The sequence below is a fragment of the Streptomyces sp. NPDC005722 genome (assembly GCF_040630935.1).
Lineage (GTDB): Bacteria > Actinomycetota > Actinomycetes > Streptomycetales > Streptomycetaceae > Actinacidiphila.
This window is the reverse complement of the sequence record NZ_JBEXYN010000008.1, coordinates 1-55,999: the sequence shown is the minus strand read 5'-3', so window position 1 is coordinate 55,999 and position 55,999 is coordinate 1. Positions and strand designations below refer to the sequence as shown.

At 73.8% G+C, this 55,999-nt stretch carries 52 protein-coding genes and 3 tRNA genes (1 of these 55 cut by a window edge); 28 read left to right on the top strand and 27 right to left on the bottom strand.

The annotated features are described in order from the left end of the window. On the bottom strand, window positions 1-186 hold the 5' portion of the coding sequence (locus tag ABZ479_RS12485) for an MFS transporter (RefSeq protein WP_500461688.1). The gene continues 1,293 nt to the left of window position 1, outside the view; 186 of the gene's 1,479 nt are visible here — the first part of the coding sequence; it begins with the start codon at window positions 184-186; its stop codon lies off the left edge, out of view. A 155-nt stretch (window positions 187-341) separates the two neighbouring features. On the opposite strand from ABZ479_RS12485, the gene ABZ479_RS12480 reads away from it, so the two are divergent. Continuing rightward, the gene (locus tag ABZ479_RS12480) at window positions 342-1,208 is read left to right on the top strand and encodes a helix-turn-helix transcriptional regulator (protein ID WP_500461561.1); all 867 of its coding nucleotides are present in this window, start codon (window positions 342-344) and stop codon (window positions 1,206-1,208) included. Here the strand turns inward: ABZ479_RS12480 and ybiA are convergent. Beyond that, a complete protein-coding gene (ybiA, locus tag ABZ479_RS12475; RefSeq protein ID WP_500461560.1) occupies window positions 1,189-1,776 on the bottom strand; it encodes a riboflavin biosynthesis intermediates N-glycosidase in 588 nt (195 codons plus the stop codon). The two genes, ABZ479_RS12480 and ybiA, sit on opposite strands and share 20 nt — an antisense overlap. A 195-nt stretch (window positions 1,777-1,971) precedes the next feature. Here ybiA and ABZ479_RS12470 point away from each other — a divergent pair, with 195 nt between their 5' ends. After that, window positions 1,972-2,952, top strand: coding sequence for a helix-turn-helix domain-containing protein (locus tag ABZ479_RS12470; protein WP_500461559.1), 981 nt, complete (start codon window positions 1,972-1,974; stop codon window positions 2,950-2,952). Between the two features lie 34 nt (window positions 2,953-2,986). On the opposite strand, the gene ABZ479_RS12465 is transcribed toward ABZ479_RS12470, so the two are convergent. Further along, entirely contained in the window at window positions 2,987-3,457 is a 471-nt protein-coding gene (locus tag ABZ479_RS12465; RefSeq protein ID WP_500461558.1) for a MarR family winged helix-turn-helix transcriptional regulator, read from the bottom strand. Beyond that, a complete protein-coding gene (locus ABZ479_RS12460) occupies window positions 3,454-4,866 on the bottom strand; it encodes an MFS transporter (RefSeq protein ID WP_500461557.1) in 1,413 nt (470 codons plus the stop codon). The genes ABZ479_RS12465 and ABZ479_RS12460 overlap by 4 nt, the downstream gene beginning before the upstream one ends. Before the next feature lie 97 nt (window positions 4,867-4,963). Here ABZ479_RS12460 and dusB point away from each other — a divergent pair, with 97 nt between their 5' ends. Next, on the top strand, window positions 4,964-6,112 hold the full coding sequence (dusB, locus tag ABZ479_RS12455; protein WP_500461556.1) for a tRNA dihydrouridine synthase DusB: 1,149 nt from the start codon (window positions 4,964-4,966) through the stop codon (window positions 6,110-6,112). A gap of 429 nt (window positions 6,113-6,541) precedes the next feature. Next, a complete protein-coding gene (gene ppdK / locus ABZ479_RS12450) occupies window positions 6,542-9,238 on the top strand; it encodes a pyruvate, phosphate dikinase (RefSeq protein WP_499599342.1) in 2,697 nt (898 codons plus the stop codon). A gap of 84 nt (window positions 9,239-9,322) precedes the next feature. Here the strand turns inward: ppdK and ABZ479_RS12445 are convergent, their stop codons facing one another. From ABZ479_RS12445 to ABZ479_RS12400, 10 genes are all read right to left on the bottom strand, one after another. Next, window positions 9,323-10,480, bottom strand: a complete 1,158-nt coding sequence (locus ABZ479_RS12445) for an alkaline phosphatase PhoX (RefSeq protein WP_500461555.1) — start codon at window positions 10,478-10,480, stop codon at window positions 9,323-9,325. 165 nt (window positions 10,481-10,645) lie between these two features. Further along, the gene (locus ABZ479_RS12440) at window positions 10,646-11,572 is read right to left on the bottom strand and encodes an oxidoreductase (protein ID WP_500461554.1); all 927 of its coding nucleotides are present in this window, start codon (window positions 11,570-11,572) and stop codon (window positions 10,646-10,648) included. Window positions 11,573-11,632: 60 nt separating this feature from the next. Further along, window positions 11,633-11,830, bottom strand: a complete 198-nt coding sequence (locus tag ABZ479_RS12435; RefSeq protein ID WP_500461553.1) for an antitoxin — start codon at window positions 11,828-11,830, stop codon at window positions 11,633-11,635. 318 nt (window positions 11,831-12,148) lie between these two features. Beyond that, entirely contained in the window at window positions 12,149-12,796 is a 648-nt protein-coding gene (locus ABZ479_RS12430; RefSeq protein WP_500461552.1) for a PhzF family phenazine biosynthesis protein, read from the bottom strand. A gap of 28 nt (window positions 12,797-12,824) precedes the next feature. After that, window positions 12,825-13,157, bottom strand: a complete 333-nt coding sequence (nirD, locus tag ABZ479_RS12425; protein ID WP_499598811.1) for a nitrite reductase small subunit NirD — start codon at window positions 13,155-13,157, stop codon at window positions 12,825-12,827. Further along, a complete protein-coding gene (gene nirB / locus ABZ479_RS12420) occupies window positions 13,154-15,739 on the bottom strand; it encodes a nitrite reductase large subunit NirB (RefSeq protein WP_500461551.1) in 2,586 nt (861 codons plus the stop codon). Before nirB ends, nirD begins: the two co-directional genes overlap by 4 nt. Before the next feature lies 1 nt (window position 15,740). Continuing rightward, window positions 15,741-16,985 (bottom strand): NAD(P)/FAD-dependent oxidoreductase, encoded by a 1,245-nt coding sequence (locus ABZ479_RS12415; RefSeq protein WP_500461550.1) that lies wholly within the window; start codon window positions 16,983-16,985, stop codon window positions 15,741-15,743. 278 nt (window positions 16,986-17,263) lie between these two features. Beyond that, window positions 17,264-17,473 carry a type II toxin-antitoxin system VapB family antitoxin gene (locus ABZ479_RS12410; protein WP_500461687.1) on the bottom strand — a complete coding sequence of 70 codons (210 nt, stop codon included), beginning with the start codon at window positions 17,471-17,473 and terminating at the stop codon, window positions 17,264-17,266. 60 nt (window positions 17,474-17,533) lie between these two features. Continuing rightward, window positions 17,534-19,657 carry a molybdopterin oxidoreductase family protein gene (locus ABZ479_RS12405; protein ID WP_500461549.1) on the bottom strand — a complete coding sequence of 708 codons (2,124 nt, stop codon included), beginning with the start codon at window positions 19,655-19,657 and terminating at the stop codon, window positions 17,534-17,536. Between the two features lie 1,049 nt (window positions 19,658-20,706). Beyond that, window positions 20,707-21,372: a SanA/YdcF family protein gene (locus ABZ479_RS12400; RefSeq protein ID WP_500461686.1), complete on the bottom strand. Its 666-nt coding sequence runs from the start codon at window positions 21,370-21,372 to the stop codon at window positions 20,707-20,709. 104 nt (window positions 21,373-21,476) lie between these two features. Between ABZ479_RS12400 and ABZ479_RS12395 the strand changes: the two genes are divergently transcribed. The 7 genes from ABZ479_RS12395 (at window position 21,477) to ABZ479_RS12365 (ending at window position 29,548) form a co-directional block, all read left to right on the top strand. Then, window positions 21,477-21,899, top strand: coding sequence for a gamma-glutamylcyclotransferase family protein (locus tag ABZ479_RS12395; protein ID WP_500461548.1), 423 nt, complete (start codon window positions 21,477-21,479; stop codon window positions 21,897-21,899). Window positions 21,900-22,008: 109 nt separating this feature from the next. Next, window positions 22,009-22,899, top strand: coding sequence for a sirohydrochlorin chelatase (locus ABZ479_RS12390; RefSeq protein WP_500461547.1), 891 nt, complete (start codon window positions 22,009-22,011; stop codon window positions 22,897-22,899). 36 nt (window positions 22,900-22,935) lie between these two features. Continuing rightward, window positions 22,936-24,243 (top strand): deoxyguanosinetriphosphate triphosphohydrolase, encoded by a 1,308-nt coding sequence (locus ABZ479_RS12385; protein ID WP_500461546.1) that lies wholly within the window; start codon window positions 22,936-22,938, stop codon window positions 24,241-24,243. A gap of 171 nt (window positions 24,244-24,414) precedes the next feature. After that, a complete protein-coding gene (locus tag ABZ479_RS12380; RefSeq protein ID WP_500461545.1) occupies window positions 24,415-25,677 on the top strand; it encodes an NAD(P)/FAD-dependent oxidoreductase in 1,263 nt (420 codons plus the stop codon). 30 nt (window positions 25,678-25,707) lie between these two features. Further along, on the top strand, window positions 25,708-26,157 hold the full coding sequence (locus ABZ479_RS12375; protein ID WP_500461544.1) for a GNAT family N-acetyltransferase: 450 nt from the start codon (window positions 25,708-25,710) through the stop codon (window positions 26,155-26,157). A gap of 31 nt (window positions 26,158-26,188) precedes the next feature. Continuing rightward, on the top strand, window positions 26,189-28,105 hold the full coding sequence (dnaG, locus tag ABZ479_RS12370; RefSeq protein ID WP_500461543.1) for a DNA primase: 1,917 nt from the start codon (window positions 26,189-26,191) through the stop codon (window positions 28,103-28,105). A gap of 132 nt (window positions 28,106-28,237) precedes the next feature. Further along, a complete protein-coding gene (locus ABZ479_RS12365) occupies window positions 28,238-29,548 on the top strand; it encodes an RNA polymerase sigma factor (protein ID WP_500461542.1) in 1,311 nt (436 codons plus the stop codon). Window positions 29,549-29,608: 60 nt separating this feature from the next. Here the strand turns inward: ABZ479_RS12365 and ABZ479_RS12360 are convergent, their stop codons facing one another. The 4 genes from ABZ479_RS12360 to ABZ479_RS12345 form a co-directional block, all read right to left on the bottom strand. Next, a complete protein-coding gene (locus ABZ479_RS12360; protein ID WP_499598788.1) occupies window positions 29,609-31,564 on the bottom strand; it encodes an ABC transporter ATP-binding protein in 1,956 nt (651 codons plus the stop codon). Beyond that, window positions 31,561-33,309, bottom strand: coding sequence for an ABC transporter ATP-binding protein (locus ABZ479_RS12355; protein WP_500461541.1), 1,749 nt, complete (start codon window positions 33,307-33,309; stop codon window positions 31,561-31,563). Before ABZ479_RS12355 ends, ABZ479_RS12360 begins: the two co-directional genes overlap by 4 nt. A gap of 69 nt (window positions 33,310-33,378) precedes the next feature. Then, a complete protein-coding gene (locus ABZ479_RS12350; protein WP_500461540.1) occupies window positions 33,379-34,833 on the bottom strand; it encodes an FGGY family carbohydrate kinase in 1,455 nt (484 codons plus the stop codon). Between the two features lie 87 nt (window positions 34,834-34,920). After that, on the bottom strand, window positions 34,921-35,220 hold the full coding sequence (locus ABZ479_RS12345; protein ID WP_500461539.1) for a YtxH domain-containing protein: 300 nt from the start codon (window positions 35,218-35,220) through the stop codon (window positions 34,921-34,923). A gap of 177 nt (window positions 35,221-35,397) precedes the next feature. On the opposite strand from ABZ479_RS12345, the gene ABZ479_RS12340 reads away from it, so the two are divergent. From ABZ479_RS12340 to ABZ479_RS12330, 3 genes are all read left to right on the top strand, one after another. Next, a tRNA-Asn gene (locus tag ABZ479_RS12340) sits at window positions 35,398-35,470 on the top strand. Between the two features lie 14 nt (window positions 35,471-35,484). Next, window positions 35,485-35,557: transfer RNA gene (locus ABZ479_RS12335), tRNA-Asn, on the top strand. Between the two features lie 168 nt (window positions 35,558-35,725). Continuing rightward, window positions 35,726-35,802, top strand: a tRNA-Ile gene (locus ABZ479_RS12330). A 170-nt stretch (window positions 35,803-35,972) separates the two neighbouring features. On the opposite strand, the gene ABZ479_RS12325 is transcribed toward ABZ479_RS12330, so the two are convergent. Continuing rightward, window positions 35,973-36,152: a hypothetical protein gene (locus ABZ479_RS12325; protein ID WP_500461538.1), complete on the bottom strand. Its 180-nt coding sequence runs from the start codon at window positions 36,150-36,152 to the stop codon at window positions 35,973-35,975. Further along, window positions 36,149-36,355 (bottom strand): hypothetical protein, encoded by a 207-nt coding sequence (locus ABZ479_RS12320; RefSeq protein WP_499598781.1) that lies wholly within the window; start codon window positions 36,353-36,355, stop codon window positions 36,149-36,151. Before ABZ479_RS12320 ends, ABZ479_RS12325 begins: the two co-directional genes overlap by 4 nt. A 152-nt stretch (window positions 36,356-36,507) precedes the next feature. Here ABZ479_RS12320 and ABZ479_RS12315 point away from each other — a divergent pair, with 152 nt between their 5' ends. Continuing rightward, complete coding sequence (locus ABZ479_RS12315; protein WP_500461537.1) at window positions 36,508-36,744, top strand: GntR family transcriptional regulator; 237 nt, start codon at window positions 36,508-36,510, stop codon at window positions 36,742-36,744. Window positions 36,745-36,852: 108 nt separating this feature from the next. Here ABZ479_RS12315 and ABZ479_RS12310 read toward each other — a convergent pair whose 3' ends face one another. Then, the gene (locus ABZ479_RS12310) at window positions 36,853-38,106 is read right to left on the bottom strand and encodes a glycoside hydrolase family 88 protein (protein ID WP_500461536.1); all 1,254 of its coding nucleotides are present in this window, start codon (window positions 38,104-38,106) and stop codon (window positions 36,853-36,855) included. Between the two features lie 232 nt (window positions 38,107-38,338). Here ABZ479_RS12310 and ABZ479_RS12305 point away from each other — a divergent pair, with 232 nt between their 5' ends. The 3 genes from ABZ479_RS12305 to ABZ479_RS12295 all read left to right on the top strand — a co-directional run bounded on the left by ABZ479_RS12305 (window position 38,339) and on the right by ABZ479_RS12295 (window position 41,203). Beyond that, window positions 38,339-39,652: an alginate lyase family protein gene (locus ABZ479_RS12305; RefSeq protein ID WP_500461535.1), complete on the top strand. Its 1,314-nt coding sequence runs from the start codon at window positions 38,339-38,341 to the stop codon at window positions 39,650-39,652. A gap of 234 nt (window positions 39,653-39,886) precedes the next feature. After that, window positions 39,887-40,267, top strand: coding sequence for a hypothetical protein (locus tag ABZ479_RS12300; RefSeq protein ID WP_500461534.1), 381 nt, complete (start codon window positions 39,887-39,889; stop codon window positions 40,265-40,267). Between the two features lie 21 nt (window positions 40,268-40,288). Further along, window positions 40,289-41,203: an NmrA family NAD(P)-binding protein gene (locus tag ABZ479_RS12295; RefSeq protein WP_500461533.1), complete on the top strand. Its 915-nt coding sequence runs from the start codon at window positions 40,289-40,291 to the stop codon at window positions 41,201-41,203. Window positions 41,204-41,215: 12 nt separating this feature from the next. Here ABZ479_RS12295 and ABZ479_RS12290 read toward each other — a convergent pair whose 3' ends face one another. Then, on the bottom strand, window positions 41,216-41,845 hold the full coding sequence (locus ABZ479_RS12290; protein WP_500461532.1) for a hypothetical protein: 630 nt from the start codon (window positions 41,843-41,845) through the stop codon (window positions 41,216-41,218). Next, entirely contained in the window at window positions 41,842-43,554 is a 1,713-nt protein-coding gene (locus tag ABZ479_RS12285) for a PHP domain-containing protein (RefSeq protein WP_500461531.1), read from the bottom strand. Before ABZ479_RS12285 ends, ABZ479_RS12290 begins: the two co-directional genes overlap by 4 nt. 389 nt (window positions 43,555-43,943) lie before the next feature. On the opposite strand from ABZ479_RS12285, the gene ABZ479_RS12280 reads away from it, so the two are divergent. After that, on the top strand, window positions 43,944-44,237 hold the full coding sequence (locus tag ABZ479_RS12280) for a hypothetical protein (RefSeq protein ID WP_500461530.1): 294 nt from the start codon (window positions 43,944-43,946) through the stop codon (window positions 44,235-44,237). A 63-nt stretch (window positions 44,238-44,300) separates the two neighbouring features. Beyond that, window positions 44,301-45,578: a cytochrome P450 family protein gene (locus ABZ479_RS12275; protein ID WP_500461529.1), complete on the top strand. Its 1,278-nt coding sequence runs from the start codon at window positions 44,301-44,303 to the stop codon at window positions 45,576-45,578. A 20-nt stretch (window positions 45,579-45,598) separates the two neighbouring features. Here the strand turns inward: ABZ479_RS12275 and ABZ479_RS12270 are convergent, their stop codons facing one another. After that, a complete protein-coding gene (locus ABZ479_RS12270) occupies window positions 45,599-46,258 on the bottom strand; it encodes a YoaK family protein (protein ID WP_500461528.1) in 660 nt (219 codons plus the stop codon). A gap of 124 nt (window positions 46,259-46,382) precedes the next feature. Here ABZ479_RS12270 and ABZ479_RS12265 point away from each other — a divergent pair, with 124 nt between their 5' ends. From ABZ479_RS12265 to ABZ479_RS12235, 7 genes are all read left to right on the top strand, one after another. Continuing rightward, window positions 46,383-47,384 (top strand): Dyp-type peroxidase, encoded by a 1,002-nt coding sequence (locus tag ABZ479_RS12265; RefSeq protein ID WP_500461527.1) that lies wholly within the window; start codon window positions 46,383-46,385, stop codon window positions 47,382-47,384. Then, on the top strand, window positions 47,381-48,181 hold the full coding sequence (locus ABZ479_RS12260) for a family 1 encapsulin nanocompartment shell protein (RefSeq protein ID WP_500461526.1): 801 nt from the start codon (window positions 47,381-47,383) through the stop codon (window positions 48,179-48,181). Before ABZ479_RS12265 ends, ABZ479_RS12260 begins: the two co-directional genes overlap by 4 nt. A 29-nt stretch (window positions 48,182-48,210) precedes the next feature. Next, the gene (locus ABZ479_RS12255; RefSeq protein ID WP_500461525.1) at window positions 48,211-48,411 is read left to right on the top strand and encodes a hypothetical protein; all 201 of its coding nucleotides are present in this window, start codon (window positions 48,211-48,213) and stop codon (window positions 48,409-48,411) included. A gap of 345 nt (window positions 48,412-48,756) precedes the next feature. Further along, window positions 48,757-49,662 (top strand): cupin domain-containing protein, encoded by a 906-nt coding sequence (locus ABZ479_RS12250; RefSeq protein WP_500461524.1) that lies wholly within the window; start codon window positions 48,757-48,759, stop codon window positions 49,660-49,662. Further along, entirely contained in the window at window positions 49,659-50,957 is a 1,299-nt protein-coding gene (locus tag ABZ479_RS12245; RefSeq protein ID WP_500461523.1) for a beta-ketoacyl-[acyl-carrier-protein] synthase family protein, read from the top strand. The genes ABZ479_RS12250 and ABZ479_RS12245 overlap by 4 nt, the downstream gene beginning before the upstream one ends. Next, window positions 50,954-52,210, top strand: a complete 1,257-nt coding sequence (locus tag ABZ479_RS12240; RefSeq protein ID WP_500461522.1) for a beta-ketoacyl synthase N-terminal-like domain-containing protein — start codon at window positions 50,954-50,956, stop codon at window positions 52,208-52,210. Before ABZ479_RS12245 ends, ABZ479_RS12240 begins: the two co-directional genes overlap by 4 nt. Window positions 52,211-52,343: 133 nt before the next feature. Then, window positions 52,344-52,628 carry a hypothetical protein gene (locus ABZ479_RS12235; RefSeq protein WP_500461521.1) on the top strand — a complete coding sequence of 95 codons (285 nt, stop codon included), beginning with the start codon at window positions 52,344-52,346 and terminating at the stop codon, window positions 52,626-52,628. 155 nt (window positions 52,629-52,783) lie between these two features. Here ABZ479_RS12235 and ABZ479_RS12230 read toward each other — a convergent pair whose 3' ends face one another. Then, window positions 52,784-53,077, bottom strand: a complete 294-nt coding sequence (locus ABZ479_RS12230; protein ID WP_499598756.1) for a hypothetical protein — start codon at window positions 53,075-53,077, stop codon at window positions 52,784-52,786. 61 nt (window positions 53,078-53,138) lie between these two features. Beyond that, on the bottom strand, window positions 53,139-53,414 hold the full coding sequence (locus ABZ479_RS12225) for a chaplin (protein WP_499598755.1): 276 nt from the start codon (window positions 53,412-53,414) through the stop codon (window positions 53,139-53,141). Between the two features lie 173 nt (window positions 53,415-53,587). Here ABZ479_RS12225 and ABZ479_RS12220 point away from each other — a divergent pair, with 173 nt between their 5' ends. Continuing rightward, window positions 53,588-55,192 carry a S8 family peptidase gene (locus ABZ479_RS12220; RefSeq protein WP_500461520.1) on the top strand — a complete coding sequence of 535 codons (1,605 nt, stop codon included), beginning with the start codon at window positions 53,588-53,590 and terminating at the stop codon, window positions 55,190-55,192. Window positions 55,193-55,253: 61 nt separating this feature from the next. Here the strand turns inward: ABZ479_RS12220 and ABZ479_RS12215 are convergent, their stop codons facing one another. After that, window positions 55,254-55,595: a chaplin gene (locus ABZ479_RS12215; protein ID WP_500461519.1), complete on the bottom strand. Its 342-nt coding sequence runs from the start codon at window positions 55,593-55,595 to the stop codon at window positions 55,254-55,256. Between the last annotated feature and the right edge of the window lie 404 nt (window positions 55,596-55,999).

Here is a 55,999-nt window from a genome sequence, read left to right as displayed (position 1 = left end):
GGGCAGCGCGACGTTGACGATGAAGAAGTCGATGAGCGGGAGCGCCGCACCCAGCAGCACGGTGAACAGGCCCAGCGGGCCGAGTGCCGGTGCGGCGTGGCCGGGCGGCGCCTCGGCGGCCGGTGGCGTGGTTCTCGCGGCCGGCGCCGGGCCGGTGGCGCCGACCCGGATGACCCGGGGCCGCACCTGGGCGCGGGAACCGAGGCCGGCGGAGAGGGGGGCTTCGTTGTGATCGGTCACGTATGCCACGATGACCTTGTTCCCAGGGGGGTACCAGAGACCGTTTATCCGGGTATCGCGACCACCTGGAAATGGCCTGGGGAGTCAGGCACCCTGGAGGTATGACGTCTCCCAGCGCCGCCGCGCGGAGCGAGCTCGCTTCCTTCCTCCGCAGCCGCCGTGAACGGATCTCCCCGGAGCAGGTCGGCCTCCCGCCCGGCCGCCGACGGCGCACCCCCGGGCTGCGCCGTGAGGAGGTGGCGCAGCTGGCCGCGGTCGGGGTCACCTGGTACACGTGGCTCGAACAGGCCCGCGAGATCCAGATCTCCGCGCAGGTCGCCGACTCCATCGCCCGGGCCCTGATGCTGGACCCGAACGAGCGCACCCACCTCTTCCTGCTCGCCGGGGTCCCGGACCCCAATCCGCGTGCCCAGTGCCCGGGGATGTCGGACCAGATCCGGGAGATGCTGGCGAAGCTGGAGCCGCTGCCGGCCGCGGTCCTCAACAGCCGCACCGACGTCATCGCCCACAACCGCACCTACGGTCGGCTCGTCGACGACCTCGACCGGCTCCCCTTCGAGGACCGCAACATCATGTGGCTGGCCTTCACCGACCCCGCCTGGCGCGAGGGCCTGCCCGACTGGCACGAGACCAGCCGGCAGCTGGTCGCCAAGTACCGTGCGGCGATGGCCGAGCACCTCGCGGAGCCCGCGTGGAAGTCCCTGGTCAAGCGGCTGGAGCAGGCCTCCCCTGAGTTCTGCGAGCTGTGGGAGCGGCACGAGGTGCAGGAACCGGAGAACCGCACCAAGCGCTTCCTCAACCCCCGGGTCGGCCTGCTGACCTTCCACTTCACGCACCTGTGGCTCGGCCCCGGCCAGGGCCCGCGGCTGGTCACCTACTCCCCGGCGGACGCCGCGACCCGCGAACGTCTGGACAGGCTCTACGAGATGGCCGTGTCCGCGCCGAGCGCTATGCCGATGCCGGTGTGAGCAGCCGCTGCCGTGCCTCCATGAGGGCGAAGCCCAGCAGGTTCAGGCCGCGCCACCGCGCGGGGTCGCCTGCGCCGTCCTCGTCGGCCGCCAGGCCGATGCCCCATATGCGGTCCACCGGGCTGGCCTCGACCAGCACGCGCGAGCCGGTGCCCAGCAGGTAGTCGCGCAGCGCCGGGTCCTGGCCGAACTTGGCGAGGTTGCCCTCGACGACCAGTTCCTCGCGGTGCCGTTCCCAGGTCGCGTCGTCGAAGCCACGCACCTGGCGTCCGAGCTTCTTCGCGGCGTGCGGGTGCGGGGCGGCGAGGATGCGGGCGAGGGTCTGCTCGTCCCCGAAGAGGCGGGCCTTGCCGGCCATCATCCAGTGCTCCGCCGTGGCGTAGCCGACACCGTCGACGGTGAACTCCGAGGGCCACCACTGGCTCAGGCAGCCCGCTCCCACGCCGCCGTCGCGCTGCGGCCGGTGGCCCCAGAAGAACAGGTACCTGGCCCGGACGCCGCGCGCGGTCAGCTCCGCCAGCGCCGCGCGGGAACGGGCGTCTCGGGGCTCGGTGATCTGCGTCGTCATGTGTGTGACGCTACCGCCGGGCACCGACAACGGCCCCCGGTTTTCCCCGCCCACCCCCGCCCACCCCCGCCCACCCCCCGGCGTCGCCACCGCGGATGCCGGATGCCGGATGCCGGACGCCGGACGCCGGCGCCGCAGTACCGTGGAGGCCTGCCCCGCAACGCAGGCTCCGCGACCGGTTCAGGGGAGGCCCGCATGGCAGATCGACTCGACGTGGCGGCGCTGGCCCCCGGCGACCGGGCGGACGCGATCCGTGCGTTCTCGTGGTCCGTCAACGGACGCATAGGGGTGGACCTTCCGGCGGACCCGGATCGCCTGCGGGCCGATGTCACCACCAACGCGGTGGGGCCGGTGAAGGTCTCCGAGATCCGCTGGAACGTGGCCGGCCTCCGCCGTGCCGCCGCCCCGGTGGACGAGGACCTGGTGCCGCACGTGCTCGTGCACCTCCAGACGGCGGGGGTCTCCCGCTTCCTGCAGGGGGGCAGGCAGGAGGTGGTGCGGGCGGGGGAGTTCGTGGTGCTGGAGAACGCGAAGCCCTACGAGGTCCTCTTCGACGGCGCGATGCACTCGGTCCTCGTACGCGTCCCCACGGACGTCCTGGGGCTGCGGCCGTCCCTGCTCGAACAGGTCACCGCCGTGCGACTCGGTGCGGAACGCCCGGTCGTGGCTGCCGCGGCGGCGTTCTTCACCCGGCTGGCCCGTGACCGGGCCGCTGCCGGCGAGGCCGAGACCGCCCTGTTCGCGGAGCCCTGCGTCGGCCTGGTCAGGGGCGTGGTTGGCATCCTCATGGGCCGTGACGACCTGACCGGGGCACCGGTGAACAGCACGCTCCTCCGGCAGGTCCAGGAGTACGTCCGCCTCCACCTGGCGGAACCCGATCTGACGGCCGCACGCATCGCCGCCGAGCACCACGTCTCCGTACGGCAGCTCTACCTGACCCTGTCCCGGGCGGGCATCTCCCTCGGCGAGTGGATGCGCACACAGCGCCTCGAGGAGTGCGGGAGGGAACTGGCGTCGCCGGCGCATCAGTTCATGACGATCGAGGCGATCGCCCACCGGTGGGGGTTCGCCAGCGCGCCCCACTTCAGCCGCGTGTTCAAGACGGCGTACGGCGTGAGCCCGAGCGAGTGGCGGTCGCGGCACGCGCCGGGGAGCGCGGACCCCCACCGGCGGTAGTGCCGCGCCGCGGGGCCGCCCACGGCCCCGGGCCTCAGCCCTGCGCGGGCCCCAGCAGCTTGGTCACCACCCGGTCCAGTGCCGCGAGTTCCTCCGGGTCCAGTTCCACCAGGCCGGGCGGGGGAGTGCCCAGGATGCGGTCGGCCTCCCCCGCGGCCGCGGCGCCCGCCGGGGTGACGCTGAGGAGCTTGCGGCGCCGGTCCCGAGGGTGCGGCGTGCGTTCCACCAGACCCCGCCGGGCGAGGTCGTCGACGACGAGCGTGACGTAGGGGCGGTCGGTCATGAGGTCGGCGGCGAGGTCCCCGGGGGTTACGGGGGCCGCCGCGATCCGGCGCAGCGCCTTGACCCGGAAGAAGCTCATCCCGAGGGCGTCGGCGACCTCGCGGCGGCGCTCGTTGCGTTCCAGGACGAGGGTGCGCAGGCCCCGCCACACCCGGGTGGCCGTGGCCTCGTCCGGTCGGGCACCGTCCGGCCGGGCACCGTCCACCGGGCGGGACCCGGTCACCGGGCAGCCACCGGCTCGCGGGCGGCGTCCGCGCTGAGCCGCTCGGCGGCGCGCTCGGCGGTGCCCGCGGCCCAGCGGCCCGAGGTCAGCCAGCCGAGCGCCAGGATCGCCACACCGCAGCCGGTGATGATCCACCAGGCCGTGAGGTCGAGCCCGGCGGCGAGCGCGGCGCCCATGACCGCCACGCCCAGGGACTGGCCGACCTGCCGGCTCGTCGAGGCGACCGCGGCCGCGACGCCCGCCTGGGTGCGCGGCATGCCGGAGACGGCGGTGTTGGTGATGGGCGCGTTGACGAAGCCGAAGCCGATGCCGAACAGGACGTACGCCGTGAACAGCTTCGCGTCCGAGGCGGTCGCGTCCAGCGCGGCGAACATCACGCCGCTCGCCGTGGTGGCCACGCCCGCCAGCAGCAGCGGCAGCCGCGGGCCGCGACTGCCGACGATGCGCCCGGACAGCGGGGCGCAGACCAGGGCCATGGCCGCCATCGGCAGCAGGTGCAGACCGGCGTCCAGGGCGGACAGCCCGCGCACGTCCTGGAGGTACAGGGTGTTGAGGAACAGGAAGCCGGCGAGGGCGGCGAAGGCGCTGACCGCTATCACCGTCGCCCCGCTGAAGGGGGCGCTGCGGAAGAAGCGCGGGTCGATCAGCGGTTCCCTGCGCCGTCGCTCGTAGAGGACCAGGCCCATCGCGGAGCACAGGGCGAGCACGAGGCAGCCGACGATGACCGGGGAGCCCCAGCCCGCCGCGGGCGCCTCGATGATGGCGTACGTCAGCGAGCCGAGCAGCGCGACGACCAGCAACTGGCCGACCGGGTCGATGCGGCGCGGCCGGGGCGCCCGGGACTCGGGCACGTACAGCGCGGTCAGCACCAGGGCCAGCACGCCGATGGGCAGGTTGATCCAGAACACCGAGCGCCAGCCGACCGTCTCCACGAGCGCGCCGCCGATGATCGGCCCGGCGGCCATGCTGATGCCGACGACGCCGCCCCACGCCCCGATCGCCCGCGCGCGTTCGCGCGGGTCCGTGAAGACGTTGGTGATGATCGACATGGCGACGGGGTTGAGCATCGAACCGCCGACCGCCTGCAGCATGCGGAAGACCACCAGCCACTCCAGGCTGGGGGCGATGCTGCACAGCGCGGAGGCCACGGTGAAGATCACCAGGCCGGTGCGGAAGATCCGGCGCCGGCCGATCCGGTCGGCGGTGGAGCCGGAGAGCATGAGCAGCGAGGCCAGCACGAGCGTGTAGGCGTCGATGGTCCACTGCAGTCCGGAGATGGACGTGTGGAGGTCCCGCCGCATGGCGGGCAGTGCGACATTGAGGATGGTGTTGTCGAGGCTGACGATCAGCAGGCTCATGCAGCAGATCGCCAGCACCAGCAGACGTCGGCCCCGGCTCAGCTCGGGCATCGGCTGTTCGGTCTCCCTTGATCCGGATTGGTTGTACGTGTGTAACCATTTCACGCTACACCCAGTGTCCCCCCGGCGATACGCGAGAATGGTCCGCATGACTGCTGACGCCACCGCTCCCGCACTCCGCATCGGCCCGCACACCGTGTGGCCGCCGGTGGTGCTGGCGCCGATGGCCGGGATCACCAACGCGCCGTTCCGCACGCTGTGCCGCGGGTTCTCCGGCGGCAAGGGGCTCTTCGTCTCGGAGATGATCACGACCCGGGCCCTCGTCGAGCGCAACGACAAGACCATGCAGCTGATCCACTTCGACGACGGCGAGAAGCCGCGCTCGATCCAGTTGTACGGGGTCGACCCGGTCACCGTCGGCAAGGCGGTCCGGATGATCGTCGACGAGGACCTCGCCGACCACATCGACCTCAACTTCGGCTGCCCGGTCCCCAAGGTGACCCGCAAGGGCGGCGGCTCGGCCCTGCCCTACAAGCGCAACCTGCTCCGCTCGATCCTGCGCGAGGCGGTCGGCAACGCGGGCGACCTGCCGGTCACGATCAAGATGCGCAAGGGCATCGACGACGACCACACCACCTACCTGGACGCCGGCCGGATCGCCGTCGAGGAGGGCGTGACCGCCGTCGCGCTGCACGGCAGGACCGCCGCCCAGCACTACGGCGGCACGGCCGACTGGGAGGCGATCGCCCGCCTCAAGGAGCACGTCCCGGAGATCCCGGTGCTGGGCAACGGGGACGTCTGGAGCGCCGCGGACGCGGTCCGGATGATGCGGGAGACCGGCTGCGACGGCGTCGTCGTCGGCCGCGGCTGCCTCGGCCGTCCCTGGCTCTTCGGCGACCTCGTGGCCGCCTTCGAGGGCGGCGGCGCCCCGGCCGCCCCGACGCTGCGCGAGGTCGCCGGCGTCATGCGGCGCCACGCCGGGCTGCTGGGGGAGTGGCTGGGCGACGAGGAGCGCGGCGTCATCGACTTCCGCAAGCACGTCGCCTGGTACACCAAGGGCTTCTCGGTCGGCTCGGAGATGCGCCGCAAGCTGGCGATGACCTCCTCCCTCGCCGAGCTCGACGCCCACCTCGCCGACCTCGACCTGGACCAGGAATGGCCGGATGGCGCCGAGGGGCCGCGCGGCCGGACGGCGGGGAGCAAGCGCGTGGTGCTCCCGGACGGCTGGCTGGCGGACCCGTACGACTGCTCGGTGGTCGTCGGTGCCGACGCCGAGCTGGACACTTCGGGCGGCTGAGGACGTTCCGCCGGTCCGGGCCGGGGTCCGGGCCGGGTCCGGACCGTGGGACGCAGGGCGTACGGGGCGAGTGATTCTCGCCACGTCTGATAGGGGTGTCGCTCAGATGAGCGGGTGGAGTGTCACCACACCTCTCCAATGACTGGCACTGGGTGCCATCGTTGTCGTGGACACATGGTCAAGCCATCCCTCACGTGGAGTGACCGGTTCCGAGTGTGCCGATCACGTGGCGAGAGCATGTGTTCGACGGTTGAACGCACCCCCCGGTCACCCGGAGGGGCGCCATGACTTTCGATCTCTCGGCGGATGGGTGGTTACGACCGTGTGACCTGGTGATTGACGTACTGCAGCGCCTTCGAGATGGGTACGCTCCCCGCCGTCAGGGCATCCCGGCCGCGAGGAGCGAGTCCCGTGTCGGAAGAACAAGTAATCCAGAAGTTCGTCTACGACTTCACTGAGGGCAACAAGGACCTCAAGGACCTGCTCGGCGGCAAGGGCGCGAACCTCGCCGAGATGACCAACCTCGGTCTGCCCGTCCCCCCGGGCTTCACCATCACCACCGAGGCGTGCAAGGTCTACCTGGAGTCGGGCGCAGAACCCGCGGCGCTGCGCGACGAGGTGAGTGCGCACCTCGACGCGCTGGAGCAGCGGATGGGCAAGAGGCTCGGGCAGGCGGACGACCCGCTGCTGGTCTCCGTCCGCTCCGGGGCGAAGTTCAGCATGCCGGGCATGATGGACACGGTCCTCAACATCGGCCTCTCCGACGCCTCCGTCGTGGGCCTGGCCGCGCAGGCCGGCAACGAGCGCTTCGCCTGGGACTCCTACCGGCGCCTCATCCAGATGTTCGGCAAGACCGTGCTGGGCGTCGACGGCGAGCTCTTCGAGGACGCCCTGGAGGACGCCAAACGCGCCAAGGGCACCCACGACGACCTCGACCTGGACGCCGCCGACCTGCGGGCCCTGGTCGACCAGTTCAAGGCCGTCGTCGCCAAGGAGACCGGGCGGGACTTCCCGCAGGACCCGCGCGAGCAGATGGACCTGGCCGTCCGCGCCGTCTTCGACTCGTGGAACGGCGAGCGCGCCAAGCTCTACCGCCGCCAGGAGCGCATCCCCGGCGACCTCGGCACGGCCGTCAACGTCTGCTCCATGGTCTTCGGCAACCTCGGCTCCGACTCCGGCACCGGCGTCGCCTTCACCCGCGACCCCGCCACCGGCCACCAGGGCGTGTACGGCGACTACCTGTGCAACGCGCAGGGCGAGGACGTCGTGGCGGGCATCCGCAACACCGTGCCGCTCGCCGAACTGGAGCAGCTGGACAAGACGTCCTACGACCGGCTGATGCAGATCATGGAGACCCTCGAGACGCACTACAAGGACCTGTGCGACATCGAGTTCACCATCGAGCGCGGCAAGCTGTGGATGCTGCAGACCCGCGTCGGCAAGCGCACCGCGGCCGCGGCCTTCCGCATCGCCACCCAGCTGGTCGACCAGGGCCTGATCGACGAGGCCGAGGCGCTGCAGCGGGTCAACGGCGCGCAGCTGGCGCAGCTGATGTTCCCGCGCTTCGACGAGAAGGCCAAGGCCGAGCGGATCGGCTGGGGCATCGCCGCCTCTCCGGGCGCCGCGGTCGGCAAGGCCGTCTTCGACTCGTACACCGCCGTGAAGTGGTCGCGCTCCGGCGAGCAGGTCATCCTCATCCGCCGCGAGACCAACCCCGACGACCTCAACGGCATGATCGCCGCCGAGGGCATCCTCACCTCCCGGGGCGGCAAGACCTCGCACGCCGCCGTCGTCGCCCGCGGCATGGGCAAGACCTGCGTGTGCGGCGCGGAGGAGCTCGAGGTCGACACCAAGCGCCGCCGGATGACGGCGCCGGGCGGGGTCGTCATCGAGGAGGGGGACGTCATCTCCATCGACGGCTCCTCGGGCAAGGTCTACCTCGGCAAGGTGCCGGTCGTGCCGTCCCCGGTCGTGGAGTACTTCGAGGGCCGCATGCACGCCGGCGCCGACGACGCCGACGAGCTGGTGCGGGCCGTGCACCGGATCATGGCGTACGCGGACCGGGTCCGCCGGCTGCGGGTGCGCGCCAACGCCGACAACGCCGAGGACGCCTCGCGCGCCCGGCGCTTCGGCGCCCAGGGCATCGGTCTGTGCCGCACCGAGCACATGTTCCTCGGCGAGCGCCGCGAGCTGGTGGAGCGGCTGATCCTCGCCGACACCGAATCCGAGCGCGACAAGGCGCTCTCCGCGCTGCTGCCGCTGCAGAGGTCCGACTTCGTCGAGCTGTTCGAGGCGATGGACGGGCTGCCGGTCACCGTGCGCCTGCTGGACCCGCCGCTGCACGAGTTCCTGCCCGACATCACCGAACTGTCGGTGCGCGTGGCCCTCGCCGAGGCGCGCAAGGACGCCAACGAGAACGACCTGCGGCTGCTGCAGGCCGTCCACAAGCTCCACGAGCAGAACCCGATGCTGGGTCTGCGCGGCGTGCGCCTCGGGCTGGTCGTCCCCGGGCTGTTCGCCATGCAGGTGCGGGCCATCGCCGAGGCCGCCGCCGAACGCAGGAACGCCAAGGGCGACCCGCGGGCCGAGATCATGATCCCGCTGGTGGGCACCGTCCAGGAGCTGGAGATCGTCCGCGAGGAGGCCGGGACCGTCATCGCCGAGGTCGAGGCCGCCACGGGCACCGAACTCGGCCTCACCCTGGGCACGATGATCGAGCTGCCCCGCGCCGCCCTGACCGCCGCCCAGATCGCCGAGGCCGCCGAGTTCTTCTCCTTCGGCACCAACGACCTGACGCAGACGGTCTGGGGCTTCAGCCGCGACGACGTCGAGGCGAGCTTCTTCACCGCCTACCTGGAGAAGGGCATCTTCGGCGTCTCCCCGTTCGAGACCATCGACAAGGACGGCGTCGGCTCCCTCGTACGCTCCGCCGCCGAGGCCGGCCGCGCCACCCGGCCCGGCCTCAAGCTCGGCGTGTGCGGCGAGCACGGCGGCGACCCCGAGTCCGTCCACTTCTTCCACGAGGTGGGCCTGGACTACGTCTCCTGCTCCCCGTTCCGCATCCCCGTCGCCCGCCTGGAGGCGGGCCGGGCCGCGGCGCAGGGCAGGCGCGGCGACAGCCGGTAACCCCGGCCCGGAAGACCATCTCCCACCCTCACCGGGGGCGGCACCTTTGTGCGAAGGTGCCGCCCCCGCTTCCGTTCCGACCGGTCACGACCGGAACGGGCCGCGGACCTCGTAGGTGATGCCGCCGGACGAACTGCCGCTCGTGCCGCGCTGGGAGGAGAAGTACAGCCGGGTGCCGTCTGGGGAGAAGGCGGGGCCGGTGACCTCGGAGGCGGACTGGCCGCTGACCCGCAGGAACGGCGAGACGACGTCGGCCGGGGTGATCAGGCAGATCTCCATGGAGCCGCCGTCCTCGGCGACGTAGAGGTCGCCGGAGGAGCTGCCGGTGATGTTGTCCACGCCGGTCAGCGGGGCGGTGCCGGAGACCAGGGAGTCGTCGTACGCCAGCGCGTAGGTGCCGGCGGCCAGGTCGAGCCGCCAGACGCGGTTGTCGCCCTTGGTGGTGAACCAGACGGCGTCGTCGGCGTAGTGGCAGCCCTCGCCGCCGTTGAAGCGCTTCGCGCCGGAGACCTGGCTGCGGGTGGCGGTCGGGGAGCCGTCGGGGTCGGGCACGTTCGCCCAGCCGAAGGAGCCCGAGGCGGCGCTGCCGGCCACCAGCACCTGCAGGGTCCCGGCCGACAGGTCGCCCCAGGTGGCCGGGACGAAGCGGTAGAAGCAGCCGTTGGTCTCGTCCTCGGTCAGGTACACCACCCTGCGCACGGGGTCGGCGGCGGCCGCCTCGTGCTTGAACCGGCCCATGGCGTCGCGGCGGACGGCCGCCTGCACGCCGCGGGGGTCGGTCTCGTAGACGTAACCGAGGCTGACCTCCTCGCAGGACAGCCAGCTGTTCCACGGCGTGCGGCCGCCGGCGCAGTTCTGCCGGGTGCCGGACAGGACGCGGTAGGCGCCCGTGACGTTGCCGGAGGAGTTGAAACGGACCGCGCTCGCACCGCCGTTCGGGTTGACCTCCGAGTTGGACACGTAGATCCAGCCGGTGCCGTCGGCGAAGCACGCGCCGCCGTCGGGCGCGCTGTGCCAGGTGTACGAGGTGCCCGCCACGGTCTGGCCGGAGCGGGCGACGACACGACTGGTGAAACCGGCGGGCAGGGCGATGCCGTTGGCGTCGGGCGCCTGCAGCGCGCCGTAGGGGCCGGTGCCGGGCTGGGCGGGCGCGGCGTAGACGGCGCCGCGCATGAGGGTGCCGCCGAAGGCGGCCGCCGAGCTGCCGACCACCGCTCCGCGCAGGAAGGTTCGACGTTCCACGATCACTCCAGGGACGACGGGTGGCCCGCCCGGACCCATCGCCGCGGGCGGGTCGCGCACCGGAAGGCTAGGGTGCGCCCCCTGACGGCGGTGCCAACGCAGCGTGAACCCTCCGCCACGGTCTGTCGGATTCACCGTCCTGGCAGAGGCACGCGGACGCCCGGCTCACTCCGCCGCGGGCAGCCCGTAGCGGACACCGGTGAGCTGTTCGGAGGCCGCCCACAGCAGCTCGCCGGCCCGGTCGTCGCGGGTCCGCGGGGCGCGCCAGGACGGGGCGGGGGAGCCGCGCCATCCCTGGAAGCGGGGGCCGGTGAAGGAGTCGGGGCGTACGCCGGGGGCCGTGGCGGCGTACAGCAGCGGGAGCGCGCCGGCGGCGGCGGACTGGGCGACGACCCGGTTCCCGAGTTCCACCACGCGCTCGACGGTCCGGCGGTTCTCCATGCGGGCGGCGCGGGTCTGCAACGCCGTGCGCGCGTAACCCGGGTGCGCCGCCGCGGCGACGGTGCCCGCGCCGGCGGCGGCCAGCCGCCGGGACAACTCGTGGACGAAGAGCAGGTTGGCGCTCTTGGAACGGGCGTACGCGATCCAACGGCGGTAGCGGCGCTCGCTGTTGAGGTCGCCGGGGTCGATGGTGGCGACCACGTGGACGACGCTGGAGACGGCGACGACCCGGGCGCCCGGGGCGGCCAGCAGGCGCGGCAGCAGCAGCCCGGTGAGGGCGAAGTGGCCGAGGTGGTTCACGCCCATCTGGGTCTCGAAGCCGTCGGCGGTGGTGCCGTACGGCAGGGCCATCACACCGGCGTTGTTGACCAGCAGGTCGAGGCCGACGCCGTCGTACCCGGCGGCGAAGGCGCGCACCGAGGACAGGTCCCCCAGGTCGAGGTGGCGGTACCCGGCGCGGGCGCCCCGCACCTCCGCCTTCAGCCGTTCGACGACCTCCTTGCCGCGCCTCTCGCTGCGGCAGGCGAGCAGCACCCGCGCTCCCCTGCGGGCGAGTTCGCGGGCGGTGCAGTAGCCGATGCCGCTGTTCGCGCCGGTGACGACGGCCGTGCGGCCGCTCTGGTCCGGGATGTCGTTCGCGGTCCACACCATGCGCGCCAGCGTAGGGCCGCCGCGCCGCCCTTCACACGGGTGCGCGACGGCCCTTCGGCGTCAGGAGTGCGGGGGACGGTCCTCGCCGGTGCTGCCCGAGCCGAACTCGTCGCCCAGCTTGTCCTGAGCGGTGTCGACCTGGCGCTGGTACTTCCCGCCGGTCTTGTCGTCCAGCATGTCGCCGCCCTTGTCGATGCCCTTCTGGGCCTGGCTCTCGTGGCCCCTCAGCTTGGCCTTGATCTTGTCGAACATGGACATCGCTGTCCTCCTCGCCGTCAGTGGCACTGCTTTCAGCATCACCGCCCCGACGAAGATCCGCATCCGGAACCCGCGGGGTCGGAAATCCGCAGGTCAGAGGGCCCGTGCCCACCGCGACCGCGGTCGCCGGCTCGTATGGCGGCCGCCCGCCGGACGGTGTACGCGCATCCCGGGGCACCCCGCGCGGCGGCGTTCCCCTGGCACCCGCCTCGCGGCCGCCACGGGTCCGTGACGTGACCCGGCAACGACCTGTTCGGCGATCGGGATGGAGCAGGGCGCGCGAGGTGCGGCCGCGGGCGAGGGCGGCCGGCCGGCGGGTCAGGGGGCCGGGACGACCCGGCCGCCGATGTCGACGGTGCCGTCGGGGTGGGGGCGGGTCAGGATCTGGGAGGCGACGCCCTGGCGGACGTCCAGCGGGCGTCCCAGTTCGGCGGTGAGCACCAGCGCGGCGGCCCCCGTCGCCTCGTCCTCGACGATCCCGTCGCCGCGTCGCGGGAAGCCCCGTGCGCGGACCCGCCCGGCGGCCTCGTCCGCCCAGGCCCACGCGTAGAGCCAGCCCTCGCCCGGCGGCGGCGCGGGCAGCGCGTCCACCTCCGCGGGCGAGTCGAACCGCTGGGTGCGGCGCCCGGCCGCCCACTCCGCGCGGCCGCGCACCCAGGTGAAGTCCCCGTCCGCCCAGGCCCTCACCTCGCCGGCCGGCGGCCGGAGCACCTCCGCCCCGAGCAACCACGCCGTGCCCACCGTCGGATGACCCGCGAAGGGCAGCCGCCCGCTCGGCGTCCAGATGTCGACGACGCCGCGTGCGGCGTCGTCGACGAAGACGGTCTCGCTGTGACCGAGCTCCGCGGCCAGCCGCTGCCGCGCCTGCGCCCCGGGCACGGACGCGCCGTCCCGCACCACTGCGAGCAGGTTCCCGCCCCGTCCGTCGGGACCCGTGAACACCCGCAGCACCTCGATGTCGGCCATGGGCCGATTCAAGCAGGTGCCGCGCCCCTCACCGCATCCGCACGGGGAAGGCCGGGACCGAGACCGCCTCGTCGTCGAGGCAGCGGCCGCTCTCGAGGTCGAAGCGCTGCTTGAGCAGCGGCGAGGCGACGAAGGCCCGGCCCTCGGCGGTCGAGCCGAGCAGGCCGCGGGACAGGACGTAGGCGCCGGTGAAGGGGTCGCGGTTGTCGATGGCGTACGCCCGCCCGTGCCGGTCGGTGAAGAGGGCCGCCTGCCGGCCGTCGGGGAGGAGCGCGGCGACGCCGCGGCCGGGGGTGAGGGCGTCGTGCCCGCAGACGGCGAACCAGTCGGCGGTGCCGGGCAGGAGGACTTCGACGTTCATGCGGTGGTGGTCCCTTCGAGGGTGCGGACGGGGAGCACGGGGCCGGCCAGCAGGCCGAGGTCGGGCCTGACCTGGTCCCGCTCGGGGACGAAGCGGACGGAGGGGTCGGGCACGCCGGGCGCGTTGACGAAGGAGACGAAGCGCCGCAGCCGCTCCGGGTCGTCCAGCGTCTGCGCCCACTCGTCGCGGTAGTTGGCGACGTGGTCGGCCATCTGGCGTTCCAGCTCCGCGCAGATGCCGAGCGAGTCGTGGACGACGACGTCCCGTACGTGGCCGAGCCCGCCATCGATCCGCTCCAGCCAGGCGGAGGTGCGCTCCAGGCGGTCGGCGGTGCGGATGTAGAACATCAGGAAGCGGTCGACCAGCCGGACGAGTCCGGCGTCGTCCAGGTCCTGGGCGAGCAGGTCCGCGTGGCGCGGGGTGGCACCGCCGTTGCCGCCGACGTAGAGGTTCCAGCCGCCCACCGTGGCGATGACGCCGAAGTCCTTGCTCCGCGCCTCCGCGCACTCGCGCTGGCAGCCGGAGACGGCCGACTTGAGCTTGTGCGGGGAGCGCAGGCCCCGGTAGCGCAGCTCCAGGTCGATGGCCATGCGGACGCTGTCCTGCACGCCGTAGCGGCACCAGGTCTGCCCGACGCAGGACTTCACGGTGCGCAGCGCCTTGCCGTAGGCGTGCCCGGACTCGAAGCCGGCGTCCACCAGCCGGGTCCAGATCGCCGGGAGCTGGTCGACCCGGGCGCCGAACAGGTCGATCCGCTGCCCCCCGGTGATCTTGGTGTAGAGGCCGAAGTCGCGGGCCACCTCGCCGATCACGATCAGCTTCTGCGGGGTGATCTCGCCGCCCGGGATGCGCGGCACGATCGAGTACGAGCCGTTGCGCTGCAGGTTGGCCAGGAAGTGGTCGTTGGTGTCCTGCAGCGCGGCCTGCTCGCCGTCCAGGACGTAGCCGGAGGCGCCGATCGTCGGGGCGAGCGAGGCGATGATCGAGCCGACGGCCGGCTTGCAGACCTCGCAGCCCTCGCCGCCGCGGGCGCCCTCGCGGCCGTGCCGGTCGAGCAGCTCGCGGAAACCGGTGATCCGCAGCGCCCGCACGATCTCGTAGAGCTCCTGGCGGGTGTGGGCGAAGCAGCCGCACAGCCCCTTGTCGACCTCGACGCCCGAGGCCTCCAGTTCGGCCGTGACCAGCTGGCCCAGCACCTTCACGCAACTGCCGCAGCCGGTCCCGGCCCTGGTGCACTTCTTCACCTCGGGGACGGTGGCGCAGCCGTGCTCGGTGACCGCGCCGCGGATCGTGCCCTTGGTGACGTTGTGGCAGGAGCAGATGACCGCCCCGTCGGGCAGTGCGGACGGGCCCAGCGCCACGGGGGCGCCCGCGCCCGCCGGGAGCACCAGTTGCTCGGCGGGTACCGGGGGCACCGAGCCGGTGAGCGGGCGCAGCATGCCGTACTGCTCGGCGTCGCCGACCAGGATGCCGCCCAGCAGCACACCGTCCGGCGAGACGACCAGCTTCTTGTAGACCCCGGAGCGGGAGTCGGAGTAGACCACGTCGAGGCAGCCCGCGGTCGCGCCGTGCGCGTCGCCGAAGGAGGCCACGTCCACGCCGAGCAGCTTCAGCTTGGTGGAGGTGTCGGCGCCGGTGAAGGAGCCCTCCTCGCCGGCGACGGCCTTCGCCGCGGTCTCCGCCATGTCGTAGCCCGGCGCGACCAGGCCGTACACCCGGCCGTCCGAGGCGAGGGCGCACTCGCCGATCGCGTAGACGTGCGGGTCCTCGGTGCGGCAGGTCGCGTCGACGACGATGCCGCCGCGCTCGCCGACCGGCAGCCCGCACTCCCGGGCGAGCTGGTCGCGCGGCCGTACGCCGGCCGAGAAGACCACCAGGTCGGCGTCGAGCGACGAGCCGTCCGACAGCGCCATGCCCCGGACCGAGCCGTCGCCCGCCGTGAGGATCTCCTGCGTGCCCACCCCCGTGTGGACGGTCACGCCCATGTCCTCGACGGTGCGCCGCAGCGCCTCGCCGCCGCCCTCGTCGACCTGCACCGGCATCAGCCGGGGCGCGAACTCCACGACGTGCGTGTCCAGTCCGAGGCCCTTGAGGGCGCCCGCCGCCTCCAGCCCGAGGAGCCCGCCGCCGACCACCGCGCCGGTGCGGGAGGTCATCGCGTACTCCTCGATGGCCAGCAGGTCCTCGATGGTGCGGTAGACGAAGCAGCCGCCCGCGTCCTTGCCGGGGACCGGCGGCACGAAGGGGTAGGAGCCGGTGGCGAGCACCAGGGTGTCGTAGCCGACGGTGCGGCCGGAGCGGGAGGTGACGGTCCGGGCCTCCCGGTCGACGGCCACCGCCGGGTCGCCCAGGTGCAGTTCGATGCCGTGCTCCGCCATGAAGCCGGCCTCCACCAGGGAGAGCGCCTCCGGGCCGGTGCCGGCGAAGTACGAGCTGAGGTGGACGCGGTCGTACGCCGGGCGGGGCTCCTCGCAGAGCACCACCACCCGGGCGCGGGAGGTCAGGCCCCGGTCGGCCAGCGCCTCCAGGAACCGCTGTCCGACCATCCCGTGGCCGACGAGCACAATGGTGGGCGTGGTCATGTCAGGACCCTCCGTTGTCGGTGAGCAGGTGGAGCGGGGGAGCGGGCAGTGCCTCGTCGCCCTCCCAGGTGCGGGCGAGGGCGCCCACGGTGCTGAGGTCGCCGAGGAGGATGCCGCCGACGAGGCGGTCACCGCGCAGGACGACCTTCCGGTACGCGCCGCGCGTGGCGTCGGCGAGCCGGAGCACGTCGTCGCCCGGTGCGGGGGTGGTCTCGCCGAAGGAGGCGATGTCCAGGGCCGCCGGGCCGTTGAGGGTGAGCCGGGTCAGCGAACGGGTGCCGCCGTACCGGGGTGCGGGGCCGGCCGTCAGGACGTCCGCCAGCGCGTCCGCCTGCTCGGTTGCCGGGCCCGCGAGGCCGTAGACGACGCCGTCGTGCTGGGCGCAGTCGCCGACGGCGTGCACCGACGGGTCCGAGGTGCGCAGCGCGTCGTCCACCACCACCCCCTGGGCGACCGCCAGCCCCGCCGCCCGGGCCAGCCCGACCCGCGGCCGGACGCCGCAGGCCAGTACGACCAGGTCGGTGCCGAGGCGGTAGCCGTCGGCGAGTTCGACCGCGGTGACGACGCCGGGCGCCGCCCGCCGCGAAGGCTGCGCGCCGCCGTCCGCGTCACGGGTCAGCAGACCGCGCACCCGGCACTGGGTGTGCACCTCGACGCCCAGCCCCTCCAAATGCACGCGCAGCAACTCCGAGGCGGCGCGGTCGAGATGGCGTTCCATCAGGTGCTCGCCCTGGGTGGCGACCACCACCTGCGCCCCGCGCGCCGCCAGCGCCCGCGCCGCCGACACCCCGAGCAGCCCGCCGCCGACGACCACCGCCCGCACCCCGGGGTGAGCCGCAGCGGACAGCGCCAGGCAGTCGTCCATCGTCCGGAAGGCGTGCACCCCCTCCGGGAAGGAGCCGCCGTCCTGCGCGAACAGCCCGCGCAGCGGCGGCAGTACGGGGTTGGAGCCGGTCGCCAGCACCAGCCGGTCGTACCGGAGCACCCCGCCGTCGTCGCAGACCACGGCCCGCTCGGCACGGTCGATCCGCACCACCCGGACCCCCCGGCGCTGCACCGCGCCGGGCACCCCGGGCAGCGCGACCGCCTCCGGCGCGTACCGGCCCGCCAGCACCTCCGCGAGCAGCACCCGGTTGTACGGGGCGTGCCGCTCCTCGCCGACCACCGTCACGTCCGCGCCGGAGGGCGCCAGACGCTGCGCGAGGCGCGCCCCCGCCATTCCGCCGCCGACCACCACCATCCTCATGGCACGAGCCTGCGGTGCCGCTGTTACCCGGCCGCATCCCCGTCGTTTCCCCCGGGGAACGGTGCCCTCAGCGCTGGCCCGGACCTGCTGTGAGCCCGAAGCGGCATCCGACTACGATCCCGGGCCGGACCTCGGGGATCACCGAGCGCCGGGCACCAGGCGACGGTCCGGCGCAGTACGACGAGGAACGGCTCGTCGTCCGATCGGCACGCACACCGATGTGTGGGCCACGGCTCGGGGGCCCGCTGCCGCAACAGGCGCCACACCGCCGAGGCGGCTCATCGGCCGCCGCGCTCCTGCTCGGCCAAGTGGCCGAAGTCCAGGACGTCCTCGGCATGCTCCTGGAGCCACGCGAGCCCGCGGGCACGGTCGTCGGCGCTCGTCCCGGCCGCCATCGACAGGGCCAGGTTGATCGTCTCGCGCTTCGTCCCGGTGCCGAGCTGCCGCTGGGCGAGGGCGAGCAGCGCGTCGTCCAGATCGATGACCATGCGTGTCACGGCGGCCTCCCGGTGGATGTCAGCCAGGATGCCGGTATCCCAACAGGGCTTTCAGAGACCGGTGGTCCGCGGCTCCGCCCGCTCGACACGGACCGCGCACACCTTGAACTCGGGCATCCGGGACGTCGGGTCGAGCGCCGGATTGGTGAGGGTGTTCGCGCGGCCCTCGCCCGCCCAGTGGAAGGGCATGAAGACCGTGTCCGGACGGATCGCGCCGTCCACCCGGGCCGGCGCCACCGCGCGGCCCCGGCGGGAGGTGACGGCGACCGGGTCGCCCTCGGCGACGCCGATGCGCTCCGCCAGGCGGGGGTGGAGCTGCACGAAGGGACCGGGCGCGGCGGCGTTCAGCTCCGCCACCCGCCGCGTCTGGGCGCCCGACTGGTACTGCGCCAGCACCCGGCCGGTCGTCAGGTACAGCGGGAACTCCCCGTCCGGCTCCTCGGCCGCCGGCCGGTGCAGCACCGGCACGAACCGGGCCCGGCCGTCCGGCGTCGCGAACCGGTCGAGGAACAGCCGGGGCGTGCCCGGGTGCGCGGCGGACTCCCCGGCCGGGACGTCCGGGCACGGCCAGAACACCCCGTCCTCCGCCTCGATCCGGCGGTAGGTGATCCCCGAGTAGTCCGCGGGCCCGCCCGCCGACGCGCGGCGCAGCTCGTCGAAGACCTCCTCCGGGTCGGCCGGGAAGCCCTTATCCGTACCCAGTCGCGCGGCCAGCGCGTTCAGCACGTCCAGGTCGCTGCGCACGCCCTCCGGCGGGTCCACGGCCCTGCGCCGCAGCAGCACCCTGCCCTCCAGGTTGGTCGTGGTGCCCGTCTCCTCGGCCCACTGCGTCACGGGCAGCACCACGTCGGCCATCGCCGCCGTCTCCGAGAGCACCACGTCGCACACGGCGAGGAAGTCCAGCGCCGCGACGCGCTCCGTGACGTGCGCCGCCCGCGGCGCGGAGACCACCGGGTTGGAGCCCATGAGCAGCAGGCCCTTCACGTCCCGGCCCAGCGCGTCCAGCAACTCGTACGCGCTGCGCCCCGGCCCCGGCAGGTCGTCCGGGTCGACCCCCCACACCCCGGCCACGTGGGCGCGGGCCGCCGGGTCGTCGAGCCTGCGGTAGCCCGGCAGCTGGTCGGCCTTCTGGCCGTGCTCCCGGCCGCCCTGGCCGTTGCCCTGCCCCGTGAGGCAGCCGTACCCGGACAGCGGGCGCCCCGCGCGGCCCGTCGCCAGGCACAGGTTGATCCACGCGCTCACCGTGTCCGTGCCCTTCGACTGCTGCTCAGGGCCGCGCGCGGTGAGCACCATGGCGTCCGGCACGCCGCAGAACATCTCCACCGCCTCGCGCAGTCGCGGCACCGGCACCCCCGTGATCCGCTCGACCAGCTCGGGCCAGAGCGTCATCGCCGCGGCGCGCGCCTCCGGCCAGCCGGTCGTCCGCTCCGCGACGAAGTCCTCGTCCACGCGGCCCTGCGCGACGACCAGGTGCAGCAGGCCCAGCGCGAGGGCGAGGTCGGTGCCCGGACGCGGCTGCAGGTGCAGGTCGGCGTGCTCGGCGGTGCGCGTACGCCGCGGGTCCACGACGATCAGCCGGCCGCCGTTCTCCCTCAGCTCCGTGAAGTACCGCAGCGCCGGCGGCATCGTCTCGGCGAGGTTCGAGCCGACCAGGATCACGCAGCCGGTCCGCGGGACGTCCGCCAGCGGGAACGGCAGGCCCCGGTCCAGCCCGAAGGCCCTGGAGTGGGCGGCCGCGGCGGAGGACATGCAGAAGCGGCCGTTGTAGTCGATCTGGGACGTCCGCAGCACGACGCGGGCGAACTTGCCCAGGGCGTACGCCTTCTCGTTCGTCAGCCCCCCGCCGCCGAACACACCGACGGCGTCGGGGCCGTGGGCGGCCCGCACCCGGCGCAGGCCTTCCGCGACCCGGTCCAGGGCGTCCTCCCACGAGGCGGGCTCCAACCGCCCGGAGGCGGGGTCCCTGACCAGGGGGCCGGTCAGCCGGACCGACGGGGCCAGCACGGCGGGCGCGGTGCGGCCCTTTCCGCACAGGGCGCCCCTGTTCACGGGGAAGTCCCGCTCCACGACGTCCGGGACGCCCCCGCCCCCGGCGGCGGGGCGGAGGCCCATTCCGCACTGCAGGGCGCAGTAGGGGCAGTGGGTGTCGACGGTTCCGCCGGGGCTCACGCTCATGGCGTCCACGATGCGGCGCCGGTGTTTCGCGTCGCGCCCGTGGGGGTTACGGGGGCCGCACGGGGGGCTCCCCGCGGGGCTGCACCGGTTGTGAGGGTGCGGCGCCGTCGTTGTGTGCGGGTGCGTTGCGCCTGCGGCGGGCGTCCGCCCGCCCTCCCTCCCGATTGCCCGGCGCGATTGGTGCGGGCTTGCGCAAGTTCGTCTGGGGTCGGCGCCGCGCCGGCGCACGTCCTCAACGCTCGCGGTTTACCCCCACATCATTTGGCACCGCACTTAACCGCTCGTCGTTTCCGGGCGCACCCCGACACACCCCCTCCCGTCGTATGAGCGCACAACGGCCGGCTGGGGGTCAGAAGGCAATCCGGGGCGCCCCGAACCGCTCACTGACCCCTACGGCCCCACGGGTCCAGCCCCGCATCATTCGGCACCGGGTCCGCCGCTCGCCCCCCCGGCCTTCGACTGGGTGAGCACCCCGCTACACGCCCTCTTGCCGTGTGGCGCAGAACGGCCGGTGGGGGGTAGTGGAGGCGGTCCGGAGCGCTGCCCGTGTCTGCCATCGAGCCCCGTCCCACCCTGGGCGGCACCCTCCTCGTGCGGGCACGACGGTCGGTGAGGGGTGCATTAGGCAGGTGCGGTGCCCCCGGGCTGCCTTATGGCCACCCACCGGCCGTTGGTCGCCACGGATACGGAGGGGGTGGGGTCGTAGGGGTGGGCGTTCTGGACGCTGACGTGTATTTGATGTGCGGCACAGACGGCACCGACGAGTGGTTGCCCGCCATGCACATAAATATGCGGTACAGAATGCCCACCCCGGAGGCCCCGCCCCCGACCCACCCAACGCACGCGCGCAGGCCCGCACCAACCATGCCGGGCAATCGGGCGGGAGGGCGGGCGGACGCCCGCCGCAGGCGCAACGGACCCGCACACAACCACCGGGCAGCACAGCGCAGCGCAACCGCAACGGACCCGCACACAACCACCGGGCAGCACGGCGCAGCCGCCCCCACAGCGGCGCCGCACACAACCACCGGCCGCAACCACACCCCCGGTCACCCCAGGGCGCGCTGGACGCCCCCCTCACGGGGCCCGAGGAAGCGCGGGTCCGGGGTGAACGCCGCGTCGAAGGCGGCCTTCACCGCTCCCGCGACCTCACGGGTGCCCCCGTAGTACCAGGTCGCGTCGTGCCGCTCGTCGACCCCGATCCCGTACGCCTCGATCCCGGCGGCCCCGCACAACGCCAGCGCCCGCCGTATGTGGAAGCCCTGGCTGACCAGCAGCGCCCGGTCGACGCCGAAGACGCGCCGGGCCCGGGTGCAGGAGTCCCACGTGTCGAAGCCGGCGTAGTCGAGCACGACCTTGTCGCGGGGCACCCCGTGCGCCGCCAGGTAGTCCCGCATCGCGGTGGGCTCGTCGTAGTCGGTGCGGCTGTTGTCGCCCGTGACGAGGACCGCCCGCACCTTGCCCGCCGTCCACAGTTCGGCGGCCGCGTCGAGGCGGTGCGCCAGGTACGGGGAGGGCTCCCCGTTCCACAGGCCCGCGCCGAAGACGACGGCGACGGGCTCCGCGGGGGCGTCCGCCACCGTACGGACCCGGTCGCCCGCCGTGACCTGGAGCCACGTCGCGGGCAGCAGCGCGAGCACGCCCAGGGCCACGGCGGCCCACAGCAGGCGCCGCCGCCCCCGCCGGGACCGGGGCGGACGCGTGAGCCGCCGCAGCCGCGACAGGACGGCCCTCGCACGCGCCCCGGGGGCCTTCCGGTTTCCACTTGCCTCCACGTCCGAGTCGACGTCCCGCACCTCCCTGCGGTTCCATGATGATGATGCGCGACGACCATTCCCGCCTCCCGTTCTTCGTGTACGGGACCCTGCGGCCCGGCGAGATCAACCACTCCTGGCTGCTGCGCGGCCGGACGACGTCCGAGACGCCCGCGGTGCTGCACGGCGCGCTGCTCTTCGACGGCCCGGGCTACCCGTACGCCGTGGCCGACGAGCGCGGGCGTGTGCACGGCGACGTGGTCCATCCGGCCGAGGACCTGTACCAGGAGGTGCTCGCGGACCTCGACCGCCTGGAGGAGTACAGCCCGGGCGCGTCCGGGAACCTGTACGAGCGCGTCGTGCGCGACGTGCGCACCTACTCCGGGCAGACGCTGCCCGCCTGGGTGTACCTGGCGGCCCCGGACCACGAGCGGGAGCTGCGCGAGAAGGGCCGCCCCATCGACGGGGGCGACTGGAAGCGCCGCTGACCGGCGCCCGCCCGCCCCTCACAGCGGGGCGCGCGGGCTGTGATGCGGCGGAAACCGGTCGTCACGCCGGTGCAACGGCCCGGCAACGCCGCCCGGCGACACTCGGTCCATGACGGCCGAGGAACCCGCGCCGCAGGGCGCGCCAGGAGCGGACCACTTCGACAGTACGGCGCAGCTCATGTCCCGGATCACCGAACAGCTCAGCAGCCGGCTGTCCCGGGTGACGCTGCGTGCCGCGCCGCCGCGGCCCCCGGTCCTGGTGGTCGTCGCGCACGGCAGCCGGGACCCGCGGGCGCTGCGCACCGCGCACGCCCTGCTGGACCGGGTACGGGAGCTGCGCCCGGGCCTGTGCGTGCGGCTGGGGCACATCGAGATCGACGAGCCGCCGCTGGACGGCGTGCTGGCGGCGCTGCGCGGCGAGGTGGTCCTGGTGCCGCTGATGCTGACCCGCGGCCACCACGCCAAACGGGACGTCCCCGAGGCGCTGGCGCGTGCCCCGCACCTGCGGGGGCGCGTCGCGGCGCCGCTCGGGCCGCATCCGCTGCTCGCGCAGGCGCTGCACGGCCGCCTGGCCGAGGCGGGCTGGCGTCCGGGCTCCCCGCGGGCCGCCCGGCGCGCCGGGGTGGTGCTGGCCGCCGCCGGGTCCCGGGACCCGGGGTCCGCCCGGGACACCGAGGCGACGGCGGCCCTGCTGCGGGCCCGGCTGGGCGGGACCGTCCCGGTGGTGCCCGCGTACGCGTCCGGGGGGCCGGACGTCGCGGCCGCGGTACGGCGGCTGGCGGCCGGTGGCCGGGACCGGGTCGCGCTGGCGTCGTGCTTCGCCGCGCCGGGCCGCTTCGCCGCGGCGACGGCCGCCGCGGCCCCGGGCATCGCGGCCGCCCCGCTCGGCGCGCATCCGGCGATGGCGGAGCTGGTGCTGCACCGCTACGACCGGGCGCGGACCGGAGCGGCCGGGGGAGCGTCCGGGGGTGCCGCCGCGGCGCAGCGGGCCACGGCGTAGCCACCGGTACCCGGTCGTGACCGCTACCGTCGCGGTATGGACGCGAACCACCCCGCGGCGGCCGACCACGCCCCCTACAGCGAAACCGACACCGAACGCTACGTACCCGAGCCCGACAAGCGGCCCGGCCGCACCTCGTTCCAGCGGGACCGGGCCCGCATGCTGCACTCCGCGGGGCTGCGCAGGCTGGCCGGGAAGACGCAGGTGGTGGACCCGGTCGACGACGCCCGGGCGATCAACAGCAGCCCGCGGACGCGTCTGACGCACAGCCTGGAGTGCGCCCAGGTCGGCCGGGAGCTCGGGGCGGCCCTCGGCTGCGACCCGGACCTGGTCGAGACCGCCTGCCTGGCCCACGACATCGGCCATCCGCCCTTCGGCCACAACGGCGAGATGGTGCTCGCCGAGGTGGCGGCCGGCTGCGGCGGCTTCGAGGGCAACGCCCAGAGCCTGCGCATCCTGACCCGGCTGGAGCCGAAGCGTTTCGCCCACGCCGAGGACGGCACCCTGGTCAGCGTGGGCCTCAACCTGACCCGGGCGGCGCTGGACGCGGCGACGAAGTACCCGTGGCCCCGCGGCGGGCACCCCACCGACCCCAGCAGCCCGAAGTTCGGCGTGTACGAGGACGACCTGCCGGTCTTCGAGTGGCTGCGCCGCACGGCCCCGGCCGGCCGCCCGCTCGGGCAGTGCTTCGAGGCGCAGGTCATGGACTGGGCCGACGACGTGGCGTACTCCGTCCACGACGTCGAGGACGGGCTGCACGCCGGCCACCTGGACCCGGCGGTGCTGCTCGCCGAGCCCGAGCGCCGCGAGATCTTCGCCGTCGCCGCGGCCCGCTACGCCCCCGGCGCGGCCGTGGACGAGCTCGCCGAGGCGCTGGACCGGCTGCTGGACATGGAGTGGTGGCCGCACGGCTACGACGGCTCCGCCATCGCCCAGGCCCGGCTCAAGGACGCCACCTCGCAGCTGATCGGCCGCTTCTGCCTGGCCGCCGAGCGGGCCACCCGGGACGCCTACGGCACCGGCCGGCTCACCCGGCACCGCGCGCAGCTGGTCGTCCCGCGCGACCAGCGGCTGGAGTGCGCCGTGCTGAAGGCGGTCGCCGACCGGTACGTCATGCAGCGCGAGGCGCAGGAGCGGCGGCGCGCCCAGCAGCGGGTGGTCATCGGGGAACTCGCCGAGGCCCTGCTGGCCCGGGCCCCGGAGGGGCTGGACCCGCAGTTCCGCGGCATCTTCGACGCGGCCAAGGACGACCGGGCCCGGCAGCGGGCCGTGGTCGACCAGATCGCCTCGCTCACCGACGCCGCGGCGACCGCCCTGCACGCCCGGCTCACCGCCCCCCGCTGAGCCCCCCGCCGAGCCCCGGCGGGCCCCCGACCGCCCCCGCGCGCCGCGCCGCCCCCGTTCCCGGTCGGCGCGGCGCTCTTCACGTCGGCCCTGCCGTGCGGGACGCTCACATGACTGGCAATTGCCAGAGGGAGGGCCGCCGGGCACCCGAGGACACCAGGGAGGCGCACAGTGGTGGACGCAGACCACACATTCGTCATCGTCGGGGCGGGGCTCGCGGGGGCGAAAGCGGCGGAGACGCTGCGCTCCGAGGGTTTCACCGGCCGCGTGATACTGATCGGGGACGAACGCGACCACCCCTACGAACGACCCGCGCTCTCCAAGGGCTTCCTGCTGGGCAACGAGGAGCGCGACTCGGTCTTCGTCCATCCCGCCGCCTGGTACGCCGAGCACGACGTCGAACTCCACCTGGGCCAGCCGGTCACCGGCCTGGACCGGGCCGCCCGGCGGATCATCCTGGGCGACGGCACCTCCATCCCGTACGACCGGCTGCTGCTGACCACCGGCGCCGAGCCGCGCCGGCTGGACATCCCCGGCACCGACCTGGCCGGGGTGCACCACCTGCGCCGCCTCGCGCACGCCGAGCGGCTGAAGAACGTGCTGACCTCGCTCGGCCGCGAGAACGGCCACCTGGTCATCGCCGGGGCGGGCTGGATCGGCCTGGAGGTGGCGGCGGCCGCCCGCGGCTACGGGGTCGAGGTGACGGTCGTCGAGCCGCAGCCGTGCCCGCTGCACTCCGTCCTCGGCCCCGAACTCGGCGAGGTCTTCGTGGACCTGCACCGCGAGCACGGAGTGCGCTTCCACTTCGGCGCGCGGCTGACCGAGATCACCGGCCAGGACGGCATGGTGATGTCGGTGCTCACCGACGACGGCGAGGAGCACCCCGCCCACCACGTGCTCGCCGCGATCGGCGCCGCCCCGCGCACCGCGCTCGCCGAGGCCGCCGGGCTCGCCCTCGCCGACCGGTCCGCCGGCGGTGGCATCGCCGTGGACGCCTCGCTGCGCACCTCCGACCCCGACGTCTTCGCCGCCGGTGACGTCGCCAACGCCGAACACCCGCTGCTGGGCGGCCGGTTGCGGGTCGAGCACTGGGCGAACGCGCTCAACAGCGGGCCGGTGGCGGCGCGTGCCATGCTCGGCAGGGACGTCGTCTACGACCGGGTCCCGTACTTCTTCACCGACCAGTACGACCTGGGCATGGAGTTCTCCGGGCACGCCGCCCCCGGTACCTACGACCAGGTGCTGGCCCGGGGCGACATGGGCAAGCGGCAGTTCATCGCCTTCTGGCTGCGCGAGGGCCGGGTGCTGGCCGGGATGAACGTCAACGTGTGGGACGTGACGGACACCGTCCAGAGGCTGATCCGTTCCGGCCGCCGGGTCGACACCGACGCGCTGGCCGACCCCACGGTGCCGCTGGCCTCCCTCCTGGAGTGACCGCGGGGGCGACCGCCTAGCATGGCTGCCATGGAGCCCAGGACCGCCGTCGTACCCGTCGAGGAGATATTCGATCTGCGCTGGAGGGTGCTGCGGCCGGGGCTCCCGCGGGAGTCGGCGATCTTCCTGGAGGACGGTCACCCGCTCGCCTTCCACATGGCGGCCTACGGCGGCTACGGCGGCGACGAGGTCGTGGCGTGCGTCACGCTCTTCCCGGAGCGGCTGCCCGGCGACCTCGCGGTCGCGTACCGGATCCGCGGCATGGCGAGCGCCCCCGAGGTCCGCGGCCGCGGTTACGGGGCGGCGCTGCTGCACGCCGCGCTGGAGCAGGCCCGGCAGCGCGGGGCCGAGCTGGTGTGGTGCAACGGCCGCACCTCGGCCCGCGGCTTCTGGGAGGGGCAGGGCTTCACGGCGGTGGGGGAGGAGTTCGTCCTGGAGCCGGCCGGGCCGCACTACCTCTTCGTCGCGAAGCCGGTCTGACCTTCCGCGGACCGCGCCGTAGAATCCTTCCGTGGCTGGGCGGATCAGGGACGAGGACGTCAAGGCGGTGCGGGACGCGGTCCCGATCGACGCCGTCGTCTCGGAGTACCTGCAGCTCAGGAACGCGGGCGGTGGCAACCTGAAGGGCCTGTGCCCCTTCCACGACGAGAAGTCCCCGTCCTTCCACGTGAGCCCGAGCAAGGGGCTCTACCACTGCTTCGGCTGCCAGGAGGGCGGCGACACCCTCGACTTCGTGATGAAGGTCGACCACCTGTCCTTCTCCGAGGCCGTCGAGCGGCTGGCCGCCGTGGCGGGCGTCACCCTGCGGTACGAGGAGGGCGGCTACACCCCGGGCCGCCAGCAGGGCGAGCGGATCCGGCTGATCGAGGCGCACAAGGCGGCCGCGCAGTTCTACGTCGAGCAGCTGGGCGGCGCCGAGGCCGAGATCGGCCGGAAGTTCCTCGCCGAGCGCGGCTTCGACCAGGCCGCCGCCGAGCACTTCGGCGTCGGCTACGCCCCGGCGGGCTGGGACCATCTCGTCCGCTTCCTGCGCGGCAAGGGCTTCACCGACCGCGAGCTGATCGTCTCCGGGCTGGCCAGCGAGAGCCGCCGCGGCGGCGCCATCGACCGCTTCCGCGGCCGGCTGATCTGGCCGATCCGGGACATCACCGGCGAGGTCATCGGCTTCGGCGCGCGCAAGCTGCGCGAGGACGACCAGGGCCCGAAGTACCTCAACACCCCCGAGACGCCGATCTACAAGAAGTCCCAGGTGCTGTACGGCATCGACCTGGCCAAGAAGGAGATCGCCCGCAGCAGCCGGGCCGTCGTCGTCGAGGGCTACACCGACGTCATGGCGTGCCACCTCGCGGGGGTCACCACGGCCATCGCGACCTGCGGCACCGCCTTCGGCGGCGATCACATCAAGATCCTCCGCCGGCTGCTGATGGACAACTCCAACGCCGAGGTCGTCTTCACCTTCGACGGCGACGAGGCCGGTCAGAAGGCCGCCCTGCGCGCCTTCGAGGACGACCAGAAGTTCGCCGCCGAGACCTCCATCGCCATTACGCCCGGCGGCATGGACCCGTGCGACCTGCGTCTGGCCGAGGGCGACGCGGCCGTCCAGCACCTGGTGGACACCCGCACGCCGCTGTTCGCGTTCGCGCTGCGGTCGGCGGTGGCGCGCTACAACCTGGAGACCGCCGAGGGCCGGGCCTCCGCGCTGGAGGCGGGCGCGCCCATCGTCGCCGGCATCAAGAACTCCGCGATCCAGCACGAGTACGCCGTGCAGCTCGCCGGCATGCTGGGCATCCTCGACACCCAGTTCGTCGTGCGCCGGGTGGGCCAACTCGCCCGCTGGCAGCGCGAACGCCGCCAGTCCGGCGGCGCCGCCCAGCCGGGCCGGGGCGCCGCGGCGCGCCCCGACGCGGCCCCGGGCCCCGCCGCGCCGGCCGGTCCGCGCGGGCCTCGGCTGGACATGCGCAGCCCCGCCCACCGGGTCGAGCGCGAACTGCTCAAGCTCGCCCTCCAGCACCCGGAACTGGTCTCCCCGGCCTTCGACGCCTACGGCGAGGACGAGTTCACCGCACCGCCGTACGCCGCCGTGCGCCGCGCCATCGCCGAGGCAGGCGGTGCCGAGGCCGCCGACGCCGAGTTCCTCGTCCGGGTCCGCGACGTTGCCCCGGACGACACCGTGCGCTCGCTGGTGACCGAACTCGCCGTCGAGCCGGTGCAGCACAAGGCGCCGGACATCTACGCCGGCAAGATCCTCGTCGACGTACGCCGCCAGGCGGTAGCCCGCCGCATCGCCCAGCTCAACGCCGACCACACCCGGCTGAGCGCCCAGGGCCCGCGCGCCGACGAGGCCCAGCTCGCCGCCGTCCAGGGCGAGCTGTGGGCGCTCCAGCAGTACGGCCAGCGCCTGCGCGAGCAGGGCGTCGCCGCCCTCTGAACCGGGCCGCGGACGGCCGTCCGGCCCCGGAACGGACGGGGAAGCGGGCGTGACGAGGGGGTTGCCCTCCGTCACAAAAAAGCGGCGCACGACCCTCGTGGGCACGGTGTGCCGTACGCCACACTGGGGGCGGTGCAAGAGTCCTCGGAGCGCGGACTGCCGAGCGGTGTCGACGGTGACACCACCGGAGTACCGCTGACGGCGAACTCACGGACGGGCCGCGGCGAGGGCGTCGCGACCGTTCCGCCGGTGCGCGTCTCCGAGTCCGTGGCTGCGCTCACCGTGGAGGTCGCTCCCGTGCACATCCAGACCCTGACGCCCCCGGCGGCCCCGGCCGACGACCTGCTGGAGCGCGTGCCGGAGCAGAACCACGCCGCCGTGCACCCCGAGGAACCGGCAGGCGAACCCGACGAGGCGGAGGCGGAGGCGGAGGCCCGGGCCGAGGCCGCGGCCGAGGCGGCCTCCGACCCGGACCCCGGGTCCGATCCCGACCCCGGCCCGGTACGGCGGCGTTCCGCCGAGGAGGTCTCCGGCCCGTCCGCCGACCTGTTCCGCCAGTACCTGCGCGAGATCGGCCGGATACCCCTGCTCACCGCCGAGGAGGAGGTCGACCTCGCCCGCCGGGTCGAGGCCGGCCTCTTCGCCGAGGAGAAGCTGAACAGCACCCTGGACCCCGACTCGCGGCTGGCCGTCGACCTCGACCGGCTGGTCGTCCTCGGCCGGATGGCCAAGCGCCGCCTGATCGAGGCCAACCTGCGCCTGGTCGTCTCCGTCGCCAAGCGGTACGTGGGCCGCGGCCTGACCATGCTCGACCTGGTGCAGGAGGGCAACCTCGGACTGATCCGCGCCGTGGAGAAGTTCGACTACGCCCGCGGCTACAAGTTCTCCACCTACGCGACCTGGTGGATCCGCCAGGCCATGAGCCGCGCCCTGGCCGACCAGGCCCGCACCATCCGGGTCCCGGTCCACGTCGTGGAGCTGATCAACCGCGTCGTCCGCGTCCAGCGCCGCCTGCTGCAGGAACGCGGCTACGAGCCCAGCACCGAGGAGGTCGGCGCCCACCTGGAGATCCCCCCGGAGCGGGTGAGCGAGGTGCTGCGCCTGGCGCAGGAACCGGTGAGCCTGCACGCCCCGGTGGGCGAGGAGGAGGACGTCGCCCTCGGTGACCTCATCGAGGACGGCGACGCCGCCTCGCCCGTGGAGTCCGCCTCCTTCCTGCTGCTGCGCGAGCACCTGGAGGCGGTGCTGTCCACCCTCGGCGAGCGCGAGCGCAAGGTCGTCCAGCTGCGCTACGGCCTGGTCGACGGGCGCCCGCGCACCCTGGAGGAGATCGGCCGGATCTTCGGCGTCACCCGCGAGCGCATCCGGCAGATCGAGTCCAAGACCCTCAACAAGCTGCGCGACCACGCCTTCGCCGACCAGCTGCGCGGCTACCTGGACTGAGGACGCGCGAGCCCCCGCCGGCCGGGCCGGCGGGGGCTCCCGTCAGGGCGCGGCGGACGGTCAGTCGACCTCCGCCACCGCTTGCGCGAACTGCGCCGCGTACAGCCGGGCGTAGGCACCGTCCTTGGCCAGCAGCTCCTCGTGGGTGCCCTGTTCGACGATGTCGCCGCTCTCCATCACCAGGATGACGTCCGCGTCGCGGATCGTGGACAGCCGGTGCGCGATGACGAAGCTGGTCCGTCCGTGGCTGAGCTGCGCCATGGCCCGCTGGATCAGCACCTCGGTGCGGGTGTCGACCGAGCTGGTGGCCTCGTCGAGGACGAGGATCACCGGGTCGGACAGGAACGCCCGCGCGATGGTGATCAGCTGCTTCTCGCCGGCGCTGACGCCCGTGCCCTCGTCGTCGATGACGGTGTCGTACCCGTCCGGGAGGGTGCGGATGAAGCGGTCCGCGTGCGCGGCGCGCGCGGCCTCCTCGATCTGCTCGCGGCCGGCTCCCTCGGTGCCGTACGCGATGTTCTCCGCGATGGTGCCGCCGAACAGCCAGGTGTCCTGCAGCACCATGCCGATGCCGGAGCGCAGCTCCTCCCGCGGTACGGACGCGATGTCCGTCCCGTCGAGGGTGATCCGCCCGCCGGTGACCTCGTAGAAGCGCATGAGCAGGTTGACCAGGGTGGTCTTGCCCGCGCCCGTGGGGCCGACGATGGCCACCGTGTGGCCCGGTTCGACGGTCAGCGACAGGTCCTCGATGAGCGGCTTCTCCGGCTCGTAGCGGAACGCCACGTCCTCGAAGCGGACCTCGCCGCGCTGCTCCTTGCGCAGCCCGAGCGACTTCGGCTCCGGACTCTGCTCCTCCGCGTCGAGCAGCTCGAAGACCCGCTCGGCGGAGGCGACCCCGGACTGCACCAGGTTGGACATGCTGGCCACCTGGGTCAGCGGCTGGCTGAACTGCCGGCTGTACTGGATGAAGGCCTGGACGTCGCCGATGGACAGCGCGCCGCTCGCCACCCGCAGACCGCCCACGACGGCGACCAGGATGTAGTTGACGTTCCCGATGAACATCATCGCGGGCTGGATGACGCCCGAGATGAACTGCGCCCGGAAACCCGACCGGTAGAGCGCCTCGTTCTGCTCGCGGAAGGCCTCCGCGGACTCCTCCTGGCGGCCGAAGACCTTCACCAGGGTGTGCCCGGTGTACATCTCCTCGATGTGGGCGTTGAGCTTGCCCGTGGTCCGCCACTGCTGCACGAACTGCGGCTGGGCCCGCTTGCCGACCGCCGTGGCGACGAACACCGACAGCGGCACGGTCACCAGCGCCACCAGCGCCAGCAGCCAGGAGATCGAGAACATCATCACCAGCACGCCCACGATCGACAGCAGCGCGAAGATGATCTGCCCCATCGTCTGCTGCAGCGTCTGGCCGATGTTGTCGATGTCGTTGGTGGCCCGGCTCAGCACCTCGCCGCGTGCCTGCCGGTCGAAGTACGACAACGGCAGCCGGGCCAGTTTCGCCTCGACGTCCTGGCGCAGCCGGAACACGGTGCGCTGGATGACCGTGGTCGCCAGCCGGCCCTGGACGATCGCGAAGACCGCGGCCACCACGTAGATCGCGAGGGCGGTCAGCAGCACGTGGCCCACGGCGTCGAAGTCGATCCCGGCGCCGGGGGTGAAGTCGGCGGACTGCAGCAGGTCGGCGAGGGTGTCGTTGCCCTGCTGCCGCAGGTGCTCGATGGCCCCGGCCTTGTCGGTGCCGGCGGGCAGCGAACGGCCCAGGACCCCGGCGAAGATCAGGTCGGTGGCCTTGCCCAGGATCCGCGGGCCGATGACGTTGAGGGCGACCCCCAGCGTCGTGCAGGCCAGCATGGCGACGACCAGGGCGCGTTCCGGACGCATCAGCCCCAGCAGCCGCTTCCCGGAGCCCTTGAAGTCCATGGACCGCTCGGTGGGCTGGCCGCTCATGAACCGCATCGGTCCCGCCGCGGGTGCGGGCCCCCTGCGGGGCGCGGGGACGCTCATGCCGCCTCCTGCTCGGTGAGCTGGGAGAGCACGATCTCCCGGTACGTGGGATTGCCGTCCATCAGTTCGTGGTGGGTGCCGGTGCCCACCACGCGGCCCTCGTCGAGGACCACGATCCGGTCGGCGTCGCGGATGGTGCTGACCCGCTGCGCGACGATCACGACCGTCGCGTCCGCCGTCTCCCGGGCCAGTGCCCGGCGCAGCGCGGCGTCGGTGGCGTAGTCCAGCGCGGAGAAGGAGTCGTCGAAGAGGTAGACGACGGGCTTGCGGACCAGGGCCCGCGCGATGGCGAGGCGCTGGCGCTGGCCGCCGGAGACGTTGGTGCCGCCCTGGGCGATCGGGGCGTCGAGCCCGGAGCGGCCGTCCTCCTCCGCGAGCCGTTCGACGAAGTCCTTGGCCTGCGCGATCTCCAGGGCGTGCCAGAGCTCCTCGTCGGTGGCCTCGGGGTTGCCGTAGCGCAGGTTGGAGGCGACCGTCCCGGAGAACAGGTACGGCTTCTGCGGGACCAGGGCGACCGTCTCGGCCAGGTGCACCGGGTCCAGTTCGCGGACGTCGGTGCCGTCGATCAGCACCTGGCCGCCGGTGGCGTCGAACAGCCGCGGCACCAGCCCCAGCAGGGTCGTCTTGCCGCTGCCGGTGGAGCCGATCACCGCCGTGGTCTCGCCGGGCCGGGCGATCAGGTCGATGCCCCGCAGCACCTCGGCCTCGGCGCCCGGGTACGCGAAGTCCGCGGCCCGCAGCTCCAGCTCGCCGCGCCGGGACGGCAGCCGCACCGGCTCCGCGGGCGGGACGACGCTCGGGTCGGTGCCCAGCACCTCCTCGATGCGCTCGGCGCAGACCTCGGCGCGCGGCACCATCATCACCATGAAGGTGGCCATCATGATCGACATCAGGATCTGCATCAGGTAGCTGATGAACGCCGTCAGCGCGCCGATCTGCATGCCGCCGCTGTCGATCCGGTGGGCGCCGAACCACAGCACGGCCACGCTCGTGATGTTCACGACGGCCATCGCCACCGGGAACATCAGCGTCATCGTCCGCCCGGCGCGCAGCGCGACGTCGGTGAGGTCGTCGTTGGCCTTGCGGAAGCGGTTCTGCTCGAAGTCGTCCTTGACGAAGGCGCGGATGACCCGGATGCCGGTGATCTGCTCGCGCAGCACCCGGTTCACCGTGTCCAGCCGCTCCTGCATGGAGCGGAACAGCGGACGCAGCGTGCGCACCAGCAGCAGCACCAGCACGCCCAGCACCGGCACCACCGCCAGCAGCAGCGAGGACAGCGGCACGTCCTGGCCGAGCGCCATGATGATGCCGCCGAAGCACATGATCGGCGCGGAGACCATCAGCGTGAAGGTCATCAGCACCAGCATCTGGACCTGCTGGACGTCGTTGGTCGTCCGGGTGATCAGCGAGGGGGCGCCGAACTGCCCCACCTCGCGCGAGGAGAAGCGCTGCACCCGGTCGAAGACCGAGGCGCGGATGTCCCGGCCGACGGCCATCGAGGTGCGGGCCCCGTGGTAGGTGGCGCCCACCGAGCAGGCGAGCTGGACGAGGGTCACGGCGAGCATGACGCCGCCGATGCGGAGGATGTAGCCGGTGTCCCCCTTCACGACGCCTTCGTCGATGATGTCGGCGTTCAGGGTGGGCAGGTAGAGCATGGCGAGGGTCGCCACGAGCTGCAGTACGACGAGCACGGAGACGGCGCGCCGGTAGGGCAGGAGATGGGACCGGAGGAGACGGATCAGCACGACGGATGACCCTATAGTCCGATGGTTGCCGCAGGCACTCGGTTTACCGGCTCATGGCCGACACCGTGATCAACCCGGGAAGGCCCCCGGATGCGTCTGCTCACGCACCGCGATGTACTGCTGCCGCACCGAGTGCCCGACCGGCCCGTCGTCCGGGCCCGGTTCCACCACGGCGTAGTCCGCCGGGTGCCAGTACGGGGGCTGCTCCGGCGCGGCCGTGCCGTTCACCACACCCAGCGACCAGGCCGCCTGGCGCGCCGCGCCCAGCGCCGCGTACTCGCCCGGCGGCGGCACCACGACCTGCGCGCCCAGCAGCGCCGGGGCCATCGACCGCACGGCGGGCAGGTCGCCCGCGGGGCCCAGCAGGAAGATCCGGCGCACCTCCACCCCGCGCGCCCGCAGCACGTCCAGCGCGTCCGCCAGCCCGCACAGCATCCCCTCGAACGCCGCCCGCGCCAGGTGCTCCGGCTTCATGCTCTCGCGCCGCAGCCCGTGCAGCGTCCCCGCGGTGTGCGGCAGGTCCGGGGTGCGCTCGCCCTCCAGGTACGGCAGCAGCACCAGGCCGTACGAACCCGGCGTGGAGCGCATCGCCAGCTCCGACAGCCCGGCCAGGTCGGTGCCGAGCAACTCGGCCGTACCGCGCAGCACCCGTACCGCGTTGCGGGTGTGCACCACCGGCAGGTGGCGGCCGGTCGCGTCGGCGAAGGAGGTGATCATGCCGGACGGGTCGCTCAGCGCGTGGTGGTGCACCGCGAAGACCGTCCCCGCCGCGCCCAGCGACACCACCGCGTCCCCGGGGCCGACGCCGAGGCCCAGGGCGGCCGCCATGTTGTCCCCGGTGCCGGCCGAGATCAGCAGGCCCTCCGGGGTCCGGCCGGCCGGTTCGGCGGGGGCCAGCACATCGGGCAGCTGCACGGGATGGCCGAGCGCCAGTTCCACGAGGTCCGTGCGCCACCGGCCGGTCGCCGCCGACCAGTAGCCCGTGCCCGAGGCGTCGCCGCGGTCCGTCGTACGCCGTTGGGGGCGGCCCATCAGCTGCCACACCAGCCAGTCGTGCGGCAGCAGCACCTGCGCGGTGCGCTGCGCCGAGGCCGGTTCGTGCCGGGCCAGCCAGCGCAGCTTCGCCACCGGGTACGCGGCCTGCGGCACCGCACCGACCGCCTCCGCCCAGGCGCCGGGACCGCCCAGCTCCTCGGTCAGGTCGGCGGCCTGGATCTGCGCCCGCTTGTCGTTCCACAGCAGTGCGGGCCGCACCAGCGCCCCGCCGGTGTCCAGCGCCAGCATCCCGTGCTGCTGCCCGGAGACCCCGATGGCCTCCACGCCCTCGAGCATCCCGCCCTTGGCGGCCTCGCCCAGCGACAGCAGCCACGCCTCGGGGTCGACCTCGGTCGGCGTCGCGCCGCCCTCGCCGCCCGGCAGGGGGTGCGGGGCGTGCGTCTGACGGAGCACGGCCCCGCTCCCGGTGTCGCACACGACCACCGTCGTGCCGGTGCCCGAGCTGTCGATCCCCGCCACAATCCCCATGCGGGCATCATGCCGCACCCGGCGCGTACGGCGGAAAACCGGTCACCCGCACCCGTGCCCTCACCCCCGCCGGTGCGGCCGGGTCCGTCAGGTGTTGCTGGTGCCCCAGTCGTCCTCGACGCCCGAGCCGTTGCCGCGCACCCGGCGCAGCCGCTCCGCGACCGCCGGCGGCAGCCGGTCCCCGACCTTGGCGGTCACCACGTCCACGGCCTTCACGGCCGCCCCGCGCCCGGCCTGTCCCGCGGACTCCACGGTGTTCCGCACCGCCGGGTTCTGCGCGATGCGCTGGGCGCCCTTGCGCAGCTGCTCGTACCGGTCGCGGCCGGCCCGCGCCCCGAGCACGTACCCGACGGCGACCCCGCTGATGAACGTCAGCCGGTAGCGCATGGCTCCACCCTCTCCTCGTCTCGGGGCTGTGCTTGGCGCCTACCCTTCGTGGCCTGCGGACAACCACGGAGATACGGGTTGGCGGAGCACCCCCCACCTTGCGCTAATGTATGTGTCGCAGCGAGCGCACGCCGTCCGGGATGCCGGAAACGGGTGCATTCGGTGCAAGCGGAGCGATCCCCTGTAGCTCAATTGGCAGAGCAGCCGGCTGTTAACCGGCAGGTTACTGGTTCGAGTCCAGTCGGGGGAGCTCGCGCTCCTCTATCCCCTGTAGCTCAATTGGCAGAGCAGCCGGCTGTTAACCGGCAGGTTACTGGTTCGAGTCCAGTCGGGGGAGCAGCGGCCAAGGACCCCCTCGGGGGTCCTTTTTCGTACCCCCGGGAACCGATCGTACGGTGATCGCAGTCCACCAGGTGGTGCGTCTGTGACCCGCGAGGGCGACAGATCGTATGAGCAGCTATGCTGCGGCAGACGGCGTGCGCGGGATGGTGACGGCGCGCCGTACGGGGCGGTAGCTCAGCCGGTTAGAGCAGCGGACTCATAATCCGTCGGTCGTGGGTTCGAGTCCCACCCGCCCCACCAAGGGCCGTGGGCCCGCAGGTTCAGGACCTGCAGCGGATAACGAACGAAGCCCCTCCGGGTCACCCGGAGGGGCTTCATCGCTCGTCAGCCGGCCTGCTCCCGGGCCGAGTTGCCGGACGTTCCGCCCGACGGGCCGTCACCCCGTTCGGCCGCCCGGGGACATGCGGCGGTCAGCTGGGGCCGGTGTGGAGCGGGGCGGGCGCGCGCCGGACGCACGCCTCGGCGTCGGCGCAGAGGACGAGGATGCCGCCCGGGCCCGAGCCGGTCTCGACGAGGTGGGAGACGCCGTCCTCGGTGTACGTCCGGCAGCGCGCACAGGTGCCGGTGACCCGGTCGCCGGTGGTGCTCATCGCGGGCCCTCCCGGTGGCAGGAGCAGCGGCAGCGCGGTGTGACGAGGATGCCGGGGTGGCCGGGCAGCGGGTGGTCGTCCAGTCGCCTGCACTGGCGGTGCAGCTCCTCGTGCTCCGGGCGCTTCGCCAGTTCGCAGTGCTCGGACAGGCGGGCCGCGGCGGCCTCCGCCCCTCGTGCGCGCAGGTGGACACCGTCGTCCATGTCGACCCCTTCCGGCCGGCCGTGCCCCGTCGTCAGCGGTCCGTCGGGGACTTCTCCGTGCCCACTCTAGGCGACCTGTACACCCCTGTACATACCTATGTATGCCTAGGCGTGTCTATGAACGGTTACGCGCCGTTACGTACAGTCCGGATGTGATCGACTACGACCCGACGCGACCGAAGTGGGAGCAGATCGCCGAGGTGCTCCGCGAGCGCATCGCCGACGGCACGCTGCCCCCTCGCGCCCTCGTCTCCGAGGTGCAGCTGGAGTCCGAGTTCGGCGTGGCCCGCGGCACCGTCCGGAAGGTGACGGCCGCCCTGCGCGAGGAGGGCCTCATCGTCACCACTCCGGGCATGGGCTCCTTCGTCGCGGAGCCGGACGAGGGCTGAACCCGGCGGTTCGGACTTCCTCCCCGTCCGCGCGAAGGCGCCCCCGGCCCGGCCGGGGGACCGGCGGGCAGGGGGCGCGTCGTGGGGGAGACGTCGGCGGACGGGGCGTCAGACCGAGGAGAGGTCGATCGCGCGGTCGGCGTCCGCGGGGCGCAGGACGCGGAGGATGCCCTCCAGGAGGTAGTAGTCGGCGTAGGGGACGGAGACCTCGACGCCGTCCTCGGCCGGGCGGTTGCGGGTGCAGCGGGCGACGACGGCCTGGGCGCGGGTCGAGCGGGTCGTCAGGCAGGTGCGGGAGAGGGCGAGGAGCAGGCGCAGGGCGCTGTCGCGGTAGCGCGCCGTGCCGGTGGCCGCGGCCAGGTCGAGCAGGCCGCAGGCCAGGACCGCGCCGGCCGAGGCGTCCTTGACGTCGTTCGGCTGCTGCGGGGCGAGGTAGTCCCAGACCGGTACGTGATCGGGCGTCAGCGCGCCGAGCGAGAAGTCGGCGAGCCTGCGGGCGGTGGCGAGGAAGGCGGGGTCGCCGGTTCGGCGGAACATCGTGGTGAAGCCGTAGACGCCCCAGGCCTGGCCGCGGGACCAGCAGGAGGAGGGGCTGTAGCCCTGCACGGTGTTCGGGCCGAGCGGGGCGCCGGTGGCCGGGTCGAAGTCGAAGACGTGCGGGGACGAGCCGTCGGGGCGGAGGAAGTGGCGCTGGGTCGTGCGCGCGTGCGCGACGGCGACGTCGAGGTAGGCCGGGTCCCCGGTCTGCCGCGTGGCGAAGGCCAGCAGGTCCAGGTTCATCATCGTGTCCATGATCACCCGGCCCGCGTTGTCCGCGCTGCCGAGCGCGCCCCAGGCCCGGATGAAGCGGCCCGCCGAGTTGTACCGCTTGCTCAGGCTGGAGGCCGCCTGCAGCGCGCCGTCGCGCCACTTGGGGTCGCCGGTGAGCCGCCAGGCGGTCACCCAGGACGGGTAGAAGAGGAAACCGAGGTCGTGCGTGCCGGTGTCGGTGCGCCGGGGGGCGAGCCGGTCGGCGGCGGCGAGGGCGAGGGAGCGGAACTGCGCGTCGCCGCTGTGCAGCCACGCCATCCACAGCGTGCCGGGCCAGAAGCCGCCGACCCAGTCGCCGCCCGCGGAGTAGGTCCACTTCTCGAACTTCGTGATGACGGGGAACGAGGTGACGCCGGGTGCGACGGCGCGCAGCTTCGCCACGGCGTAGTCCGCCGCCTCCCGTAGCGCGCGGAGCGTCGCGGCCGGGTCGTCGGCGTGGGCGGCCGACGTGCCGGACGCGGGGGCCGCGGCCTGTGCCGGGGGTGTGAGCGCGGTGGTCGCCGCGGCGGCGCCGGCGGCGGAGGTCAGTAAGTGACGCCGGGAGATGCCCATGGGTGCCAGCCCTTCGGAGTGGGGGGCGGTTCACGAGGAGGCCACGGGTCAGCGTGTCATGGCTATGACATGTCTGTACACCTACGTGGCGTCAGTTCCTGTACGTGAACGCCGAGTCGGCGACTTTGGCCGGAGGGGCGCTCTTGACGCTCTTCCGGTGCCGCCCTAGGTTCCGGTGGCGCGTTCATGGAGTTGTGCTCTGTTCATGTACACAGACGCAAGGAGAAGAGACATGCGCTCCCCCTCAGGCCGGTCCCGGCGCCGCCGCGCAGGCGTCGCCGCCGTCCTCGCGGCCCTCCTCGTCCCGCTGGTCTGCGCGGCCCCCGCCGCGGCCCGGCCGGACGGTCACCACGGCGCGGCCGGCGGCCCCACCGCCGCGCCGCGGACGGTCGTCCTCGACGGGAAGGACCTCGTACGGGCGAAGGCCCGGCTCCGGGACGGTGACCCACGGGCCCGCCGCGCCCTGCGGGACCTCGTCGTCCAGGCCGACGCGTGGCTGGGGCAGGGCCCGTGGACGGTCGTGGACAAGGACCGCGTCCCGCCCAGCGGCGACCCGCACGACTACTTCAGCCAGGCCCCCTACTGGTGGCCCGGCGCGCCCAGGACGCCCGACAACCCGCAGGGTTGCCCGTACGTGCAGCGCGACGGGCAGCGCAACCCCGAGGTCGACGAACTCACCGACCACGACGAACGGGGCAAGGTCTTCGAGTCGGCCTACGAACTCTCCCTGGCCTGGTACTACACCGGCCGGCGCGCGTACGCCGAGCACGCGGCCCGCATCCTGCGCACCTGGTTCGTCGACCCGGCGACGCGGATGAACCCGAACCTGGGCAACGCCCAGGCGATCCCCTGCCGTTACGACGGACGGGCCATCGGCATCATCGACTTCTCCCAGGGCTTCACCAGCCTCCTCGACGCCACCGCCGTCCTGGACCTGGGCGCCCCCGGCTGGTCGGCGGGCGACCGCGAGGGCATGCGGGCCTGGGAGGAGGGCTTCCTCGACTGGCTGCTGGACAGCGACTTCGGCCGGCAGGAGGGCGCCGCCGCCAACAACCACGGCACCTTCCACCACATGCAGGTCGCCGCGCTCGCCGCCGCCACCGGCCGCACCGCGCTCGCCCGACGGACCGTCAGCGACGCGGGGACCGGGTTGATCGACCCTCAGATCGCCCCCGACGGCGCCCAGCCGCAGGAGCTCGCGCGCACCCGCAGCTGGCACTACTCCACCTTCAACCTGGTGGCCTTCACCCGGCTGGCCGCCGTCGGCGAGCACGTAGGCGTCGACCTGTGGCAGCGCACCGGCCCGGGCGGCGCGTCACTGCGGCAGGCCGTCGGCTTCCTGCTGCCGGCCGCCACCGGCGCCGAACCGTGGCCCCACCCGGAGCTGGACTTCCACGCCTACGCCGCCTCCGACCTGGTCCACGCCGCCGCCGACCACGGCGACCGGCGGGCGCGCGCGGCGCTCGCGGACCTGGAGGCGCCCCCGGGCGGCGACCTGTGGACGCTGCGGCCCGCCCCGGAGCAACTGGACGGCATCACGGGCTGAACGGGGACCGGCCGGGGCCCGGAGGTCCTCCGGATGCGCCATCCGGGTGACTGTGATGTGCTGGGTCTGTCGATGACGGCCCGGCACCGTGATGCGGTGCCCCGGGCCCCGGCTATCCCGCCCCTCTCCAGGGGGCCGGTGATCCGCGCTCCCTCGCAGGCACCGTCGTGTGCCCGGTGCCTCGGGAGCGCCGGCACCGGCAGGTCCGACCACCCGACCCCCGAGGTGGATCCCATGGCTCTCACGAAGAAGCTCGCCGCCGCCACGGCCGCCGCGCTCGCGGCGGGGGCCCTGGCCCTCGGCGGTGCCGGCACGGCCGTCGCCGAGGACGGCTGCCACGGCCAGGACGGGCAGGGCGGTTCCGGCTCGCACTGCGCGCCGGACGTCTCGGAGTGGTCCACGGCGGACGTCCAGGAGGCGCTGCAGTCCTTCCTGCAGGCGCACCCGGACATCGCGGCCGATCCCCATGTGCAGGCCTTCGCCGCCCTCGCGACGCAGTGGCTGCAGGCGCATCCCGGGATGACGGCCGACCAGTTGACGGCGGCGCTCGGGCCGGTCGTCTCCTGCCTGAAGGCGGGCGGCGCACCGCAGTCCTGTGTGACGTCGCAGTCCTGACGGCCCCGGCGGAGCGGTCCGATGTCGCCCGAGGGCCCGATGATCCTCGTGACCGGCGCGGCCGGCAGCGTGGGAGGGGTCGGCCGCACCACCGTCGAGTTGCTGAGGGAACGCGGCTTCCCCGTCCGCGCCTTCGTCCACCGGGAGGACGAGCGGGCGGAGCGGCTGAGGGCCACCGGGGCCGAGGTGTCCACCGGCGACCTGACCCGGACCGCGGACGTCGCGCGGGCCGCGGAGGGCTGCGGCCGGATGTACTTCGGGATGGGCGTGTCGGCGCAGTACCTGCAGGCCGCCGCGACGACGGCGGCCGTGGCCCGCGCCCACGGGGGTCTGGACGTGTTGGTGAACATGTCGCAGATGACGGTCTCCCAGATGGACCTCACCAGTACGACCGAGTCGAAGCAGCAGTGGCAGCAGTGGCTGGCGGAGCAGGTCATGAACTGGTCCGGGGTGCCGGTGTGCCACATCCGGCCGACGGTCTTCATGGAGAACCCGCTCTTCCTCGGGCTCGGCTTCCGCTCGATCACCCGGGACGGCACGATCCGGCTGCCCTTCGGCGACGGGCGGACCTCACCCGTCGCGGCCCGCGACGTGGCCGAGGTGGTCACGGCGGTGCTGACGGACCCGGCGCCGCACGTCGGCCGGGTCCACGAGCTGACCGGCGCGGAGTCCCGCGACATGACCGCGATCGCGGCCGAGTTCACCGAGGTGCTGGGCCGGGAGGTCGGCTACGTCGACGTGCCGTACGAGGAGTGGCTCCCGGAACTGGACGCCCTGGGGCTCCCCGACCACGTGCGGCAGCACATCGCCACCATGGCCCGCCTGCACGCGGCGAACCGCTACGACCGCGCCACCGACGACATCGCGCGGATCCTGGGCAGACCGGCCCACGGCGTCGCGGAGCTGGTCCGGGAGCACCCCGAGGTGTTCGGCTGACGCCCGCCGCCGTCAGTGGTCCGCGCAGCAGGGTGTCGGGTTGGGCACCTCGAACGGGGCGAGCCGTCCGCCGACCGCGGGGACCAGCGGCAGGACCAGCTCACCCGCGCGCCACTCGGGGCGGACGTGTCCGCTGGTGAGGATCTCCGCGGACGGCGCGGGCCGCTCGTCCGCGGGGGAGCCGAGCACGACGAGCCGGGTGATCGGGGTGCGGTCCAGCAGTTCGGCCACGGTGACCGTGCCCGTGAGGCCGTCGACGCCCGGGTACACCACCGCCCGGCCCGCGGTGCGTGCCGCGGCCTCGGCGGCGGCGCCGGCCGCCGCCTCGGCCAGGGCGGCCGGGCCGTGGCTGCGGCCGGCCAGGAAGACGCCGAGGCCGGCCGGGGCCGCACCGGCGCCGGTCCCGTCCGCGCCCGTTCCCTCCGCCTCCGTGAGCAGGTGCCACGCCGCCTCCGCGACGGCGGGATCCGCCGTCGCCAGCGAGAGGGCCGTGTGCGGATCACCGTCGCGTACCAGGTGCGTGCACGCGACGGTGCCGGCGGGGAGGCCGAGCCGGTCCACCAGGTGGTGGACCAGGTGGTCGGCCTCCCTCAGGCCCGGGGAACCGGCGTCGACGCCGAGGACCGTGGGGGCCGTCGTCACGCGGGCAGCACCCAGATCGGGTTGGAGTAGAACCACAGGTCCTTCCACGGGTCGGCGTCGCCCAGGACGTCGATCGCCGGACCCGCCGGGTCCACCGCGGCACCGTTGATGCCGACCGCGCCGCGGTTGCCGTCCGTCCCGCGCAGGCGGACGTAGAGGGGCTTGTCGACGCGGCCCAGGGAGTACGTCAGCCGTACCGCACCCGTCGAGCGGTTGACCTCGAAGGACTTCACGACCCTGGTGTCCGGGGTGGCGAAGGTGTCCTTGTGGGAGACCCGGCCGGTGACCGCGCCGCGGATGACGTCCACGCGGGCCAGCTTCGGCACGAACTGGGCCCAGTTGGGGCCGTTCGCCAGGTCGACGTCGACGACGAGGTCGACCTTGTCGCCGCGGCGCACCCGCAGCATGCCGCCGAGCGTCTCCTCGCGTCCGCCGGAGCGCAGCCGGGCGTCGAGACCGCTGATCAGCCCGCCGTGGTCGACCCAGACGCGGCCCTCGCGGATGCCGTCCATGACCGCGCGGTACGAGAAGCCGTCCGCCCCGACGTGGGTGCGGCTGTACTGGCCGGGCCAGAAGTCGCCGTCGGTCAGGCTGAGGCCGCCGCCGTAGACCGGGTCGTCGTAGTGGCCCTGGGTGGCGAAGTCGCCGCCGCCGCGGACCGCGGTGTCGGCGTAGACGTTGTGCGCGTCGGAGTTGGCGGTGATCCACCACGGCTTGCCCTCGGCGAGGAGGCTGTCCCACAGGCCGCCGACGGTCGCGGTCATCCAGTCGAAGCCGCCCCAGGTGCGGTAGCTCTCCAGCGGGTAGCCGGCCCAGGACTGGGCGCTCGGGCTGCTGTCGTAGAAGCCGCGGCCCGAGCCGGGGCCCTGCGGCGCGGGCAGGCCGGCGGCCTGGTGGCCGGGCGCGCCCTCCATGCCGACCGCGATGGCGGGCTGCGCGTCGCGCCAGGCGCGGATCTCGTGCGGGGAGTCCAGGCCCTTGCGCGCCGGGTGGTTGGCGAGGAACAGCGCGTCCTGCACCTTCTTGCGGCGGACGGCGTCGGCGAGGAAGTCCAGACCCGCGATGGCCAGCGCCTCGTTGGCCGGGGTGGGCGCGGTGGCGGCCTTGACCGAGCCGTCGAAGGAGTTCTCGAACTCCTTCAGCACGGCGACCTCGTTGCGGCCGGGGTGGACGAAGACCGTGCCGTGCTCGGCTGCGGGGATGTTCCACTCCAGGCCCTGGAAGACCAGGGTGTCGGAGATCTCCTCGCGGGCCGCGACGATGTGCGGGTTGACCTTGTCCACGCCGATCTTGGCGTGCTGCTCGCTGCCGTGGTCGGTGATGACCATCCAGTCCAGGCCGTTGGCGTTGGCGTGGCGGACGTGGTCGATGACGCGGTACTTGGCGTCGGAGCTGAACTGGGTGTGGATGTGGTGGTCGCCGGCCAGCCACAGGTGGCGACCGGAGTTCGAGCCGCCGTGTCCCTGGTGGCCGTGCGAGGAGGAGCCGTGGGCGGCGGCCTGGCCGGCGCCGGCGAGCACGCTGCCCGCGGCCAGCCCGGCGCCCAGCAGTCCGGTGCGGCGCAGCATGGAGCGCCGGGACAGCTGGGCGGGGGTCAGTTCCCCGTCCGGGACGGAGAGGTCGAGCGCGGGCGGCAGGGACTCCGTGCCGTCGCCGTGGTGGTCGTGCCCGTGGGTGTGGTCGTGCCCGTGGTGATGGCCGTGGCCCATGATCCGCTCCTAGCCCTCCGTGAGGGCGCCGGTCCGCGCTGACTTGGGGCGTGCGTCAGGAGAGCCTGCGGAGGCGGGATGAACGTCCCGGGCCACGAAGGTGGACACCACCGGGACGCGACATGTGATCTGGGACACAGGGAACAGTGCTGATCGCTCCACCGCGGCGCGGCGCGGGCCGACGGGAGGACCGGCGTGGAGCCTTACGGGGGGCGGTAGTTGGGGGTGCGGGCCGCTGCCTCGGGGCGGCACCGGGACGCGGCCGTCGCCGGGCCCGTTCCGTCCGTGGGACACCGGCTGCCGCCCGGCCGTTCACCGGGCGTTCCCCCGCCGGTCCGGCTCCTGCGTCATCCTTGCGCCCCCGTTCCGATGTGATCAAGGAAGTCCGCATGGATCAACTGCCCGACCTCAGGCCCGATTCCGCCGTGAAGCCCGACCGATGGGCCCAGTTCCGGGGGCTCTCCCCGTGGCAGGCCGGGGGTACGTACCTTCCGCTGGTGCTGATCGTCTTCGGCGGGCTCCTCGGCGGACTCGCCGGGGGAGCGGCCACGATGATCAACCTGAAGATCGCCCGTTCCGGGATGGCTCCCGCGGTGCAGGCGCTGGCCATGGTGGGCGTCGTCCTCGGTGCCGCGATCACCTACTTCCTGGCCGCCGCTCTCCTTTCCGCGGCGCTCGGTTAGGGGCCCGTCGAGGCGGCCGCAGGGGCGGACGAAGCGCCACGAGCCGCCTCTTAAGGTGGGGGCATGGCCTCCTCCACTTCGCCGAACGCCGTGCCGAACCCCGTGCCGAACGCCGTGCCGGACGCCGTGCCGGACGCCGTTCCGGACACAACGCCGCCCGGACAGGCTCCCGTCGGCCCCGCCGAGCTGATCGCCGACCCCTACGGGGCGTACGGCAGGCTCCGCGAGGCCGGCCCCGTCCATCGCGTCACCGGCACCGACGGACGTCCCGCCTGGGTGGTCACCCGGTACGAGGACGTGCGCCAGGCGCTCGGCGACCCGCTGCTGTCCCTGGACAAGCGCAACGCCCTGCCCGGCAACTACTCCGGGTTCGCGCTGCCGCCCGCGCTCGACGCCAACCTGCTGAACATGGACCCGCCCGACCACACCCGCATCCGACGCCTGGTCGCGCAGGCGTTCACCCCGCGCCGCGTCGCGGACCTGCGCGAGCCCGTCCGCCGGACCGCCGCCGAGCTCCTGGACGCCGTCGCACCCGACGGCCGCGCCGAGCTGATCGCCGCATACGCCGCGCCGCTGCCGATCCGGGTGATCTGCGACCTGCTGGGCGTCGCCCCCGGCGACCGCCGCGACTTCCGGGGCTGGACGGACGCCCTGGTCGCGCCGGACCCGTCGCGTCCCGCCGCGGCGAAGGAGGCGGTCGCCGCGATGCTCGGGTACTTCGCGCAGCTCATCGCGCGCAAGCGCGCACACCCCGAGGACGACCTGCTCTCGGCGATGATCGCGGCCCGCGACGACGGCGACCGGCTCAGCGAGGACGAGCTGATGTCGCTGACCTTCCTCGTCCTGTTCGCCGGGTACGAGAACACCGTGCAGCTCATCGGCAACGCCGTCCTGGCGCTGCTGACGCACCCCGCACAGCTGGCGGCCCTGCGGGCCGAGCCGGGCAGGGCCGCGGCGGCGGTCGAGGAGCTGACCCGATGGGACGGGCCGGCGCCGCTGGCCATCCGGCGCTTCCCGCTGGAGGACGTCACCATCGGCGGCGTCACGATCCCCGCGGGCGAGACGGTGCTGCTGTCACTGGCCGCGGCCAACCGCGACCCCGCCCGTTTCGCCGAGCCCGACCTGCTCGACCTCGACCGCACCGACACCGCGCACCTCGGCCTCGGGCACGGCATCCACTACTGCCTCGGCGCGCCCCTGGCCCGGCTGGAGACCGAGATCGCGCTCACCGAACTGCTGGCCAGGTTCCCCGGGCTCGCCCTCGACGCGGACCCCGCGGAGCTGCGGTGGCGCCCCTCCCTGCGCACCCGGGGCCTGATCGCCCTCCCGGTCCGCTTCTGACCCGCGGTACGGGGCCGCGGTCACCGGCGGGCGGCGACGGTGGCCACCCCCGCCACCACCAGCGCGCACCCGGTGGCCGCGCCGAGCGCGGCGGGCGGTGAGACCAGGAGCACCAGCAGGCCCCCGGTGAGCGCGCCGGCCACCAGGGCGGCGACGCTCAGCGCCTGGCGCACGGCCACCCGCCGGTCGTGCGCCGCGGCGCCGGTGTCGCCCAGCAGCCCGACCAGGGTGCGGGTCATCACGGTCGTGGTCAGCCCCGCGATGCCGACGCGTCCCGCCATGGCGTTCTGCACGCCCAACGCCACCGCGCAGACCAGCACGAGCACCCGCCGCGGCCCGTCCAGCGCGTGCAGCGCCGTGGCCGAGGCGAGCAGCGCGGTCTCGCACAGGGCGGCCGCGCTCATCAGCGCGACCGGCCGGCCCAGCCGGTACAGCGCCGCCCGGCAGAAGAGGATGCCGACGGCGAAGCCGCCGAGCGCCACCAGCGAGGTGACGACGGAGAACCCGGGTGCCCCGGCCAGGCCCAGGCTGACGAAGACCAGGTTGCCCGTCATGTTCGCCACGAAGACGTGCCCCAGGCTGAGGATGCTCACGGCGTCGACCAGCCCGCTGAGCACGGTGAGGACCAGCAGCAGCACGGTCAGCAGGCGCCGCCCTTCCCCTTCCGGGCCACCGCTCATGTCCAGCCGCCTTCCGCACGGGTTCGGTGCCGCTCCTGGTCAGGATGCACCGGGCCGGGGCCCGGAGCAGACTTGTGCGTGTCCGCCCGGACCAGGGCGCGCCCCGACACGAAGGAGCGTGGTGATGGCGCAGCCGCTGCCGCAGCCGGTGCTCAGCCCTCTCACCACGTCCGCGATCTTCCTGGTCGTGACGGTCGACCCCGGCGGCGAGAGTGCCGTCCGGGATCTGCTGGAGGACCTGTCCGGGCTGCAGCGTTCGGTCGGCTTCGGGACCCCGGACGGGCGGCTCAGCTGCGTGGCGGGGGTGGGCTCGAACGTGTGGGGCCGGCTCTTCTCGGGACCGCGCCCCGCCGAGCTGCACCCGTTCACCGAGCTGACCGGGGCCCGCCACCAGGCGCCCGCCACCCCGGGCGACCTGCTCTTCCACATCCGGGCCGCGCGGCTGGACCTGTGCTTCGCCCTGGCCTCCCTGGTGATGGACCGGCTGCGCGGCCACGTCACGGTCCGTGACGAGGTGCACGGCTTCAAGTACCTCGACATCCGCGACCTGCTGGGCTTCGTCGACGGCACCGAGAACCCGGTGGGCCCCGAGGCGACCGAGGCGGTGCTGACCGGCGACGAGGACCCGGACTTCGCGGGCGGCAGCTACGTGGTCGTGCAGAAGTACGTGCACGACCTCGACGCCTGGAACGACCTGCCCGTCGAGGCGCAGGAGCGGGTGATCGGCCGCAGCAAGCTCGGGAACGTCGAGATGGACGACGACGTGAAGCCGGCCGACTCCCACGTCGCCCTGACCACGATCGTCGAACCGGACGGCACCGAACGGCAGATCCTCCGCGACAACATGCCCTTCGGCCGGGTCGGCACCGCCGAGTTCGGGACGTACTTCATCGGCTACGCCCGGACCCCCGAGGTCACCGAGCGGATGCTGCGCAACATGTTCCTCGGCGAGGGGCAGGCGAACCACGACCGGATCCTGGACTTCTCCCGGGCCGTGACCGGCACGCTGTTCTTCGCGCCCTCCGCCGACTTCCTGGACGACCTTCCCGATCCTCCCGCCGTCGCGGCCGTCCCGGTCGCGGAGTCGCTGGGGATCGGCGACCTGAGGAAGACCGTCACGCCATGAACAACCTGCACCGGGAACTCGCCCCGATCTCCGAAGCCGCCTGGGACGACCTGGAGGAGGAGGCGCGGCGCACCTTCAAGCGCCATGTCGCCGCCCGCCGGATCGTCGACGTGCCCGAGGCCGCCGGCCCCGGGTTCGCCGGGGTGAACACCGGCCGGCTCGACCCGGTCGAGGCGCCGCACGAGGACGTCGTCGCCCGGGTGCGCCGCGCGCAGCCGGTCGTCGAACTGCGCGTGCCCTTCACGGTCGACCGCGCCGAGGTCGACATCGTGGAGCGCGGCGCCGAGGACGCGGACTGGCAGCCCGTGAAGGACGCGGCCCGGCGCATCGCGTTCACCGAGGACCGGGCGGTCTTCGAGGGGTACGCGGCGGCCGGCATCGCCGGCATCCGCGCGAGCGCGTCCAACCCGCCGCTGAGCCTGCCCGGGGACGTGCGCGACTACCCCGACGCCGTCAGCCAGGCCATCTCGGCGCTGCGCCTCGCGGGCGTCGGCGGCCCGTACACGCTCGCGCTGAGCGCCGACGCGTACACCGCCGTCAACGAGACCTCCCACTACGGCTACCCGGTCCACGCGCACCTCGCCCGGCTCCTCGACGGGGAGATCGTGTGGGCGCCCGCCATCGACGGAGCGTTCCTGCTCTCGACCCGGGGCGGCGACTTCGAACTGCGCATCGGCGAGGACGTGTCCATCGGCTACCTGTCGCACGACGACACGAGCGTGCGGCTGTACTTCCAGGAGTCCCTGACCTTCCTGGTGCACACGGCGGAGGCGGCGGTCGCCCTCACCGCCGCGTGAGGACCGCCGGGTGCGGGTATTGCACCGTTATGACCGGAAAGCACAGGAAGGCATCGCTCTGGCCGCACCGCTCCCGGGTCAGGACCGGCGGTCCCGCCCGCCACGCGGCCCCGCACGGTGAGGACGCCCGCGGCCACCGGAGCGTCCCCGACGAGCTGCCGCCCGCCCACGCCCCGGTGGTGCCTGGCACCCACGTCGACGGCACGGAGGCGCCGCACCACCGCGCGTGAGAGCGGGCCGCGCCCGAGCCGCCGGACGTGGCGGAGGCTCCCCGCGGCGTCCTGAGCGCGACCAGCGGGGGACCGGATCGCCGGGCGTACGACCGTCCGGAGCCCCTTCGCCGGCGGCCCTGACGGCGTGTCCGCGTGCCGTGGCGCCGGTGCCGGAGGGCCCGCTGACGGGCCCTCGCGAAGTGTGCCCCCGTCCGGGTGGAGCGCACCGGGAGGGCGTGTCACGTTCCGTCACCGCGGGGACCGATTGTGTGATTATTCGGCCCGCTCGGTTGGAGGTAGTCCCCCCATGAAACCAGTGACGGAACGTCAGTCCGGCCACCGCGCCGCGGAGGTGCGCACCCGATGACGATGCACACCGAGAACGAGATCGTCATCGACGCACCCCTGCGGTACGTGTGGCTGCGGACCAACGACGTCGCCGGCTGGCCCGGCCTCTTCAGCGAGTACGCCGAGGCCGAGATCATCTCCCGGGAGGGCGACACCACCCGCTTCCGCCTCACCATGCACCCCGACGAGAAGGGCCGCGTCTGGTCCTGGGTGTCCGAGCGCACCGCCGACCCCGCCACCCGCACCGTGCGGGCGCGGCGGCTGGAGACCGGCCCGTTCGAGTTCATGAACATCTACTGGCAGTACGAGGAGCTCGGCCCGGAGAGCACCCGCATGCGCTGGCTGCAGGACTTCCGGATGAAGGTGGACGCGCCCGTCGACGACGAGGGCATGCGGCAGCGCATCAACAGCAACTCCCGCGTCCAGATGCAGCTCATCAAGGACCGCCTGGAGTCCCGCCGCATCCGGCCGCTCGGCACCCTGGACACGCACGCCGACACCCGCCGCGGCGGCGACATCCGCACCCTGCTGACCACCGCCTCGGTCGGCACCACGGACGGGTTCTGCGGCATGGTCACCGTCGGCCCCGGCGAGGCAGTCGCCGAGCACTACCACCCGTACTCGCAGGAGCAACTGGTCGTCGTCGAGGGCGAGGTGCGGGTCGACCTCGACGGTTCGCCGCGCAGCGTCGCCGCCAACGAGGCGCTGCTCGTGCCGCGCGGGGTCCGCCACCGGCTGGTGAACACCTCGGGCGCCGTGGCCCGCGCCGTGTTCTTCCTGGCGCCGCTGGCTCCGCGCCCCGACCTCGGGCACGTCGACACCGAGACCCGCGAGGAGGCCGCCGCCATCGCGCGCGCCGCCACCGCGACGGGACCCGCGACGGAGGGCCCGCCGCCGGGCCGCGAACTGGTCGACCGGTGACCGCGGGCCGTACCGCGCGCAGGGTGGTGGTGACGGGCGTCGGAGCCGTCGCCGCCGGCGGCGTCGGGCGGGAGGCGTTCTGGGAGCGGATCGTCGGGGGCAGGCCGGCGATCCGCCGGATCACCCGCTTCGACCCCTCGCGGTACCGCTCGCGGATCGCCGCCGAGGCCGACTTCGACCCCCTGGCGGCCGGGCTCACCCCGCGGGAGATACGCCGCAACGGCCGCTTCGCCCAGTTCGCGCTCGCCGCCGCCGCCGAGGCGCTCGCCGACAGCGGACTGCGCACCGAGGACGAGGACACCGACCGCGCCGGGGTCTGCCTCGGCACCGCCGTCGGCGCCACCGTCACCCTGGAGGACGAGTACGTCGTCGCCAGCGACGGCGGCCGGCACTGGGAGGTCAGCCCCGACCACGGCATGCCCTTCCTGCACCGGGCGATGCACCCCTCCTCGGCCGCCGCCGAACTCTCCCTCCGGTACGGCCTGCACGGCCCGTCCTCGGTCGTCTCCACCGGCTGCACGTCCGGCGTCGACGCGATCGGCTGCGCCTTCCGGACGCTCAGCGACGGCGAGGCCGACATCATGCTGGCGGGCGCGGGGGAGGCGCCCATCTCCCCGGTCACGGTGGCCTGCTTCGACGCCATCGGCGCCACCACCGCCTTCGCCGGCGACCCCGAGTCGGCACCGGCGCCCTTCGACGCCCGGCGCGACGGCTTCGTGCTCGGCGAGGGCGGCGCCGTGCTCGTCCTGGAGGAACTGGGGCACGCGCTGGCCCGGGGCGCGTCCGTGTACTGCGAGGTCCGCGGCTGGGAACACCGCACCGGCGCCTACCACATGACCGGTCTGCGCCCCGACGGCTACGACCTGAGCGAGGCGATCATCTCCGCCATGTCGGAGGCCGGCATCGCCCCGTGGCAGCTCGACTGGATCAGCGCCCACGGCTCCGGCACGGTGCAGAGCGACCGCTACGAGACCGCCGCCTACAAGCGCGCCCTCGGCGAGTACGCGCCCAAGGTGCCGGTCAGCTCCGTCAAGTCCGTCATCGGGCACTGTCTCGGCGCGGCGGGCGCCCTGGAGATGGCCGCCTGTGCCCTCGCCGTGCGGCGGGGGGTGATCCCGCCGACCGCCAACCTGCTGCGGCCCGACCCGCAGTGCGACCTCGACTACACGCCGGTCCTCGCCCGCGAACGGCGGGTGCGGCACGCGCTGTCGGTGGCCTGCGGCCTCGGCGGTTTCCAGTCGGCGATGGTCTTCTCGGCCCTGGGGCCGGACGCGGAACGGGAGGCGGAGGCATGACCACACGCGCGGTCCTCAGCGGGCTCGGGGTCGTCGCCCCCACCGGTGTGGGCGCCCGCCCCTACTGGCGGGCCACCGTCGCCGGGCGCAACGGCATTCGGCCGATCGGCAGGCCCGACGCGAGCCGCTCCCCGGTGGTGCTGGCCGGGGAGGTCACGGGGTTCGACACCACCCGCTGGATCGACGACCGGCTCCGCGCCGAGACCGACCGCTGGACCTGGTTCGCGCTGGCCGCGGCCGAGATGGCGCTGGCCGACGCGGCGCTGCGGCCCGCCGACCACCCCCCGTTCCACCTGTCGGTGGTCACCTCCAGCGGCTCCGGCGGCAACGAGTCCGGCCAGCGGGAGACCCACGCCCTGTGGGCGTCGCGGCAGCCCGGCGAGGCCGACGCCCACCAGTCCATCGCCTGGTTCCACGCGGCCGGCGCCGCCCAGATCTCCATCCGGCACGGGCTGACCGGCGGCTGCGGCGTCGTCGCCGCGGACGGCGCGGGCGGTCTGGACGCGCTCAAGCACGCCTGGCGGCTGCTGCGGCGCGGCGGCAAAGCCGTGATCGTCGGCGGCACCGAGGCGCCGCTGTCGCCCTACGCCCTCGCCTGCCAGTCCACCCTGCCCACCGTGCACCGCGGCAGCGACCCCGAAGGGGCCTACCTGCCCTTCAGCCCGCACGCCTCGGGGTTCGTCCCCGGGGAGGGCGGCGCCCTGATGGTCCTGGAGGAGAAGGCGCACGCCGCCGAACGCGGGGTGCGCGGCTACGCCGAACTGCTCGGCCACGCCGCCACGCACGACGCCCACCACCACACGGCCCCCGCGGCCGACGGCGTCCAGCTGGCCCGGGCCGTCACCACGGCACTGGAGCAGGCCGGCCGCGCCCCCGGGGACGTGGACGTGGTCTTCGCCGACGGCGCCGGCGACCCCGCCGGGGACGCGGCCGAGGCGGCGGCGCTGCGGCGGGTGTTCGGCGACCGGCTGGCGGAGGTCCCGGTCACGGTGCCCAAGGCGGGCGTCGGACGGCTCACCTCGGGCGCGGGCGCCCTGGACGCGGTCACCGCCGCCCTCGCCCTGCGCACCGGGGTCGTCCCGCCCACCCGCGGCGGCGACGCACAGGCCGCCCGGGAGCGGTACGGCATCCGCCTGGTGACCCGCTGGACGCGGCCGGAGCGGCTGACGACGGCCGTGGTCCTCGCCCGTGGGACCGGCGGATTCAACAGCGCCGTCGTCCTGGGGTCGTTGGACGCGGACTCCTCGTATTAGCGGCGCGGCCTACGGCCTGGGAGTGAATGAGGGAAAACCTGGAGCAATGCCCGTCACGTCCGCACGGCGGGGGGCGTTGCTCTGATGTCGGCGTCCGGAGGACGTCGTTGAACTCCCAGAGGAGAAACTCCCCATGCTGAAGAAGGCTCTCGCCTGCGCCTCCCTCGCCGTCGCGGCCACCGGTGTCGTGGTTCCCGCCGCCGTGGCCTCCGACACCTCGGGCGGGAACTACTCGCAGAACGTCAACCTGATCCCCCACCCCTGCCTGGACGTGAAGCGCATCAACGTGCTCAACCCGGTGGCGGTCGACCTGCTGACCGAGACCAGCGGCCAGCAGTGCAACGAGAAGTCGAAGGTCGTCGACGGACACAAGTCCGCGCTGTCGGACCTGATCGACGCCGGTGCCTACCAGAACTGACGGACCGGGCGCACCGAGGGCCCGGCCCCACGGATCTCCGTGGGGCCGGGCCCTTCTCCGTTCTCCGTCGTCCGGCGCCCGCCCCCGTCCGGCGCGCGCACGAACGGTGGCCGCCCCCGTGTGCCGGGGACGGCCACCGTGGATCCCGCCCGGAATCAGTTCTGGTACGCGCCGACGTCGGCGAGGTCGGACAGCGCGGACTTGTGCGCGTCCACCACACTGGACTTCTCGTTGCACTGCTGGCCGCTGGTCTCGGTCAGCGCGTCGAGCGCGACGGGGTTGAGGGCGTTGACGCGCTTCACGTCCAGGCACAGGTGCGGCAGGACGTTGACGTTCTGCGAGTAGTTCCCGCCGTGGACGTCGGAGGCCTGTGCGGTCGGCGCGAGGGCCGCGGCGCTGCCGGTGGCGGCCACTGCGAGGGTGGCGCAGGCGAGTGCCTTCTTCAGCATGTTGCGGAGCTCCAGATGAGGTGCGGACGGATGGCGGGGCGCCCGGGGGCGGGCGCTGCCGTCAGGAGTTGATGCAGACGTTGCCGGCCGTGAAGTTCAGCAGCGCGCCGGCGTTGATGCCGTTGCCGCAGATGTTGACCGGGATGTTGACCGGGACCTGGATGACGTTGCCGCTGAGCACACCGGGGGAGCCGACGGCCGCACCCTCGGCCGAGGCGCCGCCGCGGTCGTAGTGGCGGTCCTTGCCGCCGTCGCTTGCGAGCGCGCCGCCCGCACTGCCCATCACCGCGACACCGGCCGCTACGGTCAGCACGGCGGCCTTCGAAAGACGCTTCACGGGTTCTTCCTCTCCTTGGTCACTCACGTGCGGACTGGTCAACGACGCGCGACACGGGGCGGATGCGGAGCGTCACCCGAACAGCGGCCGGAACCAGGCGTCCGGGATGCTGAGCTGATAACCAGAAACCTGGGGGGCCGTCAGATCCCGATACCGGTCAAGGAGCTCCGCAGATGCGAAAGTCCTTGTGGCGGACGGCCTCCGCCGCCCTGACAACCGCCCTCCCCGTCCTCGCCCTCGCGGCCCCCCACCCGACCGCGGCGGAACCGCTGCCGCGTACCCCCGGGGCGATCCCGGACCAGTACGTCGTGACGCTGGACCCCGGCACCGCACCGCACACCGTCCTCGAAGGGCTGGGCGTCCAGCCGCTCTTCACCTACCGGCACGCGCTGACCGGCTTCACCGCCCGGCTCACCCCGGACCAGGTGCAGCGGGTCCGCGCCGCGTCCGGGGTGGACGAGGTGGAGCAGGACGCCGTGGTCGCCATCCCGCTCGGGGAGGACGCCCCCGCCGACAGCGACCTGGAACCCCCCTACCCCGGCGGCCTCCCGGGCGAGCCGGCCGGCCCCGTCGACTTCCCCCAGGACACCGGTGCACCCGGGGCGGTCCTTCCGGCGGGCCCGGGTGCCGGGCCGCTCCCCGTGCCGTACGAGCAGCCGCCGGAACAGTCCCCCGAGCAGGCGGTGCCGGAACTGTCCGGCCCGGACCCGGCGGCTCCGTACGGGACCTCCCCGGATCTGACGGTGCCGTTCCAGGTGGTGCCGGAGCCGGCCGGGCCGGGGCAGGAGCCGCCCGGGCAGTCCTCGCCGGTGCCCGCGGCGCCGGGGACGTCCGTCGCCCCGGGGCCCGGGACCAAGCCGGTCCTGGTCCCGCAGGCCGTACCCGGCCCGGTCACGCCCTCGGCCCCGGTGCCCGACTCCTCCGGGCCCCGGTCCAGGGGGCTGCGCGGCCTGGGCGGGTTCACGCCCTGGGGCCTGACCCGGATCAACAACCGGGCCCTCGGCGGCACCGGCTTCGAGGTGCGGGCCACCGGCGCCAAGGTCACCTCGTACATCGTCGACAGCGGCATCGAGTTCTCCCACCCGGACTTCGGCGGCCGTGCGGTGCCCGGGTACGACGCGATCGGTGACGGCCTGGACGGCGGGGACTGCAACGGCCACGGCACCCATGTGGCGGGCGTGGTCGGCGGCAGCTACACCGGTGTCGCGCGCAAGACGACGCTGGTGTCGGTGCGGGTCTTCCCGTGCGCCGGGCGGACCTCCACCTCCGCGGTGATCGCGGGCATCGACTGGGTCGCCGGTCACGCGAAGAAGCCCGCCGTGGCGAACCTGTCGCTCTCCGGGCGCTGGTCCCTGGCGGCCAACCGGGCCGTCGAGGGCCTGGCCGCGGCCGGGGTGTTCCCCGTCGCCGCGGCCGGGAACGACAACCTCAACGCGTGCTTCGTCTCGCCGGCCAGTTCGCGGACGGCCTTCACGGTCGGGGCGATCGACCAGGAGGACCGCCGTGCCTGGTTCAGCAACTGGGGCACCTGCGTCGACATCCACGCGCCGGGCATGGGCATCCTGTCGGCGTACCTCAACGGGAGCTTCCGCGACATGGACGGCACCTCGATGGCCGCCCCGCACGTCACCGGGATCGCGGCCCTGTACAAGGACACCCACGGCGACGCGTCCTTCACGGCGCTCAGCGCGTGGCTGACCGGGCACGCCGTCCGCAACGTGCCCATCGACGGCGGCTTCGGCACCGCGCGGCTGTCGGCCTTCACCAACGACCTGTGACGTGGCGGGGCCGCCGGAGGACGGTGTCCTCCGGCGGCCCCGGGTGGTGCGGCGGTGTGCGTCAGCCGTTGATGCAGACGTTGCCCGCGGTGGGGTTGAGCAGGCCGACCGCGTTCAGGCCGTTGCCGCAGACGTTGATCGGGACGTTGATCGGGACCTGGATGACGTTGCCGCTCAGGATGCCGGGGGAGCCGACGGCGATGGCACGGGCGTTGGCGCCGCTGCGGCGGTTGCCGTAGCCGTAGCCGTCGAAGCCGTAGCCCTTGCCGTAACCCTTGCCGTAGCCGTGGCCGCCGCCCTTGCCGCCGCCGTCGTAGCCGCCGGCGAGGGCGGTGGTGGCGGAACCGAGGACGAGGGCACCGGTGGCGACCGTCAGGGCGACAGCCTTGGAGAAACGCTTCACTTCTGTTCCTTTCGGACTGGAGGAGACCAAAGGTCGTGATCTGATCAACGACCCGATTTGTTCATGGATGCGCATGATCACCCGAATAGTCGTACCGGATTCGGATACGGCATGACGACTCGTCAGTTATTCGGGTTCCCGGCGGCCGTTCGGCGCATCGGGAGCGGCGGGACCGGGCGGGCGATGTGACGGGAGGTCACGTGCCTCGCGCCGCGATCGCACGTGTGCGACGGCCCGGCACCCGCACCGTCCGCGCCGGGGTCCGCCCCGCCTCCGGTGGCCGCTCCGGTGCGGTCGGCCGCCCCGGCTCCGGTGGCCGTCACCGCCTTCGTCCCCCGCGGGGGATGACGGGGGCGGAACGACGGAGAAGCGGGAAGGGGACGGCCACCCGGTACCGGGGGGGC

Bases quoted from the DNA above. Each gene is read 5' to 3' on its own strand.
- ABZ479_RS12480 (WP_500461561.1), top strand. From the start codon at position 342: ATGACGTCTCCCAGCGCCGCCGCGCGGAGCGAGCTCGCTTCCTTCCTC.
- ybiA (WP_500461560.1), bottom strand. From the start codon at position 1,776: ATGACGACGCAGATCACCGAGCCCCGAGACGCCCGTTCCCGCGCGGCG.
- ABZ479_RS12470 (WP_500461559.1), top strand. From the start codon at position 1,972: ATGGCAGATCGACTCGACGTGGCGGCGCTGGCCCCCGGCGACCGGGCG.
- ABZ479_RS12460 (WP_500461557.1), bottom strand. From the start codon at position 4,866: ATGCCCGAGCTGAGCCGGGGCCGACGTCTGCTGGTGCTGGCGATCTGC.
- dusB (WP_500461556.1), top strand. From the start codon at position 4,964: ATGACTGCTGACGCCACCGCTCCCGCACTCCGCATCGGCCCGCACACC.
- ABZ479_RS12440 (WP_500461554.1), bottom strand. From the start codon at position 11,572: ATGGTGTGGACCGCGAACGACATCCCGGACCAGAGCGGCCGCACGGCC.
- ABZ479_RS12435 (WP_500461553.1), bottom strand. From the start codon at position 11,830: ATGTCCATGTTCGACAAGATCAAGGCCAAGCTGAGGGGCCACGAGAGC.
- ABZ479_RS12430 (WP_500461552.1), bottom strand. From the start codon at position 12,796: ATGGCCGACATCGAGGTGCTGCGGGTGTTCACGGGTCCCGACGGACGG.
- nirD (WP_499598811.1), bottom strand. From the start codon at position 13,157: ATGAACGTCGAAGTCCTCCTGCCCGGCACCGCCGACTGGTTCGCCGTC.
- nirB (WP_500461551.1), bottom strand. From the start codon at position 15,739: ATGACCACGCCCACCATTGTGCTCGTCGGCCACGGGATGGTCGGACAG.
- ABZ479_RS12415 (WP_500461550.1), bottom strand. From the start codon at position 16,985: ATGAGGATGGTGGTGGTCGGCGGCGGAATGGCGGGGGCGCGCCTCGCG.
- ABZ479_RS12410 (WP_500461687.1), bottom strand. From the start codon at position 17,473: ATGGTCATCGATCTGGACGACGCGCTGCTCGCCCTCGCCCAGCGGCAG.
- ABZ479_RS12405 (WP_500461549.1), bottom strand. From the start codon at position 19,657: ATGAGCGTGAGCCCCGGCGGAACCGTCGACACCCACTGCCCCTACTGC.
- ABZ479_RS12395 (WP_500461548.1), top strand. From the start codon at position 21,477: ATGCGCGACGACCATTCCCGCCTCCCGTTCTTCGTGTACGGGACCCTG.
- ABZ479_RS12390 (WP_500461547.1), top strand. From the start codon at position 22,009: ATGACGGCCGAGGAACCCGCGCCGCAGGGCGCGCCAGGAGCGGACCAC.
- ABZ479_RS12385 (WP_500461546.1), top strand. From the start codon at position 22,936: ATGGACGCGAACCACCCCGCGGCGGCCGACCACGCCCCCTACAGCGAA.
- ABZ479_RS12375 (WP_500461544.1), top strand. From the start codon at position 25,708: ATGGAGCCCAGGACCGCCGTCGTACCCGTCGAGGAGATATTCGATCTG.
- ABZ479_RS12360 (WP_499598788.1), bottom strand. From the start codon at position 31,564: ATGAGCGTCCCCGCGCCCCGCAGGGGGCCCGCACCCGCGGCGGGACCG.
- ABZ479_RS12350 (WP_500461540.1), bottom strand. From the start codon at position 34,833: ATGGGGATTGTGGCGGGGATCGACAGCTCGGGCACCGGCACGACGGTG.
- ABZ479_RS12345 (WP_500461539.1), bottom strand. From the start codon at position 35,220: ATGCGCTACCGGCTGACGTTCATCAGCGGGGTCGCCGTCGGGTACGTG.
- ABZ479_RS12325 (WP_500461538.1), bottom strand. From the start codon at position 36,152: ATGAGCACCACCGGCGACCGGGTCACCGGCACCTGTGCGCGCTGCCGG.
- ABZ479_RS12320 (WP_499598781.1), bottom strand. From the start codon at position 36,355: ATGGACGACGGTGTCCACCTGCGCGCACGAGGGGCGGAGGCCGCCGCG.
- ABZ479_RS12310 (WP_500461536.1), bottom strand. From the start codon at position 38,106: ATGGGCATCTCCCGGCGTCACTTACTGACCTCCGCCGCCGGCGCCGCC.
- ABZ479_RS12305 (WP_500461535.1), top strand. From the start codon at position 38,339: ATGCGCTCCCCCTCAGGCCGGTCCCGGCGCCGCCGCGCAGGCGTCGCC.
- ABZ479_RS12300 (WP_500461534.1), top strand. From the start codon at position 39,887: ATGGCTCTCACGAAGAAGCTCGCCGCCGCCACGGCCGCCGCGCTCGCG.
- ABZ479_RS12295 (WP_500461533.1), top strand. From the start codon at position 40,289: ATGTCGCCCGAGGGCCCGATGATCCTCGTGACCGGCGCGGCCGGCAGC.
- ABZ479_RS12285 (WP_500461531.1), bottom strand. From the start codon at position 43,554: ATGGGCCACGGCCATCACCACGGGCACGACCACACCCACGGGCACGAC.
- ABZ479_RS12280 (WP_500461530.1), top strand. From the start codon at position 43,944: ATGGATCAACTGCCCGACCTCAGGCCCGATTCCGCCGTGAAGCCCGAC.
- ABZ479_RS12275 (WP_500461529.1), top strand. From the start codon at position 44,301: ATGGCCTCCTCCACTTCGCCGAACGCCGTGCCGAACCCCGTGCCGAAC.
- ABZ479_RS12270 (WP_500461528.1), bottom strand. From the start codon at position 46,258: ATGAGCGGTGGCCCGGAAGGGGAAGGGCGGCGCCTGCTGACCGTGCTG.
- ABZ479_RS12265 (WP_500461527.1), top strand. From the start codon at position 46,383: ATGGCGCAGCCGCTGCCGCAGCCGGTGCTCAGCCCTCTCACCACGTCC.
- ABZ479_RS12260 (WP_500461526.1), top strand. From the start codon at position 47,381: ATGAACAACCTGCACCGGGAACTCGCCCCGATCTCCGAAGCCGCCTGG.
- ABZ479_RS12255 (WP_500461525.1), top strand. From the start codon at position 48,211: ATGACCGGAAAGCACAGGAAGGCATCGCTCTGGCCGCACCGCTCCCGG.
- ABZ479_RS12250 (WP_500461524.1), top strand. From the start codon at position 48,757: ATGACGATGCACACCGAGAACGAGATCGTCATCGACGCACCCCTGCGG.
- ABZ479_RS12240 (WP_500461522.1), top strand. From the start codon at position 50,954: ATGACCACACGCGCGGTCCTCAGCGGGCTCGGGGTCGTCGCCCCCACC.
- ABZ479_RS12235 (WP_500461521.1), top strand. From the start codon at position 52,344: ATGCTGAAGAAGGCTCTCGCCTGCGCCTCCCTCGCCGTCGCGGCCACC.
- ABZ479_RS12230 (WP_499598756.1), bottom strand. From the start codon at position 53,077: ATGCTGAAGAAGGCACTCGCCTGCGCCACCCTCGCAGTGGCCGCCACC.
- ABZ479_RS12220 (WP_500461520.1), top strand. From the start codon at position 53,588: ATGCGAAAGTCCTTGTGGCGGACGGCCTCCGCCGCCCTGACAACCGCC.